The sequence below is a fragment of the Gordonia sp. (in: high G+C Gram-positive bacteria) genome (genome assembly GCF_047602025.1).
Lineage (GTDB): Bacteria > Actinomycetota > Actinomycetes > Mycobacteriales > Mycobacteriaceae > Gordonia.
In genome coordinates this window covers 2,322,918-2,377,812 of record NZ_JASGII010000001.1, presented here as the reverse complement: position 1 = coordinate 2,377,812, position 54,895 = coordinate 2,322,918, and the positions used below count along the sequence as shown (strand labels likewise).

Sequence of the window (54,895 nt, the reverse complement as noted above, 5' to 3'; positions counted from 1 at the left end):
AGCCCTACCTGCAGATCAACGCGGACTACTACAAGGACCACGACGTCGACGGCGGTCTGGTCCCGCCGAAGAAGGCCCCGCCGATGCCGGCCGACAAGGAGCTGCACGTCGCGATCGTCGGTGCCGGCCCCGCCGCGCTGTACGCCGCCGACACCCTCGTCAAGAAGGCGCAGGTGACCGTCGACGTCTTCGACCGCCTGCCCACCCCGCACGGCCTGGTCCGCTTCGGCGTCGCCCCCGACCACGCGCCCACCAAGCTCGTCGAGCGCGGCTACCTCTCGACGGCCAACAAGAAGAACTTCAACTACTTCCTCAACTGCGAGGTCGGCAAGGACATCACCCACGACGAGCTGATGGAGCGCTACCACGCCGTCGTGTACGCCGTCGGCGCCGCGACGGACCGTCGTCTCGACATCCCCGGCGAGGAGCTGCCCGGCTCGATCTCGGCCACCGAGTTCGTCGCCTGGTACAACGGCCACCCGGACTTCGTCGACCTCGACGTCGACCTGTCCAGCGAGCGGGCCGTCGTCGTCGGCAACGGCAACGTCGCGCTCGACGTCGCGCGCATCCTGGTCACCGACCCCGACGTGCTCGCCAAGACCGACATCTCCGAGCACGCGCTCGCCAAGCTGCGCGAGTCGAACATCAACGAGGTCGTCATCCTCGGCCGCCGCGGCATCGCCCAGGGCGCCTACACCAACAGCGAGTTCCTCGCGCTCGGCGACGTCGAGGGCGTCGACGTCATCATCGAGCCCGACGAGCTCACCCTGGACCCGGAGTCCGAGGCCGCGGGCGACGACATCGACTCGACCATCGGCACCAAGATCCGCCTCGCGCAGGAGTTCGCCGACCGCCCGACGACCGACGGCAACAAGCGAATCGTGTTCCGGTTCCTCTCGTCGCCGCTGGAGCTCGAGGGCGACGGCAAGGTCACGTCGATGACCGTGTCGCGCAACGAGTTCGCCGACGGTGGCTCGGTGACCCGCACCGGCGAGACCTACGACATCGAGACCGGCCTGGTGCTGCGCTCGATTGGCTACAAGGGCCACGCCGAGGCCGTGCCCGACCTGCCCTTCGACGACGCTCGCGGCGTCGTGCCCAACGACGACGGTCGTGTGCTGCACGGCGACGACCCGATGACCGGCGTCTACGTCACCGGCTGGATCAAGCGCGGCGCGACCGGCGGCATCGGCCGCAACCGCCTGTGCGGCGAGGAGACCGCCGAGGCCGTCATCGCCGACTTCATCGACGAGAAGCTAGCCGAGCCGACGGCGTCGCGCGACGAGGTCGAGAAGCTCGTCGTCGACCGCGGCGTCAACCTGATCGATCTGGAGGGGTGGAAGCGGATCGACGCCGCCGAGAAGGCCGCCGGCCGCGAATCCGGGCGCCCGCGCGTCAAGTTCACCGACTTGGCCGCGCTCGAGGCCGCTGCGGAATCGGCGGAGTAGCCGTGCGGATTGCACTGTTGTCCTATCGGAGCAAGCCGCACTGCGGCGGCCAGGGCGTCTACGTCCGGCACCTTTCGCGCGAACTCGCGCTGCTGGGCCACGACGTCGAGGTCTTCTCCGGCCAGCCCTACCCCGACCTTGACCAGGCCGCGCTCGACGCCGGCGTGCGCCTGACCAAGGTGCCCAGCCTCGACCTCTACGGCGAGCCCGAACCGTTCCGCACGCCGCGCCCGAGCGAGTACCGCGACTGGATCGACCTCATCGAGGTCGGGCAGATGTGGACCGCCGCCTTCGGTGAGCCGTTGACGTTCAGCCTGCGCGTCGCGCGACTGCTGGAGGGCCGCAAGGGCGACTTCGACGTCGTGCACGACAACCAGTGCCTCGGCTACGGCCTGCTGAAGGTGCCCAAGATGGGCTTCCCGCTCGTCGCGACGATCCACCACCCGATCACGCGCGACCGAACCCTGGCCATCAAGGCGGCCAAGGGCTGGCGCAAGATCACCGCCGCCCGCTGGCACTCCTTCCTGGCGATGCAGGGCCGCGTCGCCCGCCGCATCCCGGTGCTGCTGACCGTGTCCCGCTCCAGCGAGGTCGACACCCGCAAGGCGTTCAACATCCCCGCCGGCCGGATCGAGACGATCCCGCTGGGCGTCGACACCGAACTCTTCGCGCCCGGTGCGTCGCGCGTCCCCGGCCGCGTGGTGTGCGTGGCGAGCGCCGACGCCCCGCTCAAGGGCGTGTCGTACCTGCTGGAGGCCATCGCGAAGGTCGCCGCCGAGCGACCCGTCGAACTGACCCTGGTGTCCAAGCTCGACCCGACCGGACCGTCGGCCCGGCTCATCGAGCAGCTGTCGATCCGCGACAACGTGCGCGTCGTCAACGGCCTCGACGACGAAGAGCTGGCCCAGCTGCTCGCGTCGGCGCAGGTCGCCGTCGTGCCGTCGCTGTACGAGGGCTTCTCGCTGCCGGCCGTCGAGGCCATGAGCTGCGGGACCGCGCTGATCGCCACCCGCGCCGGAGCGATCCCCGAGGTCGTCGGCGAGGGCGAGGGCGCCGGTGGCGTCCTGGTGCCGCCGCACGACTCCGGTGCCATCGCGCAGGAGCTGCTGCGGCTGCTCGACGACGACCGGGCGCGCGAGGCGCTCGGTGCCGCCGGTCGCAAGCGCGCCGAAGAGAACTACAGCTGGGCCGCGGTCGCCGTGAAGACGGTCGCCGCGTACCAGAAGGCCATCGACCAGACCGTCAAAGGGGACGACTAAATGCTGACAGTGGACTTCGACAAGCTCGGCGTCGGGCCCGGCACCACCGCGATCGACATCGGTGCCGGCCAGGGGCGCCACTCGTTCGAGATGTTCCGCCGCGGCGCCGACGTCATCGCCTTCGACCAGTCCGAGTCGGACATGACCGACGTCGGCACCATGTTCGACGCGATGATCGCTGAGAAGCAGGTCCCCGCGTCGGCGAAGGCGCGCGCCGAGGTCGGCGACGCCCTGCACCTGCCCTACGGCGACGACTCCTTCGACGTCGTGCTGATGTCGGAGATCCTCGAGCACGTCCCCGCCGACGAGGCCGCCATCGCCGAGATGGTCCGCATCCTCAAGCCGGGCGGCAAGGCCGCGGTCACCGTGCCGCGCTACTGGCCGGAGAAGGTCTGCTGGGCGCTGTCGGACGAGTACCACGAGGTCGAGGGCGGGCACGTCCGCATCTACAAGGCGTCGGAACTGGCCGACAAGCTCGAAGCCGCCGGCCTGAAGGTCACCGGTACTGGCCACGCCCACGCGCTGCACGCGCCGTACTGGTGGATCAAGTGCGCCGTCGGCGTCGACAACGAGGACAACCTGCTGGTGAAGGGCTACCACAAGCTGCTGGTGTGGGACATGCTCAAGGCGCCCAAGCTGACGCGCGGCGCGGAGAAGGCCCTCAACCCGCTGGTCGGCAAGTCGGTCATCCTCTACCTGGAAAAGCCCGCCTAGGCTTGAGCCCCGTGGCCCAGCTTCCCGAACTGCCCGGCGTCCTGAGCGCGGATCAGGTCGCGGCGACCGGTGCCGCCATCGCGGCGATGCAGGAGCCGTCAGGCGCCCTGCCGTGGTTCCCCGGCGGCAAGACCGACCCGTGGGACCACGTCGAATCGGCGATGGCGCTGTCGATCACCGGGCACCTGGACGAAGCCGTCGCGGCCTATCGGTGGTCCGCCCAGACGCAGCGACCCGACGGCGCCTGGCCGATCGAATTCCAGCAGGGGCGCGTCGTCGACCCGAACGTCGACTCGAACTTCTGCGCGTACATCGCCGTCGGCGTCTGGCACCACTACCTCGTCACCGGCGACACCGACTTCCTCGCCGAACTCTGGCCGACGGTCCGCACCGGCATCGACCTCGTGCTTCGCTTCGCGCGCGACGACGGCGCCTTCCGCTGGGCCGCCGACGGGACGAGTCTGGAGATGTTCGACGAGGCGCTGCTGACCGGCAACGCCTCGATCCTGCAGTCGCTGGACTGTGCCGTGCGGATCGCCGAGGTCATGTCCGACGCGTCAGCGGTCTCCCGCTGGTCCGCCGCGCAGGCGAAGCTGGGCCGCGCGTTCGCGTCGGCGTACTCCGACGTCCTCGGTGCGCCGCTGGGTGTGCGACCGGGGGTGTTCGAGCCGCCGTCGTCGCACTCGATGGACTGGTACTACCCGGTCTTGGGCGGCGGCGTTCGCGGCGAGGTCGCGGGGGAGTTGATCGACCTGCGCTGGGACGAGTTCGTTGTGCCGGGCAAGGGCATCCGCTGCATCGACCACCGTCCGTGGGTGACCGGCGCGGAGACGTCGGAGCTGGCGATCGCCCTGGAGGCGCTGGGGCGCGTCGACGAGGCGTCGACGCTCGTCGACGACATCGGGCACCTGCGCGATCCCGACGGTTCCTACTGGACCGGACTCGTCTTCGCCGACGGCAAGCGCTGGCCGGTCGAGAAGAGCTGCTGGACGTCGGCCGCGGTACTGCTGGCCGTCGACGCCATCTCGCGGGCGACCCCGGGCAACGGCGTCTTCCGCGACGTGCGCCAGTCCGTCGTCGTCCCCTGAGTTTCGACGTCGGCTGCGGGGTCTCGATACACCGACTCGGCTAGCGCCTCGTCGGCACTCGACCACCATCTCCGGTGGTCGAGTGAATTCGAGCGCAGCGAGAGTTTGTATCGAGACCCCGCAAGCCGGCATGCCACCGCACTAGAACGTGTTACAGTTCTTGCCAACTAGACACCTGTCCAGGAGGCCTCCGATGGAGTTTGGAATCGTGCAGTTCACCAGCGACCGCGGCTTGAAGCCGCAGGTCCTGGCCCCGTTGATCGAGAAGGCCGGCTTTGCGTCGTACTTCGTGCCCGAGCACGGGCACATCCCGACCCGTCGAGACACCGCGCACCCGGGCACCGGCACCGCCGAACTGCCCGACGACCGCTACATGCGCACCCTGGACCCGTGGACGACGTTGGCCGCGGCTGCCGCGGTCACCGAGAAGCTCCGTCTGGCGACGGCCGTCGCGCTCCCGGTGCAGTCGGACCCGATCACGCTCGCCAAGACGCTGGCCACCCTCGACCACATCTCGGACGGTCGCCTGACCCTCGGCGTCGGCTTCGGTTGGAACCTCGACGAGCTGGCCGACCACAACGTCCCGCCGAAGCGCCGTCGCACGATGCTGCGCGAGTACCTCGAGGCGATGCGCGCGCTGTGGACCGAGGAAGAGGCCGAGTTCGACGGCGAGTTCGTGAAGTTCGGGCCGAGCTGGGCGTGGCCGAAGTCGACGCAGAAGAGGATCCCGGTCCTCGTCGGCGCCGCCGGCAACGAGAAGAACTTCAAGTGGATCGCCCGCAGCGCCGACGGCTGGATCACCACCCCCGGCGAGGCCGACATCGAGGACTCGATCGTCCTGCTCAAGAAGATCTGGAGCGAGGCCGGCCGCGACGGCGACCCGCAGATCGTCGTCCTCGACTTCAAGCCGGTCCCCGAGAAGCTGGAGAAGTGGCGCGACCTCGGCGTCACCACCGTCCTGTACGGCCTGCCCGACGACACCGTCGAGCGCGCCTCGGGCTACCTCGCGAAGCTGGCCGGCAAGCTCGGCCTCACGCCGGTCTCCGCCTAGCCGCGACAAACCCGACTCTGCGTGACAAGACCCGACACCGATCAGTGTCGGGTCTTGCTACGCACAGTCGGGTTTGCGGAGGGCTAAGCCGACTTGATGCGTCGCAGCACGCGCAGCGACCCCGTCGCCGAGACTTCCTCGAATAGTCCGCCGTCGAGCGCCTGGCGGTAGATCTCGTAGGGCGGGCGACCGCCGTCGGCGGGATCGGGGAAGACGTCGTGGATGAACAGTCCGCCGCCGACGCGCACGAACGGCGACCAGCCGTCGAAGTCGTTCTGCGCGGCCTCCATCGAGTGGCCGCCGTCGATGAAGACGAAGTCGACCTCGCGACCCCACATGCGCGCGCCCATCGTCGACGACGCGATCACCCCGACGACGGTCTTCTCCAGCCCCGCGTCCCACATCGTCCGGCGGAACCGTGCCGACGTGTCGAGGGTGCCCGCGTGCGGGTCGACGAGCGAGGTGTCGTGGTACTCCCAGCCGGGCTGGTGCTCTTCGGAACCGCGGTGGTGGTCGACGGTCGCGAGCAGCGCGTCGTGGGCTTCGGCCATCGCGCCGAGGAAGACCGTCGACTTGCCGCAGTACGTGCCGATCTCCACGCCCAGCCCGACCGAATCTGGTTGGGAGAGAAAGGATCCCGCTGCCTCGTGCAGCGCGAGCGCCTCGTCGAGGGGGAGAAAGCCGGGGGCCTGGTCGGCGACGTCGAGGCGGGCTCGGCTCAGCGTCGACGGGAGGGTCGTCGGGGATTCCATGCAGTGATCGTAACCGGAACTGAAACACGTTCTACACGCGTAGGCTCAGCGGCATGAAGGCTCAAGTACTGCGCGAGGAAACCGGACCGGGCGGGCTCGAGCTCGTCGACGTCGACGACCCGAAGGCCGGACCCGGTCAATACCTCATCGACATCAAGGCGTGCGGCGTCTGCTTCCCCGACCTGCTGATGAGTCAGGGCCTCTACCAACTGCGCCCGCCGCTGCCGTTCACGCCGGGCACCGAGGTCGCCGGGGTGGTGCGCGAGGCGCCCGACGGCGGCCAATACCGGGTCGGCGACAAGGTGCTCGTCTTCGCCGGGATCGGCGGCTTCGCCGAGCAGATGGTCGCCGTGCCCGAGCAGATGTTGCCGCAGCCGGCCGGCCTGACCTTCGCCGAGGGCGCGGCGATGGGCATCAACTTCCAGACCGCGCTCTTCGCGCTGAAGCTGCGCGCGCACACCGCACCCGGCGAGGTCGTCGGGGTGCTCGGTGCGGCCGGGGGAGTGGGCGCCGCGTCGATCCGTGTCGCCAAGGAGATGGGCGCCAAGGTCATCGCCATCGTGCACCGCACCGGTGCGGAGACGATGTTGCGCGACGCGGGCGCCGACGAGGTCGTCCAGCTCGAGGAGGGCTGGGGCGCCAAGGTCAAGGAGCTCTCCGACGGCGGCGTCGACGTCCTCATCGACCCGGTCGGCGGCGACGTCTTCGACGACGCGCTGCGCACCGTCGCCCCCGATGGCCGCTACGTCGTGATCGGCTTCGCGGCGGGCGGCATCCCGACCGTCAAACTCAACCGCGTCCTGTTCCGCAACATCGACATCGTCGGCGCCGCGTGGGGCGAGTACATCCGCACCCACCAGGGCGTCCCGGCGATGCTGCACGACGAGCTGACCGAGATGATCGCCGACGGCATGCGCCCACCCGCCGACGTCACCTACTCGCTGGCCGAGCTGCCCCGGGCGCTGCAGGACCTCGCCGACGGCAAGGTGCTCGGCAAGGCCGTCGTCGTGATGGGTGGCGACGATGAGTAGGCGCGCACTCGTTGTCGGCGGCGCGTCGGGAATCGGCCTGTCGACGCTCCGCGCGCTCCGCCTGCAGGGCGACGAGGTGATCGTCGCCGACGTCAACGGCGAGGCGGCCGACCAGGTCGCCGCCGAACTCGGCGACGGCGTCACCGCACTCACGATGGACGTCACCGACGAGGCGTCGGTACAGCAGGGCTTCGAGTCCGCCGGCAAGCTCGACGTCGTCGTGAACTGCGCCGGACTGTCCATCCCGGGCGCCATCACCGAACTCGAACTCCAGGGCTGGCAGACGACGATCGACGTCTGCCTCACCGGCACCTTCCTGGTCCTCAAGCACGCCGGCCGCGTCATCGCCGACGGCGGCTCGATCGTGTGCATCTCCTCGCTCAACGGCCGCCAGCCCGGTGCCGGCATGGCGTCGTACTGTGCGGCGAAGGCGGGTGTGACGATGCTCGTCGAGGTCGCCGCGCTGGAGATGGCCGAGCGCGGCGTGCGCGTCAACGCCGTCCAACCGGGCCTCGTCGACACCCCGCTGACCGAGGGCATCAACGTGATCCCCGGCCTGCGCGAGGACTACCTGGAGAACACCCCGCTCGGCCGTGCGGGGACGCCGGAGGACATCGCCGAGCTGATCGTCTTCCTGGCGTCGGACAAGTCGTCGCTCATCACCGGCGCCGCCTTCGACATCAACGGCGGGGCCCATCTGCAGCGCTATCCCGACGTGCTCGGCAAGGTGCGCGCGCTGATGAACCCGTGACTGCCAAAGACCTGCTCGTCGAGATGTTCGAGCAGATGGTCGTGCGCAAGGACGCCACGCTCATCGAGCGCTACTACGACCCCGACTTCGAGCTCTACACCAACGGCGAGGTGCAGACCTACGACGAGTACGCGGCTGGCCACCGGCGCGTCTACGCCACCGACATCACCTACCGGGTGGAGTACGACGACGACGCGTGGGTCGTCGGCGACGACCGCGTCGCCGGACGCGTCTGGATCACCACGCAACTTCCCGACGAGAAGCCGACCAAGATCGAGGTCGTGCTGATCGCCGCCTACCGGGACGGTCGGCTCTACCGGCTCTGGGAACTCACGTGGCCGGACTGGTCCCGACTGCAAGCCTTCGACGAGTACTGATTGGTGAAACCATGCTGACCATTGAGAACGACGGACACGTCCGCACGCTGACGCTCAACCGGCCGGATGCGCTCAACGCGTTCAACGAAGCGCTCTACGACGCGACGACGCGCGCCCTCCTCGACGCCGCCGACGATCCCGAGGTCTCCGTCGTCCTCATCACCGGCGCGGGCCGCGCGTTCTCCGCGGGCACCGACCTCGTGGAGATGCAGGCGCGCACCACCGACCCCGACTTCCAACCCGGCGAATACGGCTTCCCCGGCCTCGTCGACGCCCTCGCCGCCTTCCCGAAGCCGCTCATCGTCGCGATCAACGGACTGGGCCTCGGTATCGGCACGACGATCATCGGGTTCGCCGACCTGGTGTTCATGTCCAGCGAGGCCAAGCTCAAGTGCCCGTTCACCGCGCTCGGCGTCGCACCCGAGGCGTCGTCGTCGTTCCTCATGCCGGCGCTCATCGGTCGACAGAACGCGGCGTGGCTGCTGATGTCGTCGGAGTGGGTGATGGCCGACGAGGCGCAGCGCATGGGCCTGGTGTTCGCCGTCTGCGAGCCCGACGACCTGATGGCCGAGGCGCGCCGCCACGCCGACGTGCTGGCCGCCAAGCCGCTCGCCAGCCTGATGGCGGTGAAGGAGACGATGGTCGGGCCGGTCGCCGATCAGGTCCGTGCCGCGAAGGAGGCCGAAGCCGCCTGGTTCATGAAGCTCATGGGCGGCGGCGCCAACGGCGAGGCGCTCGCCCAGTTCACGAAGAAAGACTGAACAGATCGGCGCCGTTGCGGTAGAGCACCCGGCGCAGCCAGTCATCGCCCAGGTCCAGCCGGATCAGCGACTCGATCGCGTGCCCGTAGGGGTACGGGATGTTCGGGTAGTCCGATCCCCAGTAGACCTTCTCCGCCAGGTCCTTCACCCGCGGCAGCAGGTTGCGCGGGTATGGCGCGCCCTGCTCGGCGAAGTCGGTGAAACTCATCGTCGTGTCGAGCCCGACGTTCTCGTGCTGCTCCGCGATTTCTAGGAAGTCCGCGTACTCGGTGGTCCCCATGTGCGCGATGATCAGCCGCAGCTTCGGGAACTGACGCAGGACGTCGACGACGGGCCCCGGGCCGGTGTACCGACCGGGTGCCGGACCGGAACCGCAATGAATGACGACGGGGAGGTCGGCCTCCTCGATCAGTCCCCACACGTCGGTGAGCAACGGGTCGGCGGGGGAGAAGTCGCCGACCTGTACGTGGACCTTGAAGACGCGTGTGCCCGCCTCGATCGCGGCGCGCGTGTAGTCCGCGGCTCCGGGCTCGGGGTAGAACGTCGACGTGTGCAGGCAGCGGGGCTGCTGCGCCGCGAAGTCGACGGCCCACGCGTTCAGCCACGCCGCCATCTCGGGTTTGTGCGCGTAGATCATCGACGTGAACGCGCGCACCCCGAACGCGTCGAGGCCGTCGACGCGGACCTGCTCGTCGGCGCGGTAGGTGATCGGCCAGTCGCGGCCGAGCTGCGGTCCGACCGAGTCGAAGAACGCCCACACCTTGTCCAGGACGTTGCGCGGCATGAAGTGCGTGTGGACGTCGACCAGACCGGGGAGATCCAGCGCCTGCCACAGCCGGCGCACCCGCTCGGCCTCGGCGGCGGAGAACGGCGCGACGTCGTCGGTGCACATGGGTTTCAGGGTATCGGCGAGGTGATCGGGGCGGTGGTAAGCGCTTCTCGGTTACCCGGGGGAATCGGCTTTATGAGCCCGTTCGACGCCCAGGCGAAGCGTCGGAAACAGCCACCCATGCGCCAACACTGATGGTCTGGAACATCAATTCTCGGAAACAAAACGCCGAGTTGCTGTTGCGGATCCCGCTGTAGTCGGTATTGTCCGGAATTAGCACGCCCGAGTTCGGGTATTGCGCTTGTTGAACAAGGAGAAAACACATGTTGGAAACGCTTCTGCCGGGTCTCATCGGCGGCGTTCTCGGCGGTAACGCCGCTGGCCCGAAGACTGGTGCCAACCCGACCACCAGCAGCGTCGCGGGCGGCCTCGGTGGCCTGCTGACCGGTGGCGGCATCGGCGCCCTGCTGGGCGGCGACGGAGCCAGCACGCTGGTCAACGTCCTCAGCTCTGGTGTTGGTGGCGGCGTCGGCGGTGGCATCATCGCTGCGATCGCTGGCCTGCTTCTGAAGAAGAAGTAACCACAGCTTCTAATCGCACTCACGCCCGTACCCGGCCTAGCCGGGTGCGGGCGTGAGTCGTTTTCGGGGTCGACCGGCTGCTAGGCCGACCAGTGCCACGACCACACGGTCCCGACGTCGGGATCCTCGCCGTCGCCGACGTGCTCAAAGCCCAGCGCCACGAGGACCCCCGTCGACGGGTTCGGCCCGGGCAGGGTGTGTGCGACGACGTGGTCGATCTCGCCGCTGGCCACTGCCCGGTCGACGAGCGCCCGTGCGGCACCGGCGCCGAATCCCATTCCGCGGAACTCCGGGGCGATCTCGTATCCGATCTCGACGGTCCGATCCGACGGCGGCGCGGCATACCCGCCGGAACCGAGCAGACGGCCGGACTGTGCGTCGATGAAGAACTGCATCGACCACGGGCGCTCGTCGGCGGCACCCCGATCGGCGAATTCGAGCGCGGCGCCGATGGCCTCGGGGAACTCGGGCCACCCGTCGGGGATGGGCGAGCCGATCAGCTCGGTGAACCGCACCGGATCGTCGGTGAGTGCGGTGAGCAGCGCCGGGCTGGCGGGGACGAGCCGGACGTCGGGATGGGCGGACAAATGGACTCCAATCGTGATTGGAGGACCCTACGTCTCCGCAAACACCGACGCGATTGTTTTTTCCGCCGGCCGGAAGGTGGCGCCCAGCGCTTCGGCGGCGGCGTTCTCGGGGAACGGCGGATGCAGCAGGAACCCGACGGCGGCCTCGCCGAGCTGGTGCAGGCTCGCCGGCACGAGCGACGGGAAGCGGTCGGCCAGCTTGCCGACGCCGGTCATCACCGAGTTGGGGATGGGCAGGTACGGCACCCACCGCCCGACAGCGGCGGAGAGCGCCCGGGCGAGGTCGGCGCCGGTGATCCGCGATCCGGTCGCGGTGATGCGCCGCGGACCCTGACCGGGTGCGAGCAGCCGCAGGTGCAGGTCGGCCAGGTCGCGGCTGTCGACGAGCGTCAAACCGGCGGTGCGGCCGACGACGCCCAGCTTGACCAGGGTGTGCAGGCCGTCGCCGCCCTCGCCGCCGTAGCCGTCGATGCTCGGTCCTGCGACGCCGCCGGGATAGGTGATCGCGATCGGGGCGCCGTTCTCCTGGAGCTCGCGCACATACGCCTCGATCGCCGTCTTCGCGGCACCGTAGGCGCCGCTACCGCCGGGCAGCGGCTCGGCCGGATCGGTCAGCTCGGTCGACTTCGGCGGCCATAGGACCGCGCAGCTCGACACGTGCACGATCGGGTCGAGTCCGGCCGCGACGGCCCCGCCGATCACATTGCGCGCACCGGTCAACCCGCGCTCGAGCAGGACCCGGTCGGCCTCGGCGTCGCCGTGCAACGCGATCTCGGCGGCCGCGTGGATGACGGCGTCGCACCCGTCGAGCGCCCGTGCCACAGCCGCGTCGTCGGTGAAATCGCCGACGACGAAGTCGGGCTCGCCCCAGCCGAAGAAGTCGGCGACGCGGCGGAGCTTGTCGGGGCTGCGCACGAGGAAGCGCACGTCGTGTCCGGCGCGCAGCACCGCGTCGGCGGTCCACCCGCCGACGTAGCCGGTCCCACCGGTGATCAGGACTCGCACGGCAGTGCCCCCGGGTTGGCGTCGGCGAGGATCTGCGCGCGGTCATCGGCGAGGACGAAGCCGTCGGCGATCGCCCGCTCGACGGCGTCGGCGTACATCGTCAGATAGGCCTCGCGCGACGGGTACAGCCCGGCGAGCTCGTCGTCGGGCACCGCGGTGGTGGTCCCGAACAGCGCGCAGATCCGCGACACCGGCTCGTCGACGACGCCGCTCAGCACCTGGGTGGGAACGTCGACGCAGGGCGTCCGCACGCCGCCGCGGACGTTGCCGACGCCGTCGTGCGCGTACCGCGGTTCATCGTCGGGGCCGACGAGCTCGAGCGGCTGCGCGACCGGCGGCGGGGTGCCGCCGCGCGACCACGCATCGAGGTGTCGCAGGCCCGCGCGCAGGACGAAGCGCTGTTGGCCGCGGTTCACCGGCGTCGGGCAGCCCAGGATCTCCTCGAACGGGCCGATCTGCGCCAGGTCCGCGTGCGACGTCCCCGCGACCTCCCAGATGCGCACGGCGTCGGTGTCCGGCTGTCGTGCGAGGTAGGAGCGGAAGTTGGTGAGCACGTCGGTCTCGGTCTGCACGACGAGGACCGGTGTGCCAACGTCGGGGAAGGTGGCCGGCGGGTCGTCGAAGGCCCGATCGAGGTCGGCGGGTGCGCCCACCTGCCCGAGCGGCAGTCCGGCGACCGAGCGGCTGTGGATGAGGAAACCATCGAAGACGTGGTGGACCGGCGCGAAGCTGCGCACGTAGGTGGTCAGTGCCATCGCCGACTGCGATTCGCCGACGGCCAGCAGTCGCGCGACGGCGAGGTCGGCCAACGGCCCGTCGCGCAACCCGGCGGCGACCGCGGCGAACATGTCGAAGCAATACGCGTCGCCGGGGTGGTGCATCGCGCCGTACCGCTCGGCGTCTTTCGCGGCGAGCCCACCGGCCGCATCGGCCAGGCCGACCGCCGCCTCGCCGCCCTCGACGCCGGTGTACTGCGCGGAGACGCCGGCCCACGCGTGGCCGGCTCGCACGATCTCGTCGGCGAGATAGGTGTACTCGGGCGCCGCGTCGGCCCCGCTGCTGACGTTGAGCCACTCGACGACGACGGTGCCGCTGAACGCGGCGGGATCCGCCGGTCGGCGCAGCAGCACGCGCGTCGTGAAGTCGGCGGGTGGCGCCGGGCCGTCGGGGGTGAGGCCGGCGACCGTGCCGCCGGCCGCGTACTCGACCTCGGTGTAGCCGAGCGCGGCCAGGTCGGGGCCGGGCGTCGCACTCACCAGCGAGTGCCCGCCGCCGCCTGTCAGCTCGGTGAACTCCAAGCCCGGGTCAGTCCTTCTTCTGCGACTTGCGCCAGTTGTTGATGGCGGTGCCGAAGACGGTGTTCATCTTCGTGCCCACCGGCCAGCCTGCGTAGTAGCAGAGGAAGACCGCGATCTCCTCCAGCTGCTCCGGGGTGAGCTCCCCGTTGCCCAGCGCGGCGCCCGCCTGGATCTCGGCGACGTCGGTGTGGCCGTTGCCGGCCAGCAGGCCCAACAGCAGCAGACGACGGTCGCGGTTGGTCAGTTCGGGGAGGGTCCACACCTCGCCGAACAGCTGGTCGGCGGTGTGGGCGAAGTGCAGCCCGGGTCCGTCGGCCATCTCCCAGCCGTAGACCTCCGACATCTTGTCGACGGCCTTCTTGCGGTGCGGGGTGCCCTCGCCGCCCGCGGGGTTACCTACAGTCATGCCTTTGCTCCCTTGTCGTTGTCGTCGACGATGCCCAGCCCCGGCGCCAGGTTCTGACGCGCAATGGTGCCCAGCGGCAGGTCGACGTCGAGCTGTTCGCCCAGCGCCAGCGCCAGGTCGAGATCCTTGTTGCCCAGGTTCACCACGTGCGTGAACACGCCGTACCAAAAGTCGTCGGGATCGATCGGCGCCGTCGTGTCGCGCAGCATGATCGCCCCGGCACCGCCGGTGATGGCGTCGGTGTGCCGCACGACCTTGCCGAGCTTGGCGATGTCGATGCCGGCCGCCTCGGCCAGCCGCGAGGCCTCGGTGGTCGCGGTGAACGAGATGAAGTGCAGCAGGTTGCGGGCCAGCTTCATCTTCGTGCCCGCGCCGACCTCCTCGCCGGCGTGGACCAGCATGTCGCCGGCCAGTTTGAACGGCGGCTTGAGCTGGTCGTAGGCCGCGCGCGGACCGCCGAACATGATCGCCAGGCGACCCTGCTCGGCACCCGGCGCACCGCCGGAGATCGGGGCGTCCAACAGGTGGACGCCCTTTTCCGCGCACGTCTTCGCCAGGTCGATCGCGGTGTCCGGGCCGATCGTCGAGTGCACGGTGATGATCGTGCCGGGCTCGGCCGTCGTCAGCAGGTCGCCGACCACCGAACGGACCTGCTCGTCGTTGACGACGCAGATGCCGATGATGTCGGCCTGCTCGCCGAGCGCGGCCACCGTGTCGGCCTTGGCCGCACCCTTCTCGACGAGCTTGGCGACGGCCTCGTCGGAGAGGTCGAAGACGGTGAGCCCGCCCGGCCATTCCGCCAGGCGCCCGGCCATCGGTCCGCCGATGTTGCCCAGGCCGACGTATCCCAGCCGAGGGTCGCTCATGGCCGGTAGACCTGACCGCCGTCGACGTTGAAGATCTGGCCGGTGATCCAATTGGCCTCATCGGACAGCAGGAACTTGCACATGCCGACGTGGTCCTCCGGGGTGCCGAAGCGCTTGAGCGGCAGTTGCTTGACCATGTCCTTGACCATCTCGATCGGCGTGGTCTCGCGGGTGGCCTCGGTGTCGGTCGGGCCGGGGGCGATCGCGTTGACGCGGATGTTGTTGCCGCCCAGCTCGGTGGCCAGCTGGAAGGTCAGGTTGTTGATGCCCGCCTTCGCCAGGCCGTAGAAGCCGCTGTAGAGGTAGGCGGCCGTCGACGACTGGTTGACGATCGAGCCGCCGTCCTTCATGTGCGGGTAGACCGCGCGGGTCACCGCGAGAGCGCCGTCGAGGTTCACCGACATGAACTTCTTGTAGTAGTCCCACGGCACGGTGATGAGGAAGTCGAGCTTCATGCCGCCGTAGATCGCGGCGTTGTTCACCAGGCCGTGGATGTTGCCGTACTTCTCGACGGTCTTGGCGGCGAGGTTCTCGGCCGACTCCGGATCGGAGACGTCGCAGTGCACGTACAGGCCGCCGATGTCCTTGGCGACCTTCTCGCCGGCTTCGTCGTTGAGGTCGGCGACGACGACATTCGCGCCCTCCTCGGCCAGGCCGCGGGCATAGCCCTCGCCGATGCCGCCGGCGGCGCCGGTGACGATGATGGTCTTGCCGTCGAAACGCTTGGAGCTCATGGGTTTGTCCTATCTGTTTGAGGTTTGTATTCGGTGGTCGAGTGCCTTCGAGGCGCTAGCCGAGAAGGTGTATCGAGACCCGGTGCGATGTCATGCCGGCCGGGCGACGGCCTTGGACTCGAGGTACTCCTCGAAGCCCGCGACGCCCATCTCGCGGCCGATGCCGGACTGCTTGTAGCCGCCGAAGGGCACGTCGGCGGCGTACCAGATGCCGCCGTTGACGCCCATCGTGCCGGTGCGCACGCCGTTGATGACCTTGTTGATGCGGGACTCGTCGGTGCCGTAGACCATCCCGGACAGGCCGTACGGGGAGTCGTTGGCGATGCGGATCGCGTCGTCGTCGCCGTCGTGCGGGATGATGACGAGCACCGGGCCGAAGATCTCCTCCTGCGCGACGCGTGCGGAGTTGTCGAGCCCGGAGATCAGGGTCGGCTCGACGAAGAAGCCCTTGTCCTTGCCCTCGGGGCGACCGCCGCCGCACTCGATCTTCCCGCCCTCGTCCTGCGCGAGCTTGATGTAGCCCTCGACGCGGTCGCGCTGGACCGCCGAGATCAGCGGGCCGCAGATCGTGCCCGGCTTGCTCGGATCGTCGGCCTGCAGGCCGGCCATCGCGTCGCGGGTGGCCTTGATCGCCTCGTCGTACTTCTCGCGGGGGACCAGCAGGCGGGTGGTGATGGCGCAGCCCTGACCGGCGTGGGTGACGACGTTGAAGGCGGCCATCGAGCAGGCGCTCTTCAGGTCGGCGTCGTCGAGGACGATGAACGCCGACTTGCCGCCCAGCTCCAGGAAGACCTTCGTGAGCGAGCCGGCCGCGGACTCCATGACCTTCTTGCCGGTGGCGGTCGAGCCGGTGAACGACACGATGTCCACGCGCGGGTCGGTGACCAGCTTGGCGCCGATCTCGTGGTCGGACGAGGTGATGACGTTGACGACGCCCGGCGGGAAGTCGGTCTCCTCGGCGATGACCTTGCCGACGAGGGCGGCCGCCCAGGGGGTGTCGGGTGCGGGCTTGAGGACGACGGTGCAGCCGGCGGCCAGCGCGGGGCCGATCTTCGCGAAGTTGATCTGGTGCGGGAAGTTCCACGGGGTGATCGCACCGACGACACCGGCGCCCTCGTAGCGGATCTCTCGGACGTTGGGCAGGCCCATCGGCTCGGCCTTGCCCAGGTCGCGGGTCCACTCGAAGTTCTCGGCCAGGTCGGCGAAGTAGGCGAGGTCCTTCACCGGGCCCTCGAATTGCGGACCGGAGGTCAGGAACGCGGGCGCGCCGACCTCCTCGGTCGTCAGCGTGCGGAACTCCTCGGCGTGCGCGAGCAGGGCGTCGCGCAGCTGCCGCAGGCACTTGGCGCGGAACGCGTGGTCGCGCGACCAGTCGGTCTCGTCGAACGCGCGCCGCGCGGCGGCGATGGCGGCGTCGAGGTCGTCGGGGCCGGCGTCGGCCGCGCTGCCGATGACCTCTTCGGTCGCCGGGTTGAGGATCTCGAACGTGCCGCGCGAGCCGGGGACGAGCTTGCCGTCGATCAGCAGCTCGGAGCTGGTTTCCGGGCGCAGTGCCATGTGGGGTTCTCCCTCTGTGTCGGTCCGGGCGTGCCGGGACTGTCCAGGTTGATGTCTGGACATGTGTCTAGACGCGAGTACAAACCTAGTGTAGCGTGGCTCACATGTCCACCCCCATGGCACCCGGAGCACAGGCGACCGCCACCTCGGTTTCCCAGGAATCGACCCGTCGCCGGCTCTCCGCGCAACAGGCGGAGACGGTCGCGAAGCTCACCGATGCGGCCGTCGAAGTGCTGCGCGCCGACGGCTTCGACGGCCTCACCGTCCGGTCGGTCGCCAAGCTCGCCGGCGTCGCGCCCGCCACCGCGTACACCTACTTCAGCTCCAAGAGCCACCTCGTCGCCGAGGTGTTCTGGCGCCGCCTCGCCGAGGGCGTGCCCGAGTCCGACAAGAGCAAGCCGCCGACCGAGCGCGTCGTCGAACTGCTGCGGTCGGTGGCGCTCATCGTCACCGGCGACGGCGACCTGGGCGGCGCGGTGACCGTCGCGCTGCTGGGCACCGACCCCGACGTCGAGCACCTGCGCATGCGCATCGGCGGGTTCATCCGCCGCCGCCTCGCCGACGCGCTCGAGGTCGACCCGGAGAACCCCGGCCAGGTCGTCGAAGCGCTGGAGATGCTCTACGCCGGCGGCCTGGTCCACGCCGGAATGGGCCACATGTCCTACGAGGACACCGCCGAGCGCCTCACCGAGGCCGCGTTGCTGATCATGTCCGACGACAACGCCTAGACCATCGAAACTCTCAGTCCACCAACACGATTCAGCCCGAGGAGCAGCAGTGAGCACGACGATCGCGGGAATGGAACAGCGCGTTCCGTTCGACCCGTACGCCTACGACTTCCACGAAGACCCGTACCCGACGTACGCGCAGCTGCGCGCCGAGGCACCGGTCTACTACAACGCGACGCAGGACTTCTGGGCGCTCGCCAAGCACGAGGACGTGCGCAACGGCTTCCGCAACAACGTGCAGTTGTCGAACGCCTGGGGCGTCTCGATGGACCCGGGCGCCTACAGCCCCGACGCGTCGAAGTCGATGTCGTTCCTGGCGATGGACGACCCGAAGCACATGCGCATCCGCAAGCTCGTTTCCAAGGGCTTCACCCCGCGCCGCGTGAACGAGCTCGCCGACGGCATCCGTAAGCTCACCAAGGAGCACTGGGACAAGTGCCTGGAGATGGGCGAGTTCGACTACGTCACCGACTTCGCCGGCAAGCTGCCGATGGACGTCGTGTCCGAACTGCTCGACGTCCCGGTCGCCGACCGCGCCTACCTGCGCGAGCAGTCCGACCTGCTCATCCACCGCGAAGAGGGCGTGCTGGACATCCCCGAGGCGGCGGTCCACGCCTTCCTCGGGCTGCACGGCTACTACACGAACCTGCTCGCCGACCGGCGCAAGAACCCGGGCGAGGACCTCGTCTCGGCGCTGCTCGACGCGGAGATCGTCGACGAGGAGACCGGTGAGAACGTGAAGCTGTCCGACGAGGACATCGTCGGCTTCATGTTCCTGATGGTCGTCGCCGGCAACGAGACCACCACCAAGCTGCTCGCCAACGCCGTCTACTGGGCCCACGAGAACCGCCCGCAGCTCGACCGCGTGCTCGCCGATCCGGACATCGTGCCGCTGTGGACCGAGGAGACCCTGCGGTTCGACAACTCGACGCAGATGGTCCTGCGCCGCGTGATCGAGGACGTCGAGTTCGGCGGCATCGTGATCCCGGCCGAGCAGCGCGTGCTGCTGCTCGTGGGCTCGGCCAACCGCGACACCGAGGTCTTCGGCGACGACGCCGACCAGTACATCCTCGGCCGCGACGTCGGCCAGACGCTGATGAGTTTCGGTGTCGGCACCCACTTCTGCCTCGGCGCCCACCTGGCCCGCCTCGAGTCCAACATCGGTCTCGACGAGGTGATTCGCAGTGTGCGGGACTACGAGCTCGATCTCGACAACGCCGTGCGCGTGCACTCGGTCAACGTCCGCGGCTTCGCGAACCTCCCGATGAAGGTGCAGGCCCGCTGATGCCCCCGTTCCAACCGCACCCCGACCGTCGACCCGTGTTCGTCGCCGGCGCCTCCTCGGGCATCGGCGAGGCCACCGCCCGCTGGCTCGGCAAGGCCGGCTACCCGGTCGCCCTCGGCGCCCGCCGCGTCGAGAAGTGCAAGGAGATCGCCGAACAGATCATCGCCGACGGCGGTGAGGCCATGGCCGTCGCGCTCGACGTCACCGACGACGATTCGGTCCTCGAGGCCGTGCGCGAGGTCGAGAAGGCCTGGGGGCCGATCGAGGTCGCGATCTCCGGCGCCGGCGACCTCGGTGTCGGCCGCACCCACGAGATCTCCGTCGACAAGTGGGCCGAGCAGATCAACATCCACCTGATCGGCGCCTTCCGCCTCTACCGCGCCATCGTGCCCGGCATGATCGAGCGCCGTCGCGGCGACTTCGTCTTCATCGGCTCCGACGTCGCCGTCCACCCGCGACCGTGGTCGTCGGCCTACGTCGCCGCCAAGACCGGCGTCGACGGCCTGGTCGCCACCGTGCAGATGGAGCTGGAGGGCACCGGCGTGCGCGCCAGCATCATCCGCCCCGGCCAGACCCTCACCGGCATGGGCATGAACCTCGACCAGGACGACACCACCGCGATGCTGGAGGACTGGATCGCCTTCGGCCTGGCCCGCCACGGCAACTTCCTGGAGCCGGACAACCTGGCCCAGGCGATCGCCGCCATCGTCGGCATGCCCCCCGGCGCGCACATGCGCGTCGTCGAGGTCGAGGCCGAGGGCAAGCTCAAGAAATCCGACAAGTCTCAGCCCGAGAAGAAGTGAAAGGCACCCCCATGAGTACGCAGACGATGCCCAAGCGGGTCTCCGGCGGAGAAGGCGAACACGGCCACCTCGACGACATGACCAACGACCCGATCGGGTTGTTCTGGCGCGTGCGCGAGGAGTGCGGCGACGTCGGCATGTTCGAGCTGGCCGGCCGCGAGGTCGTGCTGGTCTCCGGCGCGACCGCCAACGAAGAGTTCTTCCGCGCCCCCGACGAACTGCTCGACCAGGCCGCGGCCTACCCGTTCATGACCCCGGTCTTCGGTGAGGGCGTCGTCTTCGACACCTCGCCGGAGGAGCGGAGCAAGGCGCTGCACAACCAGGCGCTCAAGGGCGCCCACATGAAGCAGCACGCCGTCACCATCCCCAACGAGGTCGAGCGGATGATCGCCGACTGGGGCGACGAGGGCGAGATCGACCTGCTCGAGTGGTTCGGCGAGCTGACCCTCTACACGTCGTCGTCGTGCCTGATCGGCAAGAAGTTCCGCGAGCGCCTGAGCAAGCGGATCTCGGAGATCTACCACGACCTCGAGCGCGGTACCGACCCGTACGCCTACGTCGACTACAACGCCGACATCGAGAGCTTCCGCCGTCGCGACGCCGCGCGCGCCGAGCTCGTCGAGTTCATGGCGGACGTCCTCAAGGACTACGAGGCGAACCCGCCGGCCGACAAGGAGGACCGCGACCTGCTCGACGTCCTCGTGTCGCTCAAGAACGAGGACGGGTCGCCGATGTTCTCGGCCGACACCGTCACCGGCATGTTCATCTCGATGATGTTCGCCGGGCACCACACCACCCAGGGCACGTCCGCGTGGACGCTCCTGGAGTTGCTGCGGCACCCGGAGTTCATGGCCGAGGTCGTCGCCGAACTCGACGACATCTACGAGGACAAGGGCGAGGGCAAGCCGGAGTACAGCTTCGCCGCGATGCGCCAGATTCCGCTGCTGGAGGCCGGCATCAAGGAGACGCTGCGCCTGCACCCGCCGCTGATCATCCTCATGCGCCTGGTCCGCGAGGACTTCGAGATCGAGGACAACCTGGTCAAGGCCGGCCAGCTGATCGCCGTCTCACCGGCGGTCAACAACCGCCTGCCCGAGGACTTCCCCGAGGCCGAGACCTTCGATCCGTACCGGTACATCGACCCGCGCCAGGACGACATCATCAACCGCTGGACGTGGATCCCGTTCGGCGCGGGCCGCCACCGCTGTGTGGGCGCCCAGTTCGCGATGATGCAGATCAAGGCGATCTTCTCGGTGCTGCTGCAGAACTACGAGTTCGAGTTGGCGCAGGACCCCGACTCGTACCACAACGACCACTCGAAGATGGTCGTGCAGCTGGCCCAGCCCTGCAAGGTGCGCTACAAGCGCCGTCAGCGCGACTGAGCGTTCTCACGGAGAGGAGCAACGTCATGCGAATCGAAGTCGACCTGGACCTGTGCCAGGGCCACGGCATGTGCGAGATGGAGGCCCCCGAGGTCTTCGAGGCACAGCGCGACTACGTCGAGATCCTCGACAAGAACCCGGATGAATCGCTGCGCAAGGCCGTCGAAGCGGCCGTGCGCTACTGCCCGACGCAGGCCCTGCGGATCGTCGAAGACTAGTCCCCAACGAATTAAGGAACCCATCTGATGACTGAAGTCACCGCCGCCACCAGCTTCGGACCCTTCGACCGGGCCGAGCTCGACGAGATGAAGGAGCGCTGGCTCAAGGCCAACATTGAGGCCGAGGAGGCCGGCGACTGGAAGCCGCTCGCCGACTACTACACCGAGGACGCCACCTACGGCTGGAACTACGGCCCGAACAAGGACTTCATGGCCGTCGGCCGCGACGAGATCCGCGACCTGGCCCTCGGCCAGGAGATGGAGGGCCTCAAGGGCTGGATCTACCCGTACCAGACCTGGGTGATCGACGATCAGACCGGCGACATGATCGGCCTGTGGAAGCAGATCTACGAGGGCAAGCGCGAGGACGGCACCAACTACGCCCTCGAGGGCATCCAGGGCAGCTGGTTCAAATACGGCGGCAACTTCCAGTTCGCCTGGCAGCGCGACTTCTTCGACTACGGCAACGTCTCGGCGCTGTTCATCGAGATGATGACCAAGAAGGCGATGAGCGACGAGATGCTCGCGCGCGTGGAGAAGTCGGCCCCGGGCAACCTGCCCGGGTGGTACGACTTCGGCACCGCGCCCGTGAAGTTCTGGTGACGGCGATGGCCGATACAGCCCTTATCGGTTCCTCCCCGTACGCCGACTTCACCCGCGAGCAACTCGCCACGCTGCTGCCCGAGATGCTGCTCACCGGGCAGTTGATCGACCGCAGCGGCATGGCCCACCTCATCTCCGCCTTCGGGCGCGACGGCATGACGCAGGTCGCCATCGAGGAGTGGATGGCGGCGAGCCCGGTCTACACCGGTCGCATGCGCGCGGCCCTCGGCATCGACGGCGACGGTGTCGTCGACATGTTCAAGTGCCTGCAGCTCGACATCGGCGCCCCGCCGCAGTTCATGGACTTCCGCTACGTCGTGCACGACGAGTATCACGGCGGCTTTGTCTTGAACCACTGCGGCGCGTTGATGGACGTCGAGCCGATGGGCGACGGCTACGTCACCGCCATGTGCCACGACATCGAGGACCCCACCTTCGACGCGACCGCGATCGCGACCAACCGTCGCGCCCGCATCCGCCCGGTGCACCGCCCGCCGCGCGTCCCGTCGGACCGGCACCCGCACTGCGAGTGGACGGTGACGATCGAGCCCGACCGCGAGGAGCTGCCGCTGCCCGAGTTCACCATCCCGGTGCTCGAGACGGCGGCCGCGACCATCGAGCTGACGCCGATCGACCACGCCGCCACCGACGGCCACGTCGACTACCGCGGCGACCTGGTGGAGGACCTCGTCTTCGGCGACTTCTCACACTCCGCGCTGGTCCGCATGGCCGAGGAAGTCGCACTGCAGCACCACCTGCTCGCGATCGGCTTCCGCTTGTCCGTCCTGCGGAAAGCAGGGGACGAACAGGCGCGTGAGATCACCGAGAAGCAGCTCATCGGCATCGCCGGCATGGCGTCGGAGCGACTGCGGGACGCGCTCGGCGTCGGCGACTCCCCGGCCGATCTGGTGACCGTGCTGAACGCCCACCCGATCATCGGCCCGCGCCAGTACACGGGCGTCGTGGCCGAGGTGAATGGCGAGGGCGTGCGGATCCGCGTGCCGCAGGATGCGCCGGCTATCGGCGACGAGGGCTGGATGGACCTGCTCACCCCCGACTTCACCGCCGCGCTCGACGCGATGGTGCACGGGGTCGATGACCGCTGGACCGTGGATTCGGCAGCCGTCGTCGACGGCGAACTGGTCGTCGACGTCGTGAAGGGCGAGCCGCGCAAGGAGGCGGGGGAGGTTGCGATCGTGCGCTTCTCGTCCGGCTCGACATTCGAGTTCGCCGACCGCGGCAAGGCCAAGCCGATCCCGCTGACGGTCCTGTGAGCATCGAACCGTGAGCGCGGGACTGGGCGGCCTGGGCGGTCGCGTCGCCATCGTCGGCGGCGCGACGCGCGGCATTGGGCTGTCGGTCGCCCACGCGCTGGCGGGCGCCGGTGCGTCGGTCGTCGTGAACGGTCGTGACCCGCGGGCCGTCGAGGCAGCCGTCGACGAGATCGTCGGCAGTGGGGGAGCGGCCGTCGGCGTCGTCGGGTCGGCCGCCGCCGAGGGTGTTGCCGAGGGCATGGTCGCGACCGCGCTCGACAAGTTCGGCGCGCTTGATATCGCCATCAACTGCGCGGGCGTCGCCGAACCGTCGGGGTCGACGGTGTTGACCATCTCGCGCGAGGAGTTCGCCGACCAGATCGACGCGCACCTGATGAGCGCGTTCGCACTGACGCAGGCGGCCGGGCGGGTGATGGCCGAGCAGGGGAGCGGCGCCATCGTCCTGACCGGGTCGGCGGCGTCGTACGGGATGTTCGGCGGCAGCGGCTATCCCGCGGGCAAGGGCGGGGTCAACGCGCTCACGCTCGCGGCGGCCGCCGATTTGAAGGATGCCGGGGTGCGCGTCAACGCGGTGCTGCCCGGTGCGCGGTCGCGGCTGTCGACCGGGGATGATTACGTCCGCCACATCGAGGGGTTGCATGAGCGGGGCATCCTGGACGACGGCCTGCGCGACGCCGCGCTCGACCCGGCGCCGCCGGAGTTCGTCGCACCGCTGTACGTGTTCCTCGCCAGCGAGCACGGCAAGGCCATCACCGGCCAGATCTTCAGCGCCGCCGGCGGTTTCATCGGGCGCTACGAACCGGCCCAGCCGACGTTCATCGCCTACCGCGACCACAAGGATTCCGCGCCGTACAGCCTGGACGAGTTGGCCGACCTGCTCGCCTGACATTTTCTGCGCCGTAGGCCGTCATTTCGGCAGATTTTGTCAGGCCTCCAATACTCTCGACGCATGACAACCGAATCCGTTGCGCAGGCACTGCTCGACGCGCAGGTCGCGTGGGCAGTCAACCGCATGACCGGCGACGAACTGCCCGAACTGGCCGAGAAGGCCGTCGACGACGTGCTCGCCGTCGCCGAGAAGACCACCACCGGCGCCCTCGTCGATCCCGCCGAGATCAAGTCGATCGCCCGGATGATCGCCGCCAAGGTCCCGCCGAGCACGGCCGCGTCGACGCTGGTCGAGCAGGGCGCCGAGATCGTGCTCTCGAACCCGGCGGGCACCTACACGTTGCGCGAAGTCGTGGACAAGGAGAACGTCGAGCGCATCACCGACGAGGTGCTCGGGCTGACGCCGTTCTTGGAGAAGGCCCTCGACGACCTGACGCACAGCCCGATGATGGCCGCGCTCGCGTCGCGGTTCGTCGGGCGCATCGTCAACGACGTCGTCGCGGGCAACCGGGCGATGGCCGAGAAGATTCCCGGTGTCGGATCGCTGGTGTCGATGGGCACCAAGGCCGCGGGCAAGGCCCTCGGCCAGGCCGGTGAGCAGTTCGGCGAGCTCTTCGGCGATGCGACCGCCAAGGGCGCCGAGTTCGCGATGGGCCGGCTGAACAAGATCGTCGTCGCGACCCTGAAGGACCCGTCGACCAAGGCCGCGGTTCTGGAGGTCTTCGACATGTACGCCGACCAGCCGGTCCCGCCGCTGGACAAGATGCTCAGCGTCGACGACGCGAAGCGGATCGCCGGTCTTGGGCAGGACGTCACGATCGCCGCGGCCGTCTCCGAACCCGTTCTCAAGCTGATGGACGCGCTCATCGACGGCTTCTTCACCGTCTACGGCGAGTACCCGGCCAAGCAGCTGCTCGACGAACTCGACATCACCCGCGACGACCTGGTGAAGTACGCCGTGGCCGGTGCGCCGAAACTGTTCGACGCGGTCAAGGCATCGGGCGAGCTCGAACGGATCGTCCGCGAGCAGCTCGAGCCGTTCTACTCCTCGCCCGAGGTCGCCAAGATTCTCGACGGAAAGGCGCCGTGACCTACTCGCCGAAGAATGCCTTCGACGCGTTCGCCATTCGCATCGAGCCCGAGTCCGACCCGATCGCCATGACCCAGCCGATGGGTACGCGCATCGTCGACCACCGCGGTCGGGTGGAATTGCCCGCCGTCATGGTGCTCTTCGACGACCTGGGCGGGCTGCCGTTCGCGCTCGCCGACCCGTCGAACTCGTCGATCCAGGCGCGGCTCACCGTCGCGGCCGGCGCGCGGCTGGAGCGGGGCGACGTGGTGCGCGGCGACGGTCGGCTGACGATGCACGACGACTCGTTCGGGTCGACGACGATCCGCGTGACCCGCGGCGAGGACACGGTCGTGCACGGGATGTCCCGCAGTGTGCGCGTCGGGCGCGCGGTCGTCGGGGAGCCGGAGGTCGTGGCCGGGGAGACGCTTCCCGCGCCCGATGACGCCGACCTGCCCGAGCCGATCGACCCGGCGCTGTCGGGGGCCGACGTCGTGGCAGCGATCGCCGACGGGAGTCGTCGGATCGGTCCACTGGGAGAGTTGCTCGGGGCCCGCATCGTCGACGCGAGTCCGGAGGCGCTGCGCCTCGAAGTGCCGGCAGTCGAGTGGATGGGCAACTTCTTCGGCTCGATGCACGGGGGGATGATCGCCACGATCGTCGCCCAAGCGGCGTCGCTGGGGATCGCGGCCAACATGCGTCCCGGCGTCGACTATCAGCTGACCGAGTACACCGTCGCGTTCCTGCGTTCACCAGCCGTCGACGGCCAGAACGTGGTCGCCACGGTGACCCCGGTCAAGCTCGGGCGGCGGCTGTCGACGGTCGACGTCGAGCTGCACGCCGCCGACGGCACCCTCCTCGCGCGGGGCACCGCCGACGCGCGCTGCGACCGCTAATCCGCCGAGTGGGCGGTCCAACCACGCCGAGTGGGCGGTCCAACCACGCCGAGTGGGCGGTCCAACCATGCCGAGTGGGCGGTCCAGCTACGCCGAGTGGGCGGTCCAACCACGCCGAGTGGGCGGTCCAGCTACGTCGAGTGGGCGGTCAGACTGCCTACGACTATTCGCTGAGCACCTGGGCGATGTTCTCGAGCAGTCCGCGGGTTCCCTCTTCGCGGCCGGCGGCCGCCTCGGGTCCGGGTCCGTGCACCCCGTCCAGGTGGACCCCTTGCTCGGTGAAGGTGAGGCGCGTGCCGCCGTCGACCGCCTCGAACACGACGGTCGTGACCGACGTCGAAGCGTGGGCGTCGTCGAGCCACATGTCGTAGGTGTAGACGATCCGCTCGTTGGGCACGATGTCGGTGTAGGTCGCGCGGAATCGGGACAGGGGGCCGTCGGGGCCCCGTCGGCCGTCGTCGACGGAGACGCCGCCGATGCGGAAGTCGTCTGTCCGCTCGACCTCGATGAAGTCGTCGCTGCCGAACCACTTGGCCTTGACGGTGGGATCTGCGAAGGCCTGCCATACGGCGGAGACCGGTACCGGGTAGTCGCGCTCTAGGACGAAGGTCGCGTGGGTTTGGGTGAGGGTGGACATCGTCAATCTCCTTCGTTGTCGGTCAAGTAGTCCCCGAGGCGGTCGAGCCGTTGTTCCTCGGGGCGTCGCTGCGCGACGATCCAGCGGTTGGCGGGCACCAACGCATCTGGCACAAGTTGATAAGTGCGGACCCGACCGACCTTCTCGGACGAGACCACTCCGGCGCGCTCGAGTACCCGTAGGTGCTCGACGATCGTCGGCAGTGCCGCGTCAAACGGTTCGGCGAGTTCGGTGACCGATGCCGGCGACTGAACCAGCCGCTCCACCAAGGCCCGCCGGGTCGCGTCGGACAACGCGCGGAACACCGCGTCCAACCCCGCTTGATACTTAGTCATATAACTAAGTATTGCCGAGGTCGCCGACGCCCGCAACCCCGCGGTCGCCGAGGCCGCCCACTCGATGCAAGCCGACCGCCCACTCGGCGTAGTTGGACCGCTCACTCGGCGGGGTTGGACTGCCCACTCGGCGGGGTTGGACTGCCCACTCGGCGAGTTTTGGTGCCCACTCGGCGAAATCGGGAAAACAATCATGCGTGCTTGCTTTTTTAGCTCGACCGTGTGACGCTGTTCACCATGTCAGCAGTAGCTGAAGTCGTGGCCGATCTGACGGCCGAGAGCGATGCGCTCGACGACCTGGTCGCCGGCCTCAAGCCCGCCCAGTGGGCGACGCCCACGCCTGCCGCGGGGTGGACCATCGCGCACCAGATCGGGCACCTCCTCTGGACCGACCGCGTGTCCCACATCGCCATCACCGACCCCGACGTCGGCTTCCAGGAACTGATGGGGCAGGCGATGGCCGACCCGCTCGGTTTCGTCGACAAGGGTGCCGCCGCGGAAGCCGCGCGACCGCCCGCCGAACTCCTCGCCGACTGGCGCGAGACCCGCGCCAAACTGGCCGGCGCGCTGTGCGCCGTCCCCGCGGGCACCAAGCTTCCGTGGTTCGGCCCGCCGATGTCGGCCACGTCCATGGCGACCGCCCGCATGATGGAGACCTGGGCGCACGGTCTCGACGTCGCCGACGCCCTCGGCGTCCACCTCGAGCCCACCGACCGGATCCGCAACGTCGCCCACATCGGCGTGCGCACCCGCGACTTCGCCTACACGGTCAACGGCAAGCAGGCGCCCGACGAGCCGTTCCGCTACGAGCTCAAGTCGCCCGCCGGCGACGACGAGTGGACCTGGGGGCCCGACGACGCGACGAACGTCGTGCGCGGCTCGGCCTACGACTTCTGCCAACTGGTCACCCAGCGCCGCCACCCGGCCGACCTCGACATCACCACCGTCGGCGACGACGCCGCCGAGTGGGTCACCATCGCCCAGTGCTTCGCCGGTCCGCCCGGCGGCGGCCGCGAACCGTCGACGGACAAGTGAGGACCGCGAATGGCTGACAGCATCCGCATCGGCAACATGTCGGGCTTCTACGGCGATCGCTTCGCGGCGATGCGCGAGATGCTCGACGGCGGCGACCTCGACTACCTGACCGGCGACTATCTCGCCGAACTCACCATGCTCATCCTCGGCCGCGACCGCCTCAAGGACCCGTCGCTCGGCTACGCCAAGACCTTCCTGCGCCAGCTGGAGGAGAACCTGGGCCTCGCCCTGGACAAGGGCGTCAAGATCGTCAGCAACGCCGGCGGGCTCAATCCGCACGGCCTCGCCGTCGCCATTCGCGCCCTGTGCGACAAGCTCGGCCTCGACGCCCAGGTCGCGTTCGTCAACGGCGACGACCTGGTGAAGGACGCGGAGAAGCTGGGTCTGGGCAATCCGCTGACCGCCAACGCCTACCTCGGCGCCTTCGGCATCAAGGCGGCCCTCGACCGCGGCGCCGACGTCGTCGTCACCGGCCGCGTCACCGACGCCTCGCTGACCGTCGGCCCGGCCGCCGCCGCCTTCGACTGGGACTACACCGACCTCGACGCCATCGCCGGCGCCGTCGTCGCCGGCCACGTCATCGAGTGCGGCGCCCAGGCCACCGGCGGCAACTACTCGTTCTTCCAGGAGATCCCGATGGGCCACCTCGGCTTCCCCATCGCCGAGGTCGCGGCCGACGGATCCTCGGTCATCACCAAGCACGACGGCACCGGCGGCGCGGTCACCGTCGGGACCGTCACCGCGCAACTGCTCTACGAGGTCGCCGGTCCGCGCTACTACAACCCGGACGCGACGGCCCGCCTCGACACCATCGAACTCGAGCAGCTCGCCGACAACCGCGTCGCCCTGCGTGGCGTCAAGGGCGAGGCGCCCCCCAAGGACCTGAAGGTCTCGCTCAACTTCCTCGCCGGGCTGCGCAACGAGGTCGACGTGATCATCACCGGACTCGACATCGAGGCCAAGGCGAAGCTGTTCGAGGAGCAGTTCACCGCCGCGCTGCCGGAGAAACCGGCGGAGCTGACCTTCGACCTGTCGCGCACCGACCGCGCCGACGGCACCACCGAGGAGCAGGCCAGCGCCCTGCTGCGCGTCGTCGCCAAGGACACCGACCCGACCAAGGTCGGCCGCCCGTTCTCGTCGGCCGTCGTCGAATTGGCGCTGGCCAGCTACCCGGGTTTCACGCTGACCGCCCCGCCCGGAAACGGCGCGCCCTATGGCGTCTTCGAGCCCGGCTATGTCGACGCCGCGAAAGTCACGCACCGGGTGAACCAACCCGACGGCGTTGGCGTCACCATCGAGCCGTCGCCGCTGCGCGCCGAACTCGTCGCCGACAACGACTCGGTCCCGCCGACTCCCGCCGACTTCGGGCCCGTCGAGGTCAAGCCGCTGGGCACCATCGCCGGCGCGCGTTCCGGCGACAAGGGCGGCAGCGCCAACGTCGGCGTCTGGGTCCGCTCCGACGAGCAGTTCGCCTGGCTCGACCAGACGCTCACCGTCGACCTGCTGCGCGAACTGCTGCCCGAAGTCGCCGAGCTGACCGTCCACCGCTACGCCCTGCCCAACCTGCGCGCGGTCAACTTCGTCATCGAGGGAGTGCTGGGCCGCGGCGTCGCCGACCAGGTCCGCTTCGACCCGCAGGCCAAGGGACTGGGCGAGTGGCTGCGGTCGCGCCCGGTGCCGATTCCCGCCAAGTTCCTGTAGCCCGCCAAGCCCGTCACCAAGGAGAACCGATGCCGTTCCCGTCCCCGATCTGGGATTCGCCCGAGCGCAAGCAACTGCGCGCCACGGTGCGCGACTTCGCGCACAAGCACATCCTGCCGTTCCAGGACGACTGGGAGCGCGACGGCCTCATCCCGCGCGAGCTGCACCGGGAAGCCGCCAAGCTGGGCCTGTTCGGACTCGGCATCCCCGAGGAGGTCGGCGGATCGGGCGGCGACGCGGCCGACATGGTCACCCTGGAGGAGGAACTGCTCTCGGGCGGCGTCTCCGGCGGTGTCTGGGCGTCGCTGTTCACCCACGGCATCGCGCTGCCGCACATCATCGCCGCGGGCGACGCCGAGCAGATCGACAAGTACGTCCGCCCGACGCTGGCCGGCGAGAAGATCGGGTCGCTCGCCATCACCGAACCGGCTGGCGGCAGCGACGTCGGGCACCTGACCACCAAGGCCGTGCGCGACGGCGACGAGTACGTCGTCAACGGGTCCAAGATCTTCATCACCTCGGCGGTGCGCGCCGACTTCGTCGTCACCGCAGTGCGCACCGGAGGCGACGGCGCCGGTGGCGTCTCCCTGCTCATCGTCGACAAGGACGCACCGGGATTCACCGTCACCCGCAAGCTCGACAAGATGGGCTGGCTCGCCTCGGACACCGCCGAGCTGTCCTACGAGGATGTGCGCGTCCCGGTCACCAACCTCGTCGGCGTCGAGAACACCGGCTTCGTCCAGATCGCCGGGGCGTTCGTCTCCGAGCGCGTGGGCCTCGCCGTGCAGGCCTACGCCCACGCGCAACGCTGCCTCGACCTCACCCTTGAGTGGGTGCGCAACCGCGAGACCTTCGGCCGCCCGCTCATCAGCCGCCAGTCGGTGCAGGACACCGTCACCGAGATGGCCCGCAAGATCGACGTCGCCCGCACCTACACGCGGGCCGTCGTCGAAACGCAGCTCGCCGTCGCCGACCACAGCATCGGCGGCGCCGGCGACATGATCGCCGAGGTCTGCTTCGCGAAGAACACCGCCGTCGAAGCCGGCGAATGGGTGGCGGACAAGGCCGTGCAGCTCTTCGGCGGCATGGGCTACATGCGCGAGACCGAGGTCGAGCGCCAATACCGCGACATGCGGATCCTCGGCATCGGCGGCGGCACCACCGAGATCCTCACCGGCCTGGCCGCGAAGCGATTGGGGTACCAGTCATGACCGCGCTGCAATCCACGGTCGACCCGCACGGCGAGGACTTCGCCGCGGCGTCGGCCGCGATGAACGAGAAGCTCGCCGAACTCGGCGAGGAGTTCGACAAGGCCCTCGCCGGCGGCGGCGAGAAGTACGTCGAGCGCCACCGCAAGCGCGGCAAGATGACCGCGCGCGAACGCATCGAAATGCTCATCGACCCCGACAGCCCGTTCCTGGAGCTGTGCCCCCTGGCCGCCTGGGGCTCGCAGTTCCAGGTAGGCGCGTCGGCCATCGTCGGCATCGGCGTCGTCGAGGGCGTCGAGTGCATGCTCGTCGCCAACGATCCGACGGTGAAGGGCGGCACGTCGAACCCGTGGACGCTGCGCAAGGTCCTGCGCGCCAACGCCATCGCCATGGAGAACCGCCTCCCGTGCATCGCCCTGGTGGAGTCCGGCGGCGCCGACCTCCCCACGCAGAAGGAGGTCTTCGTCCCCGGCGGCCAGATGTTCCGCGACCTCACCCGACTGTCCGCCGCCGGCATCCCGACCATCGCCCTGGTCTTCGGCAACTCGACCGCCGGCGGTGCCTACATCCCCGGCATGAGCGATCACACCGTGATGATCGACGGCGCGTCGAAGGTCTTCCTCGGCGGTCCGCCGCTGGTCAAGATGGCCACCGGCGAGGAGAGCGACGACGAGACGCTCGGCGGTGCGACCATGCACGCCCGCGAGTCGGGGTTGGCCGACTACCTCGCCGCCGACGAGCAGGACGCGCTGCGCATCGGCCGCCGCATCGTGGCCCGGCTCAACTGGCGGAAGAAGGGGCCCGGCCCGGTCGCCGCGCCGATCGAGCCGCGCTTCGACCAGGAGGAACTGCTCGGCATCGTGCCGTCGGACCTGAAGATCCCGTTCAACCCGCGCGACGTCATCGCGCGCGTCGTCGACGACAGCGACTTCGACGAGTTCAAGCCCGAGTACGGCAACTCGCTGTGCACCGGGTGGGCGCGCATCCACGGCTATCCGATCGGCATCCTCGCCAACGCGCAGGGCGTGCTGTTCTCCGCCGAGGCGCAGAAGGCCGCCCAGTTCATCCAGCTGGCCAACCAGACGAACACCCCGCTGCTGTTCCTGCACAACACCACCGGCTACATGGTCGGCGCCGAGTACGAGAAGGGCGGCATCATCAAGCACGGCGCGATGATGATCAACGCCGTCTCCAACTCCACGGTCCCGCACATCTCGCTTCTCGTCGGCGCCAGCTACGGCGCCGGCCACTACGGCATGTGCGGCCGCGCCTACGACCCCCGATTCCTGTTCGCCTGGCCGAGCGCCAAGTCGGCCGTCATGGGCGGCGCCCAGCTCGCCGGCGTCATCTCGATCGTGTCGCGCGCGGCCACCGAGGCCCGCGGCGGCACCGTCGACGAAGAGGCCGACGCCGGGATGCGCGCGATGATCGAGGCGCAGATCGAGAAGGAGTCGCTGCCCGCGTTCTTGTCCGGGATGCTCTACGACGACGGCATCATCGACCCCCGCGACACCCGGTCGGTGCTCGGCATGTGCCTGTCTGCGATCGACAACGGCGAGGTGGCCGGTGCCGACGGCTACGGCGTCTTCCGGATGTGAGGCAGTGATGGCCACCAAGACCACCAAGAAGAAGTCCGCGCCGCGGGAGATCACGTCGGTGCTCGTCGCCAACCGCGGCGAGATCGCCTGCCGCGTCTTCCGCACCTGCCGGGCCATGGGCATCGCCACCGTCGCGGTCTACTCCGATCCCGACGCCGACGCCCCGCACGTCCGCCAGGCCGATTCGGCGGTGCACCTGCCCGGCTCGACGTCGGCGGAGACCTACCTGCGCGGCGAGCTGATCATCGCGGCGGCCAAGGCGGCCGGTGCCGACGCCATCCACCCCGGCTACGGATTCCTGTCGGAGAACGCCGAGTTCGCCAAGGCCGTCCTCGACGCGGGGCTGGTGTGGATCGGACCGCCGCCAGCCGCGATCACCGCGATGGGCTCGAAGGTCAACGCCAAGGAGCTCATGGCCAAGGCCGGCGTACCGGTCCTCGGCGACCTCGATCCGACGAAGGCGACCAAGGCCGATCTGCCGCTGCTGATCAAGGCGTCGGCCGGCGGCGGCGGGCGCGGCATGCGCATCGTGCGCGACCTCGCCGAACTCGACGAGAACGTGGCCGCCGCCAAGCGGGAGGCCGAGTCGGCCTTCGGCGACCCGACGGTGTTCTGCGAGCCGTACGTCGAGCGCGGCCACCACATCGAGGTCCAGGTGATGGCCGACGACCACGGCGACGCGTGGGCGGTCGGGGAGCGCGAGTGCTCGATCCAGCGGCGCCACCAGAAGGTCATCGAGGAAGCACCGGCGCCGCTGGTCGAATCGCTCGGCGGCGACCTGCGCGAGCGGCTGTACGACGCGGCCCGCAAAGCCGTGCGGGCCATCGGCTATTCGGGGGCGGGCACCGTGGAGTTCCTCGCCGACGCCAAGGGTCGGTTCTACTTCCTCGAGACCAACACCCGGCTGCAGGTCGAGCACCCGGTCACCGAGGAGACCACCGGCCTCGACCTGGTCGAATGGCAGCTGCGCGTCGCGATGGGCGAGCCCCTCGACGGCGACGAGCCGACCGCCGTTGGGCACTCCATCGAGGCCCGACTGTATGCCGAGAACCCCGCGGCCGATTGGGCGCCGCAGTCCGGTCCGGTCCAGCGGTTCGCGATCGCTGAGCACTCCGCACCTGTGTCGCGGATCCGTGTCGACACCGGCATCGCCGACGGCAGCGAGATCTCCACGTTCTACGACCCGATGATCGCCAAGGTGATCAGCTGGGCGCCGACCCGACGACGCTCCGCCGCGGCCCTCGCCGCCGCACTGGCCGGCGCGACGCTGCACGGACCGGTCACCAACCGGGACATGCTGGTCAACACGCTGCGGTCGGCGCGATTCCTGTCCGGGGACACCGACACCGCCTTCATCGACGAGGTCGGGCTCGACGTGCTGTCGGCACCGCTCGCCGACGACGCCGACACCCGGTTGTCCGCCATCGCCGCGGCGCTGGCCGACGCGGCGGCCAATCGCGCCGATGCCCGCGTGATGGCCTCGATTCCGTCGGGCTTCCGCAACATCCCGTCGGGGTACCAGGAGAAGAAGTACCGGCCGATCGGGAGCGACGACGACCTCGTCGTGCGGTACCGGATCGAGCGTGGCGCGGTACTGCTTCCCGACGACGAGGACGTCGAGGTGGGGTCTCGATACGCCTGGTCTCGATACGACCGCTCCTCCGTCGCGGCCACTCGACCCGAGGCGCCTAGCGGCTCGACGGCACTCGACCACCAAGGTTCGACCGTGGTTCTCACGCGCGGGGGCGTCCGCCGCGAGTTCACGGTGAGCCGCTACGGCGACACCGTGTTCGTCGACCAGCCCGGCAAGTCGGTGACCCTCGAGGCCCTGCCGCGCTACGTCGACCCGTCGACCGTGCAGCGCCCCGGCTCCCTCCTGGCGCCGATGCCCGGGTCGGTCATCCGGGTGGCCGTCGCCGAGGGCGACCGGGTTACCGCCGGACAGCCGCTGCTGTGGCTCGAAGCGATGAAGATGGAGCACACCATCGCCTCCCCGAGCGACGGAATCGTCGCCACCCTCGCCGTCGACGTCGGCCGACAGCTCGCCGTCGGCGACATCCTGGCCGTCATCGAATCCGAAGAAGACGCGTCCGCCGACGCCTGACCCCGAAACCCCCCGCAGATAGGAACACCATGAGCTTCATCGAATCCGACGAGCGCAAGGAACTGCGCGCCGCCGTTGCCGCCCTCGGCAAGAAGTACGGGCCGGACTACTTCCGCACGTGCGCCAAGGAGGGCCGCAAGACCGACGAGCTGTGGCAGGAGGCCGGCAAGCTCGGCTTCCTCGGCGTCAACCTGCCCGAGGAGTACGGCGGCGGTGGCGCCGGGATGTACGAGCTGTCCATCGTGATGGAGGAGCTCGCCGCGGAGGGCTGCGGCCTGCTGATGATGGTCGTGTCGCCGGCGATCTGCGGGAACGTCATCGCGCGCTTCGGCACCGATGCACAGAAGAAGACGTGGTTGCCGGGGCTGGCCAAGGGCGACATCACGATGGCCTTCGGCATCACCGAGCCCGACGCCGGCTCCAACTCGCACCAGATCACGACCACCGCCCGACGCGACGGCGACGACTGGGTCATCAACGGCCAGAAGGTGTTCATCTCGGGCGTCGACCAGGCCGATGCCATCCTCGTCGTCGGCCGCACCGAGGAAGCCAAGACCGGCAAGCTGGCCCCCGCGCTGTTCATCGTCCCGACCGACACCAAGGGTCTGTCGTACACGCAGATCGACATGGAGCTGGAGAACCCGGAGAAGCAGTTCCAGCTGTTCTTCGACGACATGCGTGTGCCGAACGAGAACCTCGTCGGCGAGCCGGAGGCGGCGCTGAGCCAGCTGTTCGCCGGGCTGAACCCCGAGCGCATCATGGGCGCGGCGTCGGCGGTCGGCATGGGCCGCTTCGCCCTGGGCAAGGCGGTCGCCTACGCCAACGAGCGCACGGTGTGGAAGACCCCGATCGGCGCGCACCAGGCCATCGCGCACCCGCTGGCCGCGGGCAAGGTCGAGCTGGAGGCGGCCAAGCTGCTGATGCAGAAGGCCGCCACCCTGTACGACGCCGGCGACGACTGGGGCGCGGCCGAGCCGGCCAACATGGCCAAGTACCTGGCCGCCGAGGCGTCGACCAAGCTGGTCGACCAGGCGGTGCACACCATGGGCGGCAACGGTCTCACCACCGAGTACGGCATCGCCCAGATGTTGGCGCTGGTCCGCATCGCCAAGGTCGCGCCGGTCAGCCGCGAGATGATCCTCAACTTCGTCGCGCAGACCAGCCTGGGTCTGCCGAAGTCGTACTGAGCCCGACGATGGCCGAGTCACCACTCGTCGACGTCGCGACTGACCGCGCGGTCACGACGATCACGCTGAACTCGCCGGCGAACCGCAACGCGCTGTCGTCGGTGCTCGTCGGCCAGCTGTCGCAGGCGCTCGCCGACGCGGCCGCCGACGAACAGGTCCGGGCGGTGGTGCTGACGCACGCCGGCGGCACCTTCTGCGCCGGGGCCGACCTGGCCGAGGCGCTGGGCCGCGGGCTCAGCCCGGAAGAGGCCACCGCCGAGGGCGCGCGGGGGATGGTGGGCCTCATGGGGGCGATGCTCCGGATGTCCAAGCCGGTCATCGTCGTCGCCGACGGGCACGTGCGCGCGGGCGGTTTCGGGCTGGTCGGTGCGGCCGACGTCGCCCTCGTCGGACCCGACTCCACGTTCGCGCTCACCGAGGCGCGGTTGGGCCTGGCGCCGTCGATCATCTCGGTGGCACTGCTGCCCAAGATGACCGCGCGGTCGGTCGGGCGGTACTTCCTCACCGGCGAGAAGTTCGATCCGGCGACCGCCGAGCGCATCGGCCTGGTGACGCGGGCGCTGGACTCCAGCGCGGCGCTGGATGCCGAGCTGACCGCGGTGCTCGAGGGCGTGCGCAAGGCGTCGCCGCAGGGACTGGCCGCGTCGAAGGCGCTGACGACGGCGGCGATCCTCGCCGACTTCGACGCGCACGCGCAGGCCCGGGCGGCCGAATCGGCGGCGCTGTTCACCTCCGACGAGGCGCGCGAGGGCATGACCGCATTCCTCTCGAAGGGAAAGCCGAGCTGGGACACGAGCGGGCGATGACCGTCGTCCGCGAACCGCAACAGGACCGCTCGCGCGTGACGCGCGAGCGACTCCTGGAGGCGACGGTCGACATGCTGGCCACCCAGGGGTGGGCGGCCACGACCGTCGCGGCGGTCGCCGAGTCCGCGGGCGTTTCCCGCGGCGCCGCACAGCACCACTTCCCGACGCGTGAAGCGCTCATCACGGCTGTCGTCGAGGGGATGTTCGAGCGCATGACCGCCGACGCGTCGGCCTCGATGGTCGAGCTGCCCGAGGACCTTCGGTCGCGGGTGCCGGTGGTCGTCGACAAGGCCGTCGCGATCTACACCGGCACCGAGTTCAAGGCGGCCCTGCAGGCGTGGGCCGCGGCCGCCTCCGATCCGGCGCTGCGCGAGCTGCTCCTGCCGCTGGAGGCGAAGCTGGCGCGCGCCGCGCACCGGTTCACCGTGCAGGCGCTCGATCCCGCCGGCGAGCACCCCGACGCCTACCGGCTCGCCCAGGTCACCCTCGACCTCGCCCGCGGCCTGGGGTTGGCCGACACCCTCTCCGACGACTCGAAGCGGCGCAAGCAGGTCGTCGCGACGTGGAGCGACCAGCTCGTCGACGCGCTGTCGAGCTAGGTGTCCGCGGGGGCCTGCCGCACGTCCGCGACTATCTCGTTCAGCGCGGCGATGTGTCCGGCGAAGGCGCTGCGACCGACGTCGGTGAGCCTGGCCCGGACGCGATGGCGCCCGTCGTCGAGGCGTCGTTCCGTCTGCGCGTACCCGGCCTTTTCGAGGGTCGCGAGCTGCTTGGACAGCGCCGAGTCGGACATGGCGAGCCGGTCCTTGAGGAAGGCGAAGTCGGCCCAGTCGGCCGCCGCGAGCGCCGCGACGAGGGAGAGCCGGGTGCTCGGGTGGATGAGTTCGTCGAAGCGGGGCTCGACGCTCATGAACGGGTCCAGCGGCGCAACGTCGCCAGGATCTCCGGTCCGCCGAAGCCGACGATCGCCGCCGCGAAGACCGATGCCCAGATGCCCGCGTGGCGCGCGCCGTCGGCGTCGAGCGCGAAGCCCGCGGCGATGGTCACCGCGACCAGTCCGACCAGGATGGCGGTCACGAGCCACGGGATGCGCCGGCTGACGGCCCGACCGCTGACCTGTACCTGATCGGAGCGGCTGCGGCCGTCGAGGTAGCGGGTGGCCAACACGATGTGGCCGAAGGCGAACAGGATCGTCGCGCCGGTGGCGACCGCCGCGGGCCCCACGTCGCCGAGGATGCCGAGGACGATCCACGCCGCGGCCATGATCCACCAGTACAGCCGCGGCAGCCCGATCTCGTCGGTGACGCGGCGCTGCGCGCGGTCGGCGGCGTCGAGTGCGGCCCGTGCCTGATCGGCGGTGATGTCTCCCATCACGTGCTCACTTTCCGAGTAGGAAACAATGACTAGGACTACTTTCCTACCAGGAAAGTCGGCGGTGCGCCAGGGAGTAGCCTGGCGGCATGGCTGATTTCAACGCACAGGTCGTCGAGGAGTTCCGCGCCAACGAGGGCAGGGTCGGGGGCCCGTTCGAGGGTGCGCCGATGGTGCTGCTGCACCACGTCGGCCGCAAGTCGGGCACCGAGCGGATCACGCCGTTGATGTACCTGGCCGACGACGATGATCCGGCCGTCATCTACCTGTTCGCGTCGATGGCCGGCGCGCCGACGAACCCCGCGTGGTACCACAACCTGCTGGCGGCGGGCACGGCCGACGTCGAGGTCGGCACCGACGAGTACACCGCGACCGTCAGTGAGGTCACCGGTGCCGATCGGGACCGCGTCTATGCCGAGCAGGCGAGCCGGTACCCGGGCTTCGCGGAGTACGCGCAGAAGACCGAGGGCATCCGCACCATCCCGGTGCTGGCGCTGCGCCGGGCCGGCTGAGCGTCAGTAGACGCGGACCGTCGTCGCGCAGGTCGACGAGCGGACGCGGACGAACCAGTTGCTGCTCTTGGCGTACATCGTGAGCCGCACGCGGCCGGCGCCGGTCCTGATGTTGTTGAACGAGGCGCCGTCGCCGCCGCGGATGCTGTTGTAGGAGATGGTGCTGGCGTGCCCGCGACGGTTGGTCGTGAGGTTGTGCCAGGCCAGCTGCGGTCGGGTCTGGTAGCCGAACAGCGACGCCGACTGCCAGATGTAGATCGTCACGTGGCCGCGTTCGCTGGGCAGCCACTGGGTGGTCGTGATGCGCCCGGCGTACGGGCGGTCGACGATGTTCGGGCTGATCCCGCGGCAGGCGACCTTGGCGACGTGGCGAATCTCCTTCGCCTCCGCCGGAGCCGCGGTGGCCAGGCTCGCGCCGACGGCGGCCGCGAGGACCGCGGCGCCGAGCGCCGTCTTGGTGATCACCACGTCGGGACCTCCCTCTCGTCCTTCCAGCCTAGTCCTCTGGCGACGGGGGATCAGGGGCGCCGCAGGTGTACGACGTTGTCGGTCCGCGCGGCCGGGTTGCCGTCGGGGTCGGTCATGGCGACCTCGCGCGTGTCGGCGGCGATGATCGCCCAGCCGTCGAGGTCCAGCATGGCGAGCACGTCATCGGTGCTGGGGAAGCGCGGCGGATCGTCGGGGAAGCGCCACTCCGGCATGGCCCAGTGGCCGATGACGATCAGGTGCCCGCCGGGCGCCACCGCCGCGGCCGCCCGGCGCAGGATCTGCTCGCGCTCCAGATCCACCTTGGAATGGAGGTAGCAGGCACTGATCAGGTCCCAGGTGCCGGTCGGGAAGTCGGTGCTCAGGTCGCAGCGCTGCCAGTCGATCGCCGCCGCGGGCACGTCGGCGTCACGGGCGTGCTCGCGCCCGGTCACCAGCGCCGCTTCGGCGATGTCGACGGCCGTTACCCGCCAGCCCTGCTGCGCCAGCCAGATCGCGTCGGCGCCGGACCCGCAGCCCAGGTCGAGCGCGGCCGCGCCGTCGGCGTCGATGCCGGAGACCTCGTCGACGAGGATCGCGTTGGGCTTGCCCGTCCACGGCCGCTTGCCGTCGCCGTAGAAGTCCTCCCAGAACGCGCGCGCGTCGGCGGGGGTGTCGTCCGACGACTGGGCCGGGTTGCCGTGCTGGTGCATGACCACACGGTAACCCGGCCCAGAACCGGTTAGCCCCTAGGCGTGCAGGTCGAAGCGGTCGTTCTCCATGACCTTGACCCACGCGGTGACGAAGTCGTCGACGAACTTCTTCTTCGCGTCATCGGCGCCGTAGACCTCCGACAGCGCGCGCAGCTCGGCGTTCGACCCGAACACCAGGTCGGCGCGCGAGCCGGTCCACTTCTTCTTGCCCTTGACGGTCCCGACGAAGACCTCCTCCGCGTCGGCCTTGGGGGCCCACGAGACGTCCATGTCGGTGATGGTGACGAAGAAGTCGTTGGTGAGCGCGCCCGGCTTGTCGGTGAGGACGCCGAGCTTGGAGCCGTCGTAGTTGGCGCCCAGCACGCGCAGACCGCCGACCAGGACCGCCATCTGCGGCGCCGACAGGCCGAGCAGGTTGGCCTTGTCGACCAGCAGGTACTCGCCCTTCTGCTCGGCACCCTTGCCCAGGTAGTTGCGGAAGCCGTCCGCCTTGGGCTCGAGGTACTCGAAGGACTCGACGTCGGTCTGCTCCTGGGTCGCATCGTTGCGCCCCGGCGTGAACGGCACGGTGATCGAGTGGCCGGCCGCCTTGGCGGCCTTCTCGACGCCGACGCCGCCGGCGAGCACGATCAGGTCGGCCAGCGAGATGCGCACCTTGCCCGACTGCTTGTCGTTGAAGTCGGACTGGATCTTCTCCAACTTCTTGAGCACCTTCGACAACTGGTCGGGGTTGTTGACCTCCCAGCTGCGCTGCGGCTCCAGCCGGATGCGCGCCCCGTTGGCGCCGCCGCGCTTGTCGCTGTTGCGGTAGCTCGACGCCGCGGCCCACGCCGTCGACACCAGTTCCTCGACGGTCAGCTTCGAGTCGAGGATCCGCTTGCGCAGGTTCTCGACCTCCTTCTTGCCGACGAGGGTGTAGTCGATCTCGGGGATCGGGTCCTGCCAGATGAAGACCTCGTCGGGCACCTCTTTGCCCTTGTAGCGGCTCAGCGGGCCCATGTCGCGGTGGGTCAGCTTGAACCACGCCTTCGCGTACTCCTTGGCGAACTCCTGCGGGTGCTCGAGGAAGTGCCGCGAGATCTTCTCGTAGGCCGGGTCCTCGCGCAGGGCGAGGTCGGTCGTGAGCATCATCGGCGCGTGGCGCTTGTTGGGGTCGGCCGCGTCGGGGACGCTGGTCGATCCGGCGCCGTCCTTCGGCCGCCACTGCTGGGCGCCGGCCGGGCTCTTGGTCAGCTCCCACTCGTAGCCGAACAACGTCCAGAAGAAGTTGTTGTCCCAGGTGGTGGGCGTGCTGTTCCAGGCGCCCTCCAGGCCGGAGTTGATGGTGTCGGCACCGACGCCGGACTTGAAGCTGCTCTTCCAGCCCAGGCCCATCTGCTCGATCGGCGCGGCCTCCGGCTCGGGGCCGACGTGCTTCTCGGCGTCGCCGGCGCCGTGGGTCTTGCCGAACGTGTGGCCGCCGGCGATGAGCGCGACGGTCTCGACGTCGTTCATGGCCATGCGCTTGAACGTCTCGCGGATGTCCTGCGCGGCGGCGAGCGGATCCGGGTTGCCGTTGGGGCCCTCCGGGTTGACGTAGATCAGGCCCATCTGGACTGCGGCGAGCGGGTTCTCCAGGTTGCGCTTGCCGGAGTAGCGCTGGTCGTCGAGCCAGGTCTTCTCCGGGCCCCAGTAGGTCTCGTCGTCGCCCTCGTATTGGTCGGGGCGGCCGCCGGCGAAGCCGAGGGTCTCGAAGCCGCAGTTCTCCATGGCGACGTTGCCGGCGAGCACGATCAGGTCGGCCCAGCTGAGCTTGCGGCCGTACTTCTTCTTGACCGGCCACAGCAGGCGGCGCGGCTTGTCCAGACCGACGTTGTCGGGCCAGCTGTTGAGCGGGGCGAACCGCTGCTGACCGTTCCCGGCGCCGCCGCGGCCGTCCATGACCCGGTAGGTGCCGGCGGCGTGCCACGCCATGCGCACCATGGCGCCGACGTAGTTGCCGTAGTCGGCGGGCCACCACTCCTTGGAGTCGGTCATGACCTTCTTGAGGTCCTCCTTCACCGCGTCCAGGTCGAGGGACTCGAACTCCTTGGCGTAGTCGAAGTCGTCGTCGGCCATCGGGTTGGAGACCGGGGTGTGGGCGGCCAGGATGCGCAGGTTGAGGCGCGTCGGCCACCACTCCTGATTCGCCGACCCCTCGGTGGGGCGGCTCAGGTTCTTCATCACCGGGCAACCGGCATCCGATTCGTTGACATCGTCGAGTTCAGCGGCGTCAGGCATTTCCTGGATCCTTTCGGGTTGGGGCTGGAGCTGGGTCTTCTTGTGGAAGCTTGTGCCCCGGGGAGATCTCCCCGACGGCGTCGTCGACCGAGCACTGGGCGCAGGTGCCCCAGTAGATGACCTCGGCCTCGTCGACGGTGAACCCCGCAGGGTCCGGTCCGTCGAGACAGGGTGCCGCGCCGGTGACGCAGTCGATATCGGTGATGCCGCCGCACACGCGGCACACGGCGTGGTGGTGGTTGTCGCCGACGCGGGCCTCGTAGCGGGCGAAGGTGCCGGCGGGTTGGATGCGCCGGATCAGGCCGGCGGCGGTGAACGCGGCGAGGATGTCGTAGACCGCTTGGCGGGACACGGTCGGCAGGTCAGCGCGGACCTGCCTCAGCACGCGGTCGGTGTCGGCGTGCGGGTTCTCGTGGACCGCTTCCAGCACCGCCACACGGGGCCGCGTGACGCGGAGGTCGGCGGAGCGGAGCGCCGAGGTGAGCTCATCGGTTGATGGCACGCTTCCAGTGTGCACCCATTTTCTTGACTGGGTCCAGATTTCTGCGAAATTGATTCTGCTGAGAAATCTCCCGTGGTGACCATCAGAGGGAAGATTGCCGCCGCTTGGTCAGCAGGGGAGAAATCTCAGCAGCGCTTCCGGTGCCTGTCGGCCCTGGTGAACGCTTGTATGTCGGCAAAGACCTCCGCCCACTGGTGAATCACCATCGAGTACGTGAGCCGGATGGTGACGAAGCCGGCGAGCAGCGACTTCCGGTCGCGCCACCGATCGCGTTCATAGTCCTCGAGGTTCGTGTGGTGTTGCTTGCTGTCGCACTCGAGGATGAGTTTGCCGATCCGAAGGTCGGAGTGGCCGACACCGGGGATGCGTGGCTGCACGACGACCTTGTAGTTGGCGGCCCGAAGTCTTAGGCGGGTGATTGTCTCGGTGCCCGACTGGGACCTGGGGTCGCACTTTTCCAGGAGTCGTTGGTGCTTGGCGGAGATCAGGCCGGTCAGCGCCCGCTGGAGGTCGGCGATCCCCATCTTCTTGGTGCACAACACCGAGTCGGCGACGACGATGAAGTCTTCTGCCGTCATGCAGTTGGCAGCACACGCGAGTGCGAGGGCGACGGCGTCGATTGCGTCGTCTCCGGGCCGGGCGCGGCCGTGGTGTCGACAACCACCCGGCACTGGGCCGCGAATGTGTGCGCCCGAATAGCCCGGCGGCACCCAGAATCCGTGACGCTGCAAGGCGGGTGCGCAGGAGAGTGCCCCGCGGAGGCGGACTGCCTCGACCGTCTGGGGGTCGGCCAGCGGAGTGGCAAACCACCCGGGTCGGATGCGGGTGAGTGTGCCGGACTGGACTGCCCGGCGGATGTCGTTGTCGGTGTAGTTGCCGCGCAGCAGCTGTTTCCTGGTGAATACGCCGGTCATGTCTCTTAGACGTGCGAGCACGGTGATTTGGACCCATGGGCCGCTGAGAAATCTCCCGTGGTGACCATCGGAGGGAAGATTGCCGCCGGTTGGTCAGCAGGGGAGAAATCTCAGCAGCCGCTAGGTTTGGGGCATGCGCGTTGCGACCTGGAATGTGAACTCGTTGGCCGCCCGGGTGCCGCGGGTGGTGCCGTGGCTGGCCGAACGCAAACCCGACGTCGTTTGCCTGCAGGAGACCAAGCTCAGCGACGAGGGTTTCGCCGACGCGATCGGCAAGGACCTCGATGAGCTCGGCTACGAATGGGCCCATCACGGGCAGGGCCAGTGGAACGGTGTCGCACTGTTGTCCCGGGTGGGACTCGACGACGTGGAGAAGGCCTTCCCGGGAACACCCGGCTTTCCCGAGGTCGACGGACCGCCCGAGGCGCGTGCTGTCTCGGCGGTCTGCGACGGCGTCCGCGTCTACTCCCTGTACGTGCCCAACGGCCGCGAGGTCGGCTCCGACCACTACGGGTACAAGCTGGCGTGGCTCGGCGCCCTGTGCGACGCCGTCCAGGCCGCCGGGCCCGCGACGACGATGGTCTGCGGCGACATCAACATCGCGCCCGCCGACGACGACGTGTACGACGCGACCGCCTTCGCCGGGCACACGCACGTGACTGACGCCGAGCGGGCGGCGCTGGGCGCGGTGGTCGACACCGGACTCGTCGACGTCGTGCGACGGCGGTGGCCCGACGAGCGGGTCTTCAGCTATTGGGACTATCGCGCCGGGATGTTCCACAAGGACCTCGGCATGCGGATCGACCTGATCCTCGCCGGCGCCGACGTGGCCGATCGCGTGGCCGCCGCGTTCATCGACCGTCAGGCCCGCAAGGGGAGCAAGCCCAGCGACCACGCCCCGGTGATCGTCGACCTCGACGACGCCCCCGAGGGCGACATCGGGCCGATGGTGCCGCCGCCGTCGAACCCGGCAAAGCGGGCAGGCGCGGTCAAGCCCCCGCAGGCCTCCGACTGAGTCGCGAGGTCGATGGTCCCGACGCCGGAGGACCCACCGCCCCAATCTCGGCAAATGTGCGTTGCGTCACAAATGACCGCCAGATCTGTGCTTCGATGGGGACAACTGCAGGTCCACTGCAGGCCATTTGAGAGGGGAACGATATGAGGCGTCTCGCTTCAATTCTGGGACTGCTGGCCGCAGCTGTTGCGGCCTTGATGGTGGTGCAGCCGGCCAGTGCCGGAGCTCAGCCGGCCACCAACGTCGGCAAGCCGACGTTCGCTGTGACACCTGACAACCAGGCCATCGTTGTTTCGGTGACGTCCGGGTCGATTAAGCGTGTCGGAGACGAGTTGGTCGTCAACGATGCGCGCGGCGCCAAGACCCGTGTGCCGTTGACGGTCAAGAACTCACCGATCAGTGCCCGAGTGGCCGCTGACAACAAGTCGGCGGTGCTGAAGCCGATGGGATACCACGAGGTGTTGACCTACAAGCGTCCGCTGCCGCGGCCGATGAACAAGGGTCAGGCGTGGTACCAGCTGAATGCGTTGGCCAACCAGAACTGGGGTTGTGCTGCCGGACCCACCGCTGTCGGTGCGATTATCGGTGCGCTGGTCGGCATCTTCCTCATCCTCGCCTGGCCGATCACCACGCCGATCGGCGCGGCGATCGGCGCCTACGTCGGCTACCAGAACTGCGGCCGCGGCCGCTGGATGGACCGCTACCGCGGCGAGACCATCCGTGCTTTCTGGCGCTGGTGGAACATGCCCGGCTGATCGTCGACTGACGACAACCAACGGCTAGCCGACTCGGGCCGGATCCTGCGGGATCCGGCCCGAGTTCTATGCGCTGAACAGGGCGTCGAGGGCCAGCTCGACCTGGCCGTCGAAGAATTCCTCGCGATGGGGGAAGGAATCCGGGCCCAACTGGCCGAACACCTCCAGGCTGACCGCGCCGACGATCGTCGACCACAGCATCGTCGCCCCGTGGACCGCCCCGGGCGGGAGCGTCAACCCGAACTCGGTGGCGACGGCGGAGAGGTCGCCGTCGAGCGGCGCGCCGGGGTCGGGCAGTTCGCGCAGGGCGCCGGCACGGTGGGCGGCGTCGAGACGGCGCAGCAGCGCGCCAACCACCCGCGTGCCGGGCCCGACCGTCTGCTCGGCCGGCGCGTCGTACCCGGGAACGGGGCTGCCGTAGAGGAGGGCCCAGCGCGCCGGGTCGTCGACGGCCCACTGTCGCATCGCCAGCGCCGCGTCGTGCACCTGTTGCCGCGGGGGAGTGGACGCGGCCATCGCGCGGTCGACGGCGTCGCCGAGGTCGTTGTACGCCTCGACCAACAGCAGGGTCAGCAGGTCGTCGCGGCTGGGGACGTAGCGGTACACCGCCGACGACACGACGCCCATGTCCCGGGCGATCGCCCGCAGCGACAGCCCGGCGGCGCCGTGGGTGGACAGGTGTTCGCGGCCCAACTCGCGGATCCGCGCCGTCATCGCCGCACGGTTCTCCGCCCGCTTCCCAGTTGCCATTTCCCGATCATGCCACAAAAAGAGAGCACCGCTCTTGCTTTTCCTTGCCGACGGGTGCACACTCATAAATCGAGAGCAGTGCTCTCACAACATCCGACGAGAGGCACAAGCCATGAACGACACCACCCACTACGTCCCGCCCAACCGCATGGACCGCGCCTTCAACCGCGCCGTCGGCTGGCTCACCGGCAAGGGTGTGAGCCTGGCCGGCACCCGTGTCTTGACCGTCACGGGACGCACCAGCGGCAAGCCCTACAGCATCCCGGTCAACCCGCTCCCGATCGACGGCCGCGAGTACCTCGTCGCCGTCCGCGGCGAGACCGACTGGGTCCGCAACGTGCGGGCGTCGGGCACTGCGACGCTGAGCCTGGGCCGGCGCGCGGAGACGGTCGCGCTCACCGAGGTCCCCGTCGACCGGCGGGCCCCGATCCTGGCCGCCTATCTGAAGAAGTGGGGCTGGGAGGTCGGCCGCTTCCTGGCCGACGGAATCGACCCGCGCGCCGACGAGGCCGAACTGGCCCGTCACGCGGGCAAGATCCCGGTGTTCGAGATCGGGTGACCTGGCGAATCTCGTTTTGACCCTGCCTATCGGGGTCGGTAAAGTACTCAGGCGGTGCCTGGCGAAAGCTGGGCCAGTCCGCATGCGTGTCAACGGATCGAGTCGCCCGGAGTGAAACCCGGAGCTCACCGGTGGTCGTGGCGGGCTGACTAGGCGAGACCGCGAAACGGTGTACGACACACCCGACCGCGGGGTAGCGATCAATGTACTGACCAGCGCAAACGTGCTGGTGGGGCGAGTTGTGGAGGTGAATCACGGTCGCCGATGGCGACAGTGATCATCTGCCCGGAGCACCAACCGCAACGGACACCGCGGATCGGCGACCAGCCGCTCCAACGCGTCGAAAAACGAATGAAGGAATTCAGTGCCAACTATTAATCAGCTGGTCCGCAAGGGCCGCAAGGACAAGGCTTCGATCAAGAAGACCGCGGCCTTGAAGGGCAGCCCGCAGCGGCGCGGCGTGTGCACGCGTGTGTACACGACCACCCCCAAGAAGCCGAACTCGGCGCTTCGCAAGGTCGCGCGTGTGCGCCTGACCTCCGGCGTCGAAGTCACCGCCTACATCCCGGGTGAGGGCCACAACCTGCAGGAGCACTCGATGGTGCTCGTGCGCGGTGGTCGTGTGAAGGACCTCCCCGGTGTTCGTTACCGCATCATCCGCGGCTCGCTCGACACCCAGGGTGTCAAGGACCGCAAGCAGGCTCGCAGCCGTTACGGCGCGAAGAAGGGCGGCTAGTCATGCCCCGTAAAGGACCCGCGCCCAAGCGCCCCCTCGTCAACGACCCGGTCTACGGTTCGCCGCTGGTCACCCAGCTGGTGAACAAGATCCTCCTCGACGGCAAGAAGTCGACCGCCGAGCGCATCGTCTACGGCGCCCTCGAGCAGGCCCGCGAGAAGACCGGCACCGACCCGGTCATCACCCTCAAGCGCGCGCTCGACAACGTCAAGCCGACCCTCGAGGTCAAGAGCCGCCGCGTCGGTGGTGCCACCTACCAGGTGCCCGTCGAGGTCAAGCCCAACCGCGCCAACACCCTGGCGCTGCGTTGGCTGGTGACCTTCAGCCGTCAGCGTCGCGAGAAGACCATGGTCGAGCGCCTCGCCAACGAGCTGCTCGACGCATCCAACGGTTTGGGCGCTTCGGTGAAGCGTCGCGAGGACACCCACAAGATGGCCGAGGCCAACCGGGCGTTCGCGCACTACCGCTGGTAATCGCAGCCACCCCTACTTCAACAATCGATTCCCGGAGGGAATGCACGTGGCACAAGAAGTGCTCAACGACCTGACCAAGGTCCGCAACATCGGCATCATGGCGCACATCGATGCCGGTAAGACGACGACTACCGAGCGGATCCTGTACTACACCGGTGTCAACTACAAGATCGGTGAGACCCACGACGGTGCGTCGACGACGGACTGGATGGAGCAGGAGAAGGAGCGGGGTATCACCATCACCTCCGCCGCCGTCACCTGCTTCTGGGACGGCAACCAGATCAACGTCATCGACACCCCCGGCCACGTCGACTTCACCGTCGAGGTCGAGCGCGCCCTGCGCGTGCTCGACGGTGCCGTTGCCGTGTTCGACGGCAAGGAGGGCGTCGAGCCCCAGTCCGAGCAGGTCTGGCGCCAGGCGACCAAGTACGACGTTCCCCGCATCTGCTTCGTCAACAAGATGGACAAGATGGGCGCGGACTTCTACTTCACCGTGCAGACCATCATCGACCGCCTCGGCGCGAAGCCGCTGGTCCTGCAGCTCCCGATCGGTTCCGAGGATGCCTTCGACGGCGTCGTCGACCTGGTCGAGATGAAGGCCAAGCTCTGGCGCGGCGAGACCCAGATGGGTGCGGAGTATCAGACCGAGGACATTCCCGCGGACCTGGCCGACAAGGCCGCCGAGTACCGCGAGAAGCTGCTCGAGACCGTCGCCGAGTCCGACGAAGAGCTCATGGAGAAGTACTTCGCCGGCGAGGAGCTCTCGATCGACGAGATCAAGGGCGCCATCCGCAAGATGACGATCAACTCCGAGCTCTACCCGGTGCTGTGCGGCTCGGCTTTCAAGAACAAGGGCGTGCAGCCCATGCTCGACGCCGTCGTCGACTACCTGCCGAACCCGCTGGACATCGGCGAGATCGAGGGCCACGCCCCGGGCAACGAGGAAGAGATCATCACGCGCAAGCCGGATGCCTCCGAGCCGTTCTCGGCCCTGGCGTTCAAGATCGCGGCGCACCCGTTCTTCGGCAAGCTGACCTTCGTCCGCGTGTACTCGGGCAAGGTCGAGCCGGGCACCCAGGTCCTGAACGCGACCAAGGGCAAGAAGGAGCGCATCGGCAAGCTCTTCCAGATGCACGCCAACAAGGAGAACCCGGTCGACGACGCCGTGGCCGGCCACATCTACGCGATGATCGGCCTGAAGGACACCACGACCGGTGACACCCTGTGCGATCCGGCCAAGCCGATCGTCCTGGAGTCCATGACCTTCCCGGACCCGGTCATCAACGTCTCGATCGAGCCGAAGACCAAGGCCGACCAGGAGAAGCTGGGCACCGCGATCCAGAAGCTCGCCGAAGAGGACCCGACGTTCACCGTCAACCTCGACGACGAGACCGGCCAGACCGTCATCGGCGGTATGGGCGAGCTCCACCTGGACATCCTCGTGGACCGGATGAAGCGCGAGTTCAAGGTCGAGGCGAACGTGGGCAAGCCCCAGGTCGCCTACCGCGAGACCATTCGCAAGACCGTGGACAAGCACGAGTACACCCACAAGAAGCAGACCGGTGGCTCTGGTCAGTTCGCCAAGGTCATCATCAAGCTCGAGCCTCTCACCGATGCCGAGGATGGTGCGACCTACGAATTCGACAATGCCGTCACCGGTGGTCGTGTCCCGCGCGAGTACATCCCGTCGGTGGATGCCGGTGCGCAGGACGCGATGCAGTACGGCGTTCTCGCCGGCTACCCGCTGGTCAACTTGAAGGTCACCCTGCTCGACGGTCAGTACCACGACGTCGACTCGTCGGAAATGGCCTTCAAGATCGCCGGTGCGCAGGCTCTCAAAGAGGCTGCCCGCGCCGCGAACCCCGTCATCCTGGAGCCGATCATGGCCGTTGAGGTCACGACTCCGGAGGACTACATGGGTGATGTGATCGGCGACCTGAACTCCCGCCGTGGCCAGATCCAGGCCATGGAGGAGCGCAGTGGTGCCCGTGTCGTCAAGGCACAGGTTCCGCTGTCGGAGATGTTCGGCTACATCGGAGACCTTCGGTCGAAGACCCAGGGCCGGGCAAACTACTCCATGGTCTTCGACTCGTACGCCGAAGTTCCGGCGAACGTGTCGAAGGAGATCATCGCAAAGGCGACCGGCGAGTAATCACCAGTCGTCTGCGGGCCGCGCCTCGGCGCGAAACAACCAAAGATAACCAACCACTGTCGGGAACCACTCGGCAGCGATAACAGTCCAGGAGGACACAAGTGGGCAAGGCGAAGTTCGAGCGGACCAAGCCGCACGTGAACATCGGCACCATCGGTCACGTCGACCACGGCAAGACCACCACCACGGCCGCCATCACCAAGGTGCTGGCCGACAAGTACCCGGACCTGAACGAGAGCTTCGCTTTCGATCAGATCGACAAGGCTCCGGAGGAGAAGGCTCGTGGTATCACGATCAACATCTCCCACGTCGAGTACCAGACCGACAAGCGCCACTACGCGCACGTCGACGCTCCGGGTCACGCCGACTACATCAAGAACATGATCACCGGTGCCGCCCAGATGGACGGCGCGATCCTGGTCGTGGCCGCCACCGACGGCCCGATGCCGCAGACCCGCGAGCACGTGCTGCTCGCGCGTCAGGTCGGCGTTCCTTACATCCTGGTCGCCCTGAACAAGGCCGACATGGTGGATGACGAGGAGATCATGGAGCTCGTCGAGATGGAGGTCCGCGAGCTGCTGGGCGCCCAGGAGTTCGACGAGGACGCTCCGGTCATCCCGATCTCGGCATTGAAGGCGCTCGAGGGCGACCCCAAGTGGGTCAAGTCCATCGAGGACCTCATGCAGGCCGTCGACGACTCGATCCCGGACCCCGTCCGCGAGACCGACAAGCCGTTCCTGATGCCCGTCGAGGACGTCTTCACCATCACCGGCCGCGGCACCGTGGTCACCGGTCGTGTGGAGCGCGGCGAGATCAAGGTCAACGAAGAGGTCGAGATCGTCGGCATCCGCGAGGAGTCGCAGAAGACCACCGTTACCGGTATCGAGATGTTCCACAAGCTGCTCGACGAGGCTCAGGCTGGCGACAACGCCGGTCTGCTGCTCCGTGGCCTCAAGCGTGAGGACGTCGAGCGCGGTCAGGTCATCGTCAAGCCGGGCACCACGACTCCGCACACGGAGTTCGAGGGCCAGGCTTACATCCTGAGCAAGGACGAGGGCGGCCGTCACACGCCGTTCTTCAACAACTACCGTCCGCAGTTCTACTTCCGCACCACGGACGTGACCGGCGTCGTTACCCTCCCCGAGGGCACCGAGATGGTCATGCCGGGCGACAACACCGAGATGAGCGTCAAGCTCATCCAGCCGGTCGCCATGGACGAGGGCCTGCGCTTCGCGATCCGCGAGGGTGGCCGCACCGTTGGTGCCGGCCGCGTCACCAAGATCATCAAGTGATCTAGGTAGTAAGCGCTGAAACGGCGCCCATCCCTTCGGGGGTGGGCGCCGTTTCGCTTTGTGGACGTAGACTTCGCGATATGAGCAACAAGAATGAGCACGAGCAGAAGATCGAAGAAGAAGAGAAGGCCTCCCAGCGCGAGCGCGACCGCCTGGAGAAGGAAGAGGAAGAGCGCCTCAAGTAGCGATGGGCGCGGCCGGTGGCTCGTAGGTCGTCGCCCCGCACTACCTCAAATCACATCTGTCACTTTGTTAACACCCGGTCTCGATGCAGTTCGCATTGGGACACAGCCCTTGTAGATGGTTGTCGCCGGAAAATACGCTTCCGACGTGCACAAATCATCTGATCGGGCGAGTCGGGTTCGTCGAGGGGTGCCCGCCGTCGCCATTGCCGTCGGGGCACTCGTGACCGTCGGCACCGTCGCCGCACCCGCCGATGCGGCGTCGCGCTCCCGCTTCTACGTCTCTGGTTGCGGCATGCCGTCGTCGCCGGTCGACGTGTGGAAGCGCGTGAGCAACTACAAGACCGTGATCGCGCTCGACGGCCTGCGCGCCACCAACGACGAGAGTGGCTGGCGGCACGAGACCAACATCCACAAGCTCGCCGGCAAGGGCGTCAACGTCGTGGAGCCCGTCGGCGGGCTCGCGAGCTTCTACACCGACTGGGCGCGCAAGCCCGGCAACAAGCAGAAGTACAAGTACAGCTGGACGTGCCGGCTGAACTCGCTGATCAGGGAGCTCGACGCGCGCGGGTACTCCGCCGGCCGCTGGAACAAGTACGCCATCATGGGCATTTCGATGGGCGGCAACTCGGCGCTGACCTACGCCGCCAAGCACCGCAAGCGCATCTCTCACGCCTTCTCGATGTCCGGCTATCTGAACCTGTCGGCGCCGGCGATGCGCGAGAGCATCAAGGTCGCCCTCTTCGACGCGGGCCGAGAGGCCGGTCGCGGCCCGTACAACGCCGACGACATGTGGGGCCCGCCGTGGGACAAGCGGTGGGTCGACAACGATCCGTTCCACCTCACCGGCAAGATGCGCGGCATGAAGGTCCGCATCGCGGCGGCGACCGGGGCGCCGGGGAAGTACGACGTCCACGCGGAGAACTCGACCAAGGGCGCGCCGCTGGAGACCGCGTCGATCGCGCAGACCAAGGCGTTCCAGACGCAGGCGGACCGGGATCGGCTCAAGCTGAGCACCGACTACCAGTTGCAGGGCACCCACGCCTGGGGCTACTGGCAGGAAGCGGTGTGGCGTGCCCACCGCGCCGGGTGGTTCCGCGACCGCTACTGAGCGCGGAGTGCCTTGAGCGCGCCCGGGCGGTTGTGGATCTTGCGCGGGTCGACGCCCTCGCGCTCCCACCCCTCATAGGCCCACTCGACGAACAGCCACTTCGCGGGCAGCTTGTTGAACACCGGGTTCATCGCCCGCATGACCTTGGTGAAGCGGTCGAACCGTCGCTGCATGCGCGGATTCCAGTCGAGACGGCAGACGTCGCGCATCTGCTGCGGCAAGGTGCCGATGATGACGGTCCGCACGAACGCGTTGAGCGGGGGCGACAGCACCTTCCAGAGTGGCTTGGGGATCCACCGCGGGCCGGGGATGCCCTGGCGCAGGTAGCCGGTGGCGTAGACGATCGTCTTCGTCGGGACGAAGCGGTCGCACATCGCGTTCCAGTACTCGAGGAACTCGGCGTAGGTCTGCGGCTGGCTGCGCGCGCTGACGCCGTAGAGCTGGTACCAGACCTTCGACTCCTCGAAGATCTGCTCCTTCTCCGCGTCGGAGAGTCGGCGGATGAAGGTGTCGGTGATGTAGATGACCTGGTCGACGAACGTCGCGTGCGCCCAGTAGAAGAGCTCCGGGTTCAGCGCGTGGTAGCGGCTGCCGTCGCTGATCGTTCCCTTGATGTCGCGGTGGAAGTCGCGGACCTTGTGGCCCCAGCCGTAGGGGTCGTCGGAGTAGACGGTCCGCATGATGGGCGGGCCGGTGCGCCGGGCGCGGCCGATGAAGTCGCTGAAGATGACCGAGTGGTCCTCGACGCCCTTGGCTAGCTGCTCGATGCAGTTCTCGGTGCCGGCGAGGCGTTGGAAGCCGAACAGGCCGCGGATGTCGCCGTAGAACTTCCAGACGAGCGAGTCGGCGCCCAGCCGCAGCTCGAGGTCGTCGATGTCGTCGTCGAAGACCGGGGCCTCGAGGATCGACGGCTCGGCCTCGCGCACCCCGGCGTCGAAGTCTTGGACTGTCATGCGGTCGAGGATACCCGTCGTTGAGACGAGATCCAATATTTGTCTCAACAGTGGGCCACGACGCGGGCTACCCGCTGACGAGCAGCCCGACGCCGGCGATCGCCGAGACAATCGCGATGAGCAGCGCGACGCTCACCAGCACCAGGTGCACGGTGTAGAAGGTCGTCTTGGCGCCGGCCTCGTCGCGGGCGCGCGGGTCGTCGGTGACGCGCTTCCAAAACCGCGGCCAGACGACCACGTTGTAAATCGCGTTGATCAGCAGCAGCACGGCGGCAAAGACAGTCATGCCCCCAGCCTACGGCGCGCGGTCCGATAGTCTGCGCGGGTGATCCCACCCCTCGACGAACTCCTCGCCTCGGCGACGGTCGTCGCCCTGCCGATGCGCGTGCGCTTCCGCGGGATCACTGTGCGCGAGGCGCTGCTCCTGCGCGGACCCGCCGGGTGGGGCGAGTTCTCGCCCTTCGTCGAATACGACGACGCGGAGGCCTCGTCGTGGCTCGCCGCCGGGATCGAGGCGGCATGGCTCGGCCCGCCCGACCCGGTGCGCGCGAGCGTCGAGATCAACGCGACCGTGCCCGCCGTCCCGGCGTCGGAGGCGGCCGAGGTGCTCGCCCGGTTCCCGGGTGCCCGCACGGCCAAGGTGAAGGTCGCCGAACCCGGCCAGTCCCTGCGCGAGGACATCGAGCGCGTCGAAGCCGTCCGCGGCCTGGTCGACACCGTCCGCGTCGACGCCAACGGCGGTTGGAGCGTCGACGAGGCGGTCGCAGCGATCAACGCGCTGGGGGAGTTGGAGTACGTCGAGCAGCCCTGCGCGACCGTCGACGAGCTGGCCCAGGTCCGCCGCCGCGTCGCGACGCCCATCGCCGCCGACGAGTCGATCCGCAAGGCCGACGACCCGCTGCGCGTGGTGGCGGCCGACGCCGCCGACATCGCCGTCGTGAAGGTCGCGCCGCTCGGCGGGATGCGCCGCGTCCTCGAGCTCGCCGAGCAGATCCCGCTGCCGGTCGTCGTCTCCAGCGCGCTCGACACCGCCGTCGGCATCAGCGCCGGCATCGCGACCGCCGCCGCACTGCCCGCGCTCGACCACGCCTGCGGCCTCGGCACCGGCGCGCTGTTCGTCAACGACGTCACGAGCCGCCCGCCGGTTCCGGTCGACAGCGAGCTCCGCCCGACGACGGTCGACGTCGACAACCCCCCGCTCGCGCCGCCGGACCGCCAGCAGTGGTGGATCGACCGGCTCGCGCGGTGCCACGCGTTGCTCGCCGCGCGCTAGAGTGTCGTTTTCGGCTCTCCCGGCGCGCGTCGCATCTCAAACGTCAAACGAAAGGC

The 54,895-nt window shown here is 68.7% G+C and carries 59 protein-coding genes (1 of these 59 running past the window's edge); 38 read left to right on the top strand and 21 right to left on the bottom strand.

The genetic code is table 11. From position 1 onward, the window contains the following. The 5 genes from QM728_RS11910 to QM728_RS11890 form a co-directional block, all read left to right on the top strand. Window positions 1-1,448, top strand: partial view of an FAD-dependent oxidoreductase gene (locus QM728_RS11910; protein WP_415032219.1) — the 3' portion only. It extends 214 nt beyond the left edge of the window; 1,448 of the gene's 1,662 nt are visible here — the last part of the coding sequence; its start codon lies beyond the left edge, outside the window; it ends in the stop codon at window positions 1,446-1,448. A gap of 2 nt (window positions 1,449-1,450) precedes the next feature. Further along, window positions 1,451-2,707, top strand: coding sequence for a glycosyltransferase family 4 protein (locus tag QM728_RS11905; RefSeq protein WP_415032218.1), 1,257 nt, complete (start codon window positions 1,451-1,453; stop codon window positions 2,705-2,707). Continuing rightward, window positions 2,708-3,421 (top strand): class I SAM-dependent methyltransferase, encoded by a 714-nt coding sequence (locus QM728_RS11900; protein WP_415032217.1) that lies wholly within the window; start codon window positions 2,708-2,710, stop codon window positions 3,419-3,421. Window positions 3,422-3,432: 11 nt separating this feature from the next. Beyond that, entirely contained in the window at window positions 3,433-4,509 is a 1,077-nt protein-coding gene (locus QM728_RS11895; protein WP_415032216.1) for a prenyltransferase, read from the top strand. Window positions 4,510-4,702: 193 nt separating this feature from the next. Further along, complete coding sequence (locus QM728_RS11890; protein WP_415032215.1) at window positions 4,703-5,560, top strand: LLM class F420-dependent oxidoreductase; 858 nt, start codon at window positions 4,703-4,705, stop codon at window positions 5,558-5,560. Between the two features lie 83 nt (window positions 5,561-5,643). Here QM728_RS11890 and QM728_RS11885 read toward each other — a convergent pair whose 3' ends face one another. Beyond that, window positions 5,644-6,312: a class I SAM-dependent methyltransferase gene (locus QM728_RS11885; protein ID WP_415032214.1), complete on the bottom strand. Its 669-nt coding sequence runs from the start codon at window positions 6,310-6,312 to the stop codon at window positions 5,644-5,646. 53 nt (window positions 6,313-6,365) lie between these two features. Between QM728_RS11885 and QM728_RS11880 the strand changes: the two genes are divergently transcribed. Genes QM728_RS11880 through QM728_RS11865 form a run of 4 tightly spaced genes read left to right on the top strand, consistent with a single transcriptional unit; the run spans window position 6,366 to window position 9,232 of the window. Next, on the top strand, window positions 6,366-7,343 hold the full coding sequence (locus tag QM728_RS11880) for an NADPH:quinone oxidoreductase family protein (RefSeq protein WP_415032213.1): 978 nt from the start codon (window positions 6,366-6,368) through the stop codon (window positions 7,341-7,343). Further along, window positions 7,336-8,094, top strand: coding sequence for an SDR family NAD(P)-dependent oxidoreductase (locus QM728_RS11875; protein WP_415032212.1), 759 nt, complete (start codon window positions 7,336-7,338; stop codon window positions 8,092-8,094). The genes QM728_RS11880 and QM728_RS11875 overlap by 8 nt, the downstream gene beginning before the upstream one ends. A gap of 23 nt (window positions 8,095-8,117) precedes the next feature. Next, entirely contained in the window at window positions 8,118-8,471 is a 354-nt protein-coding gene (locus tag QM728_RS11870) for a nuclear transport factor 2 family protein (RefSeq protein ID WP_415032892.1), read from the top strand. Between the two features lie 11 nt (window positions 8,472-8,482). Further along, the gene (locus QM728_RS11865; RefSeq protein WP_415032211.1) at window positions 8,483-9,232 is read left to right on the top strand and encodes an enoyl-CoA hydratase/isomerase family protein; all 750 of its coding nucleotides are present in this window, start codon (window positions 8,483-8,485) and stop codon (window positions 9,230-9,232) included. On the opposite strand, the gene QM728_RS11860 is transcribed toward QM728_RS11865, so the two are convergent. Further along, entirely contained in the window at window positions 9,216-10,124 is a 909-nt protein-coding gene (locus QM728_RS11860; RefSeq protein ID WP_415032210.1) for an amidohydrolase family protein, read from the bottom strand. The genes QM728_RS11865 and QM728_RS11860 overlap by 17 nt on opposite strands. Before the next feature lie 260 nt (window positions 10,125-10,384). Between QM728_RS11860 and QM728_RS11855 the strand changes: the two genes are divergently transcribed. Beyond that, window positions 10,385-10,642: a hypothetical protein gene (locus tag QM728_RS11855; protein ID WP_415032209.1), complete on the top strand. Its 258-nt coding sequence runs from the start codon at window positions 10,385-10,387 to the stop codon at window positions 10,640-10,642. A gap of 80 nt (window positions 10,643-10,722) precedes the next feature. On the opposite strand, the gene QM728_RS11850 is transcribed toward QM728_RS11855, so the two are convergent. From QM728_RS11850 to QM728_RS11820, 7 genes are all read right to left on the bottom strand, one after another. Beyond that, window positions 10,723-11,229 (bottom strand): GNAT family N-acetyltransferase, encoded by a 507-nt coding sequence (locus QM728_RS11850; protein ID WP_415032208.1) that lies wholly within the window; start codon window positions 11,227-11,229, stop codon window positions 10,723-10,725. A 27-nt stretch (window positions 11,230-11,256) separates the two neighbouring features. Continuing rightward, window positions 11,257-12,234: an NAD-dependent epimerase/dehydratase family protein gene (locus tag QM728_RS11845; protein WP_415032207.1), complete on the bottom strand. Its 978-nt coding sequence runs from the start codon at window positions 12,232-12,234 to the stop codon at window positions 11,257-11,259. After that, a complete protein-coding gene (locus tag QM728_RS11840) occupies window positions 12,222-13,532 on the bottom strand; it encodes an alpha/beta hydrolase domain-containing protein (protein ID WP_415032206.1) in 1,311 nt (436 codons plus the stop codon). Before QM728_RS11840 ends, QM728_RS11845 begins: the two co-directional genes overlap by 13 nt. A gap of 7 nt (window positions 13,533-13,539) precedes the next feature. Then, window positions 13,540-13,938 carry a carboxymuconolactone decarboxylase family protein gene (locus QM728_RS11835; RefSeq protein ID WP_415032205.1) on the bottom strand — a complete coding sequence of 133 codons (399 nt, stop codon included), beginning with the start codon at window positions 13,936-13,938 and terminating at the stop codon, window positions 13,540-13,542. Continuing rightward, a complete protein-coding gene (locus QM728_RS11830; protein ID WP_415032204.1) occupies window positions 13,935-14,804 on the bottom strand; it encodes an NAD(P)-dependent oxidoreductase in 870 nt (289 codons plus the stop codon). The genes QM728_RS11835 and QM728_RS11830 overlap by 4 nt, the downstream gene beginning before the upstream one ends. Continuing rightward, on the bottom strand, window positions 14,801-15,538 hold the full coding sequence (locus tag QM728_RS11825) for an SDR family oxidoreductase (protein ID WP_415032203.1): 738 nt from the start codon (window positions 15,536-15,538) through the stop codon (window positions 14,801-14,803). The genes QM728_RS11830 and QM728_RS11825 overlap by 4 nt, the downstream gene beginning before the upstream one ends. Before the next feature lie 90 nt (window positions 15,539-15,628). After that, entirely contained in the window at window positions 15,629-17,095 is a 1,467-nt protein-coding gene (locus QM728_RS11820; RefSeq protein WP_415032202.1) for an aldehyde dehydrogenase, read from the bottom strand. A gap of 104 nt (window positions 17,096-17,199) precedes the next feature. Here QM728_RS11820 and QM728_RS11815 point away from each other — a divergent pair, with 104 nt between their 5' ends. The 10 genes from QM728_RS11815 (at window position 17,200) to QM728_RS11770 (ending at window position 26,241) form a co-directional block, all read left to right on the top strand. Continuing rightward, complete coding sequence (locus QM728_RS11815) at window positions 17,200-17,823, top strand: TetR/AcrR family transcriptional regulator (RefSeq protein ID WP_415032201.1); 624 nt, start codon at window positions 17,200-17,202, stop codon at window positions 17,821-17,823. A 70-nt stretch (window positions 17,824-17,893) separates the two neighbouring features. Continuing rightward, a complete protein-coding gene (locus tag QM728_RS11810) occupies window positions 17,894-19,108 on the top strand; it encodes a cytochrome P450 (protein WP_415032200.1) in 1,215 nt (404 codons plus the stop codon). After that, window positions 19,108-19,911, top strand: coding sequence for an SDR family oxidoreductase (locus tag QM728_RS11805; protein WP_415032199.1), 804 nt, complete (start codon window positions 19,108-19,110; stop codon window positions 19,909-19,911). Before QM728_RS11810 ends, QM728_RS11805 begins: the two co-directional genes overlap by 1 nt. 11 nt (window positions 19,912-19,922) lie before the next feature. Continuing rightward, window positions 19,923-21,293, top strand: a complete 1,371-nt coding sequence (locus tag QM728_RS11800; protein ID WP_415032198.1) for a cytochrome P450 — start codon at window positions 19,923-19,925, stop codon at window positions 21,291-21,293. A 26-nt stretch (window positions 21,294-21,319) separates the two neighbouring features. Next, window positions 21,320-21,511: a ferredoxin gene (locus QM728_RS11795; RefSeq protein ID WP_415032197.1), complete on the top strand. Its 192-nt coding sequence runs from the start codon at window positions 21,320-21,322 to the stop codon at window positions 21,509-21,511. A gap of 27 nt (window positions 21,512-21,538) precedes the next feature. Next, window positions 21,539-22,114, top strand: coding sequence for a nuclear transport factor 2 family protein (locus QM728_RS11790; protein WP_415032196.1), 576 nt, complete (start codon window positions 21,539-21,541; stop codon window positions 22,112-22,114). 5 nt (window positions 22,115-22,119) lie between these two features. After that, on the top strand, window positions 22,120-23,388 hold the full coding sequence (locus tag QM728_RS11785) for a hypothetical protein (RefSeq protein ID WP_415032195.1): 1,269 nt from the start codon (window positions 22,120-22,122) through the stop codon (window positions 23,386-23,388). 10 nt (window positions 23,389-23,398) lie between these two features. Continuing rightward, window positions 23,399-24,274: an SDR family NAD(P)-dependent oxidoreductase gene (locus QM728_RS11780; RefSeq protein ID WP_415032194.1), complete on the top strand. Its 876-nt coding sequence runs from the start codon at window positions 23,399-23,401 to the stop codon at window positions 24,272-24,274. A 63-nt stretch (window positions 24,275-24,337) separates the two neighbouring features. Further along, entirely contained in the window at window positions 24,338-25,366 is a 1,029-nt protein-coding gene (locus QM728_RS11775; RefSeq protein ID WP_415032193.1) for a hypothetical protein, read from the top strand. Beyond that, complete coding sequence (locus QM728_RS11770; protein ID WP_415032192.1) at window positions 25,363-26,241, top strand: PaaI family thioesterase; 879 nt, start codon at window positions 25,363-25,365, stop codon at window positions 26,239-26,241. Before QM728_RS11775 ends, QM728_RS11770 begins: the two co-directional genes overlap by 4 nt. A gap of 163 nt (window positions 26,242-26,404) precedes the next feature. On the opposite strand, the gene QM728_RS11765 is transcribed toward QM728_RS11770, so the two are convergent. Together QM728_RS11765 and QM728_RS11760 are read right to left on the bottom strand one after the other, a co-directional pair. Further along, window positions 26,405-26,878: an SRPBCC domain-containing protein gene (locus QM728_RS11765; RefSeq protein ID WP_415032191.1), complete on the bottom strand. Its 474-nt coding sequence runs from the start codon at window positions 26,876-26,878 to the stop codon at window positions 26,405-26,407. Window positions 26,879-26,880: 2 nt separating this feature from the next. After that, on the bottom strand, window positions 26,881-27,213 hold the full coding sequence (locus QM728_RS11760) for an ArsR/SmtB family transcription factor (protein ID WP_415032190.1): 333 nt from the start codon (window positions 27,211-27,213) through the stop codon (window positions 26,881-26,883). A gap of 237 nt (window positions 27,214-27,450) precedes the next feature. Here QM728_RS11760 and QM728_RS11755 point away from each other — a divergent pair, with 237 nt between their 5' ends. Genes QM728_RS11755 through QM728_RS11720 form a run of 8 tightly spaced genes read left to right on the top strand, consistent with a single transcriptional unit; the run spans window position 27,451 to window position 37,451 of the window. Continuing rightward, entirely contained in the window at window positions 27,451-28,248 is a 798-nt protein-coding gene (locus tag QM728_RS11755) for a TIGR03084 family metal-binding protein (RefSeq protein ID WP_415032189.1), read from the top strand. A gap of 9 nt (window positions 28,249-28,257) precedes the next feature. Then, window positions 28,258-29,949: an acyclic terpene utilization AtuA family protein gene (locus QM728_RS11750; RefSeq protein ID WP_415032188.1), complete on the top strand. Its 1,692-nt coding sequence runs from the start codon at window positions 28,258-28,260 to the stop codon at window positions 29,947-29,949. 29 nt (window positions 29,950-29,978) lie between these two features. Further along, window positions 29,979-31,160, top strand: a complete 1,182-nt coding sequence (locus QM728_RS11745; RefSeq protein WP_415032187.1) for an acyl-CoA dehydrogenase family protein — start codon at window positions 29,979-29,981, stop codon at window positions 31,158-31,160. Beyond that, the gene (locus QM728_RS11740) at window positions 31,157-32,755 is read left to right on the top strand and encodes an acyl-CoA carboxylase subunit beta (protein WP_415032186.1); all 1,599 of its coding nucleotides are present in this window, start codon (window positions 31,157-31,159) and stop codon (window positions 32,753-32,755) included. Before QM728_RS11745 ends, QM728_RS11740 begins: the two co-directional genes overlap by 4 nt. Window positions 32,756-32,762: 7 nt before the next feature. Then, window positions 32,763-34,859, top strand: a complete 2,097-nt coding sequence (locus QM728_RS11735) for an acetyl/propionyl/methylcrotonyl-CoA carboxylase subunit alpha (RefSeq protein WP_415032185.1) — start codon at window positions 32,763-32,765, stop codon at window positions 34,857-34,859. Window positions 34,860-34,888: 29 nt separating this feature from the next. Then, window positions 34,889-36,046, top strand: a complete 1,158-nt coding sequence (locus tag QM728_RS11730) for an acyl-CoA dehydrogenase family protein (protein ID WP_415032184.1) — start codon at window positions 34,889-34,891, stop codon at window positions 36,044-36,046. An 8-nt stretch (window positions 36,047-36,054) separates the two neighbouring features. After that, on the top strand, window positions 36,055-36,852 hold the full coding sequence (locus QM728_RS11725) for an enoyl-CoA hydratase family protein (RefSeq protein ID WP_415032183.1): 798 nt from the start codon (window positions 36,055-36,057) through the stop codon (window positions 36,850-36,852). Further along, window positions 36,849-37,451: a TetR/AcrR family transcriptional regulator gene (locus QM728_RS11720; RefSeq protein WP_415032182.1), complete on the top strand. Its 603-nt coding sequence runs from the start codon at window positions 36,849-36,851 to the stop codon at window positions 37,449-37,451. The genes QM728_RS11725 and QM728_RS11720 overlap by 4 nt, the downstream gene beginning before the upstream one ends. Here QM728_RS11720 and QM728_RS11715 read toward each other — a convergent pair. Beyond that, window positions 37,448-37,762 (bottom strand): transcriptional regulator, encoded by a 315-nt coding sequence (locus tag QM728_RS11715; protein ID WP_415032181.1) that lies wholly within the window; start codon window positions 37,760-37,762, stop codon window positions 37,448-37,450. The two genes, QM728_RS11720 and QM728_RS11715, sit on opposite strands and share 4 nt — an antisense overlap. Then, the gene (locus QM728_RS11710; RefSeq protein ID WP_415032891.1) at window positions 37,759-38,223 is read right to left on the bottom strand and encodes a hypothetical protein; all 465 of its coding nucleotides are present in this window, start codon (window positions 38,221-38,223) and stop codon (window positions 37,759-37,761) included. The genes QM728_RS11715 and QM728_RS11710 overlap by 4 nt, the downstream gene beginning before the upstream one ends. 89 nt (window positions 38,224-38,312) lie before the next feature. Between QM728_RS11710 and QM728_RS11705 the strand changes: the two genes are divergently transcribed. After that, window positions 38,313-38,735 (top strand): nitroreductase/quinone reductase family protein, encoded by a 423-nt coding sequence (locus QM728_RS11705; protein WP_415032180.1) that lies wholly within the window; start codon window positions 38,313-38,315, stop codon window positions 38,733-38,735. 3 nt (window positions 38,736-38,738) lie between these two features. Here the strand turns inward: QM728_RS11705 and QM728_RS11700 are convergent, their stop codons facing one another. The 5 genes from QM728_RS11700 to QM728_RS11680 form a co-directional block, all read right to left on the bottom strand. After that, window positions 38,739-39,203, bottom strand: a complete 465-nt coding sequence (locus tag QM728_RS11700; protein WP_415032179.1) for a hypothetical protein — start codon at window positions 39,201-39,203, stop codon at window positions 38,739-38,741. Between the two features lie 50 nt (window positions 39,204-39,253). Beyond that, a complete protein-coding gene (locus tag QM728_RS11695; protein ID WP_415032178.1) occupies window positions 39,254-39,913 on the bottom strand; it encodes a class I SAM-dependent methyltransferase in 660 nt (219 codons plus the stop codon). Between the two features lie 36 nt (window positions 39,914-39,949). Then, entirely contained in the window at window positions 39,950-42,172 is a 2,223-nt protein-coding gene (gene katG / locus QM728_RS11690; protein ID WP_415032177.1) for a catalase/peroxidase HPI, read from the bottom strand. Beyond that, on the bottom strand, window positions 42,165-42,674 hold the full coding sequence (locus tag QM728_RS11685; protein ID WP_415032176.1) for a Fur family transcriptional regulator: 510 nt from the start codon (window positions 42,672-42,674) through the stop codon (window positions 42,165-42,167). Before QM728_RS11685 ends, katG begins: the two co-directional genes overlap by 8 nt. Window positions 42,675-42,799: 125 nt before the next feature. Further along, a complete protein-coding gene (locus tag QM728_RS11680; protein WP_415032175.1) occupies window positions 42,800-43,252 on the bottom strand; it encodes an endonuclease domain-containing protein in 453 nt (150 codons plus the stop codon). Window positions 43,253-43,721: 469 nt separating this feature from the next. Between QM728_RS11680 and QM728_RS11675 the strand changes: the two genes are divergently transcribed. Together QM728_RS11675 and QM728_RS11670 are read left to right on the top strand one after the other, a co-directional pair. Then, window positions 43,722-44,603, top strand: a complete 882-nt coding sequence (locus QM728_RS11675; protein ID WP_415032174.1) for an exodeoxyribonuclease III — start codon at window positions 43,722-43,724, stop codon at window positions 44,601-44,603. Between the two features lie 143 nt (window positions 44,604-44,746). Beyond that, entirely contained in the window at window positions 44,747-45,358 is a 612-nt protein-coding gene (locus QM728_RS11670; protein WP_415032173.1) for a hypothetical protein, read from the top strand. A gap of 66 nt (window positions 45,359-45,424) precedes the next feature. Here the strand turns inward: QM728_RS11670 and QM728_RS11665 are convergent, their stop codons facing one another. Next, a complete protein-coding gene (locus QM728_RS11665) occupies window positions 45,425-46,108 on the bottom strand; it encodes a TetR/AcrR family transcriptional regulator (protein ID WP_415032172.1) in 684 nt (227 codons plus the stop codon). 112 nt (window positions 46,109-46,220) lie between these two features. On the opposite strand from QM728_RS11665, the gene QM728_RS11660 reads away from it, so the two are divergent. The 6 genes from QM728_RS11660 to QM728_RS11635 all read left to right on the top strand — a co-directional run bounded on the left by QM728_RS11660 (window position 46,221) and on the right by QM728_RS11635 (window position 52,613). Continuing rightward, window positions 46,221-46,667, top strand: coding sequence for a nitroreductase/quinone reductase family protein (locus QM728_RS11660; RefSeq protein WP_415032171.1), 447 nt, complete (start codon window positions 46,221-46,223; stop codon window positions 46,665-46,667). 364 nt (window positions 46,668-47,031) lie between these two features. Further along, window positions 47,032-47,403: a 30S ribosomal protein S12 gene (rpsL, locus tag QM728_RS11655; RefSeq protein ID WP_007321021.1), complete on the top strand. Its 372-nt coding sequence runs from the start codon at window positions 47,032-47,034 to the stop codon at window positions 47,401-47,403. Between the two features lie 2 nt (window positions 47,404-47,405). Continuing rightward, on the top strand, window positions 47,406-47,876 hold the full coding sequence (gene rpsG, locus QM728_RS11650) for a 30S ribosomal protein S7 (protein ID WP_415032170.1): 471 nt from the start codon (window positions 47,406-47,408) through the stop codon (window positions 47,874-47,876). Between the two features lie 46 nt (window positions 47,877-47,922). Next, on the top strand, window positions 47,923-50,028 hold the full coding sequence (fusA, locus tag QM728_RS11645) for an elongation factor G (RefSeq protein WP_415032169.1): 2,106 nt from the start codon (window positions 47,923-47,925) through the stop codon (window positions 50,026-50,028). A 101-nt stretch (window positions 50,029-50,129) separates the two neighbouring features. After that, window positions 50,130-51,320 carry an elongation factor Tu gene (gene tuf, locus QM728_RS11640; RefSeq protein WP_415032168.1) on the top strand — a complete coding sequence of 397 codons (1,191 nt, stop codon included), beginning with the start codon at window positions 50,130-50,132 and terminating at the stop codon, window positions 51,318-51,320. Window positions 51,321-51,650: 330 nt separating this feature from the next. Then, entirely contained in the window at window positions 51,651-52,613 is a 963-nt protein-coding gene (locus QM728_RS11635; protein WP_415032167.1) for an alpha/beta hydrolase, read from the top strand. Here QM728_RS11635 and QM728_RS11630 read toward each other — a convergent pair. Both QM728_RS11630 and QM728_RS11625 read right to left on the bottom strand, forming a co-directional pair. Next, window positions 52,607-53,566 carry an oxygenase MpaB family protein gene (locus QM728_RS11630; protein ID WP_415032166.1) on the bottom strand — a complete coding sequence of 320 codons (960 nt, stop codon included), beginning with the start codon at window positions 53,564-53,566 and terminating at the stop codon, window positions 52,607-52,609. The genes QM728_RS11635 and QM728_RS11630 overlap by 7 nt on opposite strands. Before the next feature lie 67 nt (window positions 53,567-53,633). Beyond that, complete coding sequence (locus QM728_RS11625) at window positions 53,634-53,852, bottom strand: SCO4848 family membrane protein (RefSeq protein WP_415032165.1); 219 nt, start codon at window positions 53,850-53,852, stop codon at window positions 53,634-53,636. A 93-nt stretch (window positions 53,853-53,945) separates the two neighbouring features. Between QM728_RS11625 and QM728_RS11620 the strand changes: the two genes are divergently transcribed. Further along, window positions 53,946-54,839, top strand: coding sequence for an o-succinylbenzoate synthase (locus QM728_RS11620; protein ID WP_415032890.1), 894 nt, complete (start codon window positions 53,946-53,948; stop codon window positions 54,837-54,839). Window positions 54,840-54,895 lie beyond the last annotated feature (56 nt).

What these genes read in the sequence shown, in the direction of transcription:
- QM728_RS11660 (WP_415032171.1), top strand. Translation starts at nt 46,221, where the DNA reads ATGAACGACACCACCCACTACGTCCCGCCCAACCGCATGGACCGCGCC.
- QM728_RS11875 (WP_415032212.1), top strand. Translation starts at nt 7,336, where the DNA reads ATGAGTAGGCGCGCACTCGTTGTCGGCGGCGCGTCGGGAATCGGCCTG.
- QM728_RS11830 (WP_415032204.1), bottom strand. Translation starts at nt 14,804, where the DNA reads ATGAGCGACCCTCGGCTGGGATACGTCGGCCTGGGCAACATCGGCGGA.
- QM728_RS11670 (WP_415032173.1), top strand. Translation starts at nt 44,747, where the DNA reads ATGAGGCGTCTCGCTTCAATTCTGGGACTGCTGGCCGCAGCTGTTGCG.
- QM728_RS11740 (WP_415032186.1), top strand. Translation starts at nt 31,157, where the DNA reads ATGACCGCGCTGCAATCCACGGTCGACCCGCACGGCGAGGACTTCGCC.
- QM728_RS11625 (WP_415032165.1), bottom strand. Translation starts at nt 53,852, where the DNA reads ATGACTGTCTTTGCCGCCGTGCTGCTGCTGATCAACGCGATTTACAAC.
- QM728_RS11695 (WP_415032178.1), bottom strand. Translation starts at nt 39,913, where the DNA reads ATGCACCAGCACGGCAACCCGGCCCAGTCGTCGGACGACACCCCCGCC.
- QM728_RS11735 (WP_415032185.1), top strand. Translation starts at nt 32,763, where the DNA reads ATGGCCACCAAGACCACCAAGAAGAAGTCCGCGCCGCGGGAGATCACG.
- QM728_RS11795 (WP_415032197.1), top strand. Translation starts at nt 21,320, where the DNA reads ATGCGAATCGAAGTCGACCTGGACCTGTGCCAGGGCCACGGCATGTGC.
- QM728_RS11720 (WP_415032182.1), top strand. Translation starts at nt 36,849, where the DNA reads ATGACCGTCGTCCGCGAACCGCAACAGGACCGCTCGCGCGTGACGCGC.
- QM728_RS11620 (WP_415032890.1), top strand. Translation starts at nt 53,946, where the DNA reads ATGCGCGTGCGCTTCCGCGGGATCACTGTGCGCGAGGCGCTGCTCCTG.
- QM728_RS11705 (WP_415032180.1), top strand. Translation starts at nt 38,313, where the DNA reads ATGGCTGATTTCAACGCACAGGTCGTCGAGGAGTTCCGCGCCAACGAG.
- QM728_RS11675 (WP_415032174.1), top strand. Translation starts at nt 43,722, where the DNA reads ATGCGCGTTGCGACCTGGAATGTGAACTCGTTGGCCGCCCGGGTGCCG.
- QM728_RS11760 (WP_415032190.1), bottom strand. Translation starts at nt 27,213, where the DNA reads ATGACTAAGTATCAAGCGGGGTTGGACGCGGTGTTCCGCGCGTTGTCC.
- QM728_RS11790 (WP_415032196.1), top strand. Translation starts at nt 21,539, where the DNA reads ATGACTGAAGTCACCGCCGCCACCAGCTTCGGACCCTTCGACCGGGCC.
- QM728_RS11775 (WP_415032193.1), top strand. Translation starts at nt 24,338, where the DNA reads ATGACAACCGAATCCGTTGCGCAGGCACTGCTCGACGCGCAGGTCGCG.
- QM728_RS11800 (WP_415032198.1), top strand. Translation starts at nt 19,923, where the DNA reads ATGAGTACGCAGACGATGCCCAAGCGGGTCTCCGGCGGAGAAGGCGAA.
- QM728_RS11825 (WP_415032203.1), bottom strand. Translation starts at nt 15,538, where the DNA reads ATGAGCTCCAAGCGTTTCGACGGCAAGACCATCATCGTCACCGGCGCC.
- QM728_RS11870 (WP_415032892.1), top strand. Translation starts at nt 8,118, where the DNA reads ATGTTCGAGCAGATGGTCGTGCGCAAGGACGCCACGCTCATCGAGCGC.
- QM728_RS11855 (WP_415032209.1), top strand. Translation starts at nt 10,385, where the DNA reads ATGTTGGAAACGCTTCTGCCGGGTCTCATCGGCGGCGTTCTCGGCGGT.
- QM728_RS11810 (WP_415032200.1), top strand. Translation starts at nt 17,894, where the DNA reads ATGGAACAGCGCGTTCCGTTCGACCCGTACGCCTACGACTTCCACGAA.
- katG (WP_415032177.1), bottom strand. Translation starts at nt 42,172, where the DNA reads ATGCCTGACGCCGCTGAACTCGACGATGTCAACGAATCGGATGCCGGT.
- rpsG (WP_415032170.1), top strand. Translation starts at nt 47,406, where the DNA reads ATGCCCCGTAAAGGACCCGCGCCCAAGCGCCCCCTCGTCAACGACCCG.
- QM728_RS11665 (WP_415032172.1), bottom strand. Translation starts at nt 46,108, where the DNA reads ATGGCAACTGGGAAGCGGGCGGAGAACCGTGCGGCGATGACGGCGCGG.
- QM728_RS11730 (WP_415032184.1), top strand. Translation starts at nt 34,889, where the DNA reads ATGAGCTTCATCGAATCCGACGAGCGCAAGGAACTGCGCGCCGCCGTT.
- QM728_RS11680 (WP_415032175.1), bottom strand. Translation starts at nt 43,252, where the DNA reads ATGACGGCAGAAGACTTCATCGTCGTCGCCGACTCGGTGTTGTGCACC.
- QM728_RS11745 (WP_415032187.1), top strand. Translation starts at nt 29,979, where the DNA reads ATGCCGTTCCCGTCCCCGATCTGGGATTCGCCCGAGCGCAAGCAACTG.
- QM728_RS11815 (WP_415032201.1), top strand. Translation starts at nt 17,200, where the DNA reads ATGTCCACCCCCATGGCACCCGGAGCACAGGCGACCGCCACCTCGGTT.
- QM728_RS11765 (WP_415032191.1), bottom strand. Translation starts at nt 26,878, where the DNA reads ATGTCCACCCTCACCCAAACCCACGCGACCTTCGTCCTAGAGCGCGAC.
- QM728_RS11750 (WP_415032188.1), top strand. Translation starts at nt 28,258, where the DNA reads ATGGCTGACAGCATCCGCATCGGCAACATGTCGGGCTTCTACGGCGAT.
- QM728_RS11725 (WP_415032183.1), top strand. Translation starts at nt 36,055, where the DNA reads ATGGCCGAGTCACCACTCGTCGACGTCGCGACTGACCGCGCGGTCACG.
- QM728_RS11715 (WP_415032181.1), bottom strand. Translation starts at nt 37,762, where the DNA reads ATGAGCGTCGAGCCCCGCTTCGACGAACTCATCCACCCGAGCACCCGG.
- QM728_RS11880 (WP_415032213.1), top strand. Translation starts at nt 6,366, where the DNA reads ATGAAGGCTCAAGTACTGCGCGAGGAAACCGGACCGGGCGGGCTCGAG.
- QM728_RS11835 (WP_415032205.1), bottom strand. Translation starts at nt 13,938, where the DNA reads ATGACTGTAGGTAACCCCGCGGGCGGCGAGGGCACCCCGCACCGCAAG.
- QM728_RS11820 (WP_415032202.1), bottom strand. Translation starts at nt 17,095, where the DNA reads ATGGCACTGCGCCCGGAAACCAGCTCCGAGCTGCTGATCGACGGCAAG.
- QM728_RS11865 (WP_415032211.1), top strand. Translation starts at nt 8,483, where the DNA reads ATGCTGACCATTGAGAACGACGGACACGTCCGCACGCTGACGCTCAAC.
- QM728_RS11630 (WP_415032166.1), bottom strand. Translation starts at nt 53,566, where the DNA reads ATGACAGTCCAAGACTTCGACGCCGGGGTGCGCGAGGCCGAGCCGTCG.
- QM728_RS11805 (WP_415032199.1), top strand. Translation starts at nt 19,108, where the DNA reads ATGCCCCCGTTCCAACCGCACCCCGACCGTCGACCCGTGTTCGTCGCC.
- QM728_RS11710 (WP_415032891.1), bottom strand. Translation starts at nt 38,223, where the DNA reads ATGGGAGACATCACCGCCGATCAGGCACGGGCCGCACTCGACGCCGCC.
- QM728_RS11785 (WP_415032195.1), top strand. Translation starts at nt 22,120, where the DNA reads ATGGCCGATACAGCCCTTATCGGTTCCTCCCCGTACGCCGACTTCACC.
- QM728_RS11860 (WP_415032210.1), bottom strand. Translation starts at nt 10,124, where the DNA reads ATGTGCACCGACGACGTCGCGCCGTTCTCCGCCGCCGAGGCCGAGCGG.
- QM728_RS11755 (WP_415032189.1), top strand. Translation starts at nt 27,451, where the DNA reads ATGTCAGCAGTAGCTGAAGTCGTGGCCGATCTGACGGCCGAGAGCGAT.
- QM728_RS11885 (WP_415032214.1), bottom strand. Translation starts at nt 6,312, where the DNA reads ATGGAATCCCCGACGACCCTCCCGTCGACGCTGAGCCGAGCCCGCCTC.
- QM728_RS11890 (WP_415032215.1), top strand. Translation starts at nt 4,703, where the DNA reads ATGGAGTTTGGAATCGTGCAGTTCACCAGCGACCGCGGCTTGAAGCCG.
- QM728_RS11900 (WP_415032217.1), top strand. Translation starts at nt 2,708, where the DNA reads ATGCTGACAGTGGACTTCGACAAGCTCGGCGTCGGGCCCGGCACCACC.